This window comes from Xanthomonas sp. NCPPB 3582, from assembly GCF_041475735.2.
GTDB lineage: Bacteria > Pseudomonadota > Gammaproteobacteria > Xanthomonadales > Xanthomonadaceae > Xanthomonas > Xanthomonas codiaei.
Window position 1 is genome coordinate 1,000,491 of record NZ_CM192968.1, and the last position, 57,671, is coordinate 1,058,161.

At 66.7% G+C, this 57,671-nt stretch carries 40 protein-coding genes, 1 other RNA gene and 1 pseudogene (2 of these 42 cut by a window edge); 19 read left to right on the forward strand and 23 right to left on the reverse strand.

Annotation, left to right across the window (positions count from 1 at the left end):
* On the forward strand, nucleotides 1-865 hold the 3' portion of the coding sequence (locus ACCQ05_RS04335) for a flavohemoglobin expression-modulating QEGLA motif protein (protein WP_228962470.1). The gene continues 398 nt to the left of window position 1, outside the view; only the last 865 of its 1,263 coding nucleotides appear in the window; its start codon lies beyond the left edge, outside the window; it ends in the stop codon at nucleotides 863-865.
* 151 nt (nucleotides 866-1,016) lie between these two features.
* A complete protein-coding gene (locus tag ACCQ05_RS04340) occupies nucleotides 1,017-1,697 on the forward strand; it encodes a type 1 glutamine amidotransferase domain-containing protein (protein WP_372393026.1) in 681 nt (226 codons plus the stop codon).
* Nucleotides 1,698-1,850: 153 nt separating this feature from the next.
* Here ACCQ05_RS04340 and ACCQ05_RS04345 read toward each other — a convergent pair whose 3' ends face one another.
* The 3 genes from ACCQ05_RS04345 to ACCQ05_RS04355 all read right to left on the reverse strand — a co-directional run bounded on the left by ACCQ05_RS04345 (nucleotide 1,851) and on the right by ACCQ05_RS04355 (nucleotide 7,462).
* Nucleotides 1,851-2,771 carry an IS110 family transposase gene (locus tag ACCQ05_RS04345; RefSeq protein WP_506191537.1) on the reverse strand — a complete coding sequence of 307 codons (921 nt, stop codon included), beginning with the start codon at nucleotides 2,769-2,771 and terminating at the stop codon, nucleotides 1,851-1,853.
* Nucleotides 2,772-3,051: 280 nt separating this feature from the next.
* On the reverse strand, nucleotides 3,052-4,971 hold the full coding sequence (locus ACCQ05_RS04350) for an alpha-amylase family protein (protein ID WP_372393028.1): 1,920 nt from the start codon (nucleotides 4,969-4,971) through the stop codon (nucleotides 3,052-3,054).
* Nucleotides 4,972-5,005: 34 nt separating this feature from the next.
* The gene (locus tag ACCQ05_RS04355; protein WP_372393029.1) at nucleotides 5,006-7,462 is read right to left on the reverse strand and encodes a TonB-dependent receptor; all 2,457 of its coding nucleotides are present in this window, start codon (nucleotides 7,460-7,462) and stop codon (nucleotides 5,006-5,008) included.
* 266 nt (nucleotides 7,463-7,728) lie between these two features.
* On the opposite strand from ACCQ05_RS04355, the gene ACCQ05_RS04360 reads away from it, so the two are divergent.
* Entirely contained in the window at nucleotides 7,729-9,054 is a 1,326-nt protein-coding gene (locus tag ACCQ05_RS04360; RefSeq protein WP_372393030.1) for an MFS transporter, read from the forward strand.
* Between the two features lie 315 nt (nucleotides 9,055-9,369).
* Here the strand turns inward: ACCQ05_RS04360 and ACCQ05_RS04365 are convergent, their stop codons facing one another.
* The 5 genes from ACCQ05_RS04365 to ACCQ05_RS04385 all read right to left on the reverse strand — a co-directional run bounded on the left by ACCQ05_RS04365 (nucleotide 9,370) and on the right by ACCQ05_RS04385 (nucleotide 14,585).
* Nucleotides 9,370-10,401: a LacI family DNA-binding transcriptional regulator gene (locus tag ACCQ05_RS04365; RefSeq protein WP_372393031.1), complete on the reverse strand. Its 1,032-nt coding sequence runs from the start codon at nucleotides 10,399-10,401 to the stop codon at nucleotides 9,370-9,372.
* 119 nt (nucleotides 10,402-10,520) lie between these two features.
* A non-coding RNA gene (locus ACCQ05_RS04370) (sX9 sRNA) lies at nucleotides 10,521-10,596 on the reverse strand.
* Between the two features lie 189 nt (nucleotides 10,597-10,785).
* Nucleotides 10,786-11,526 (reverse strand): acetoacetyl-CoA reductase, encoded by a 741-nt coding sequence (gene phbB, locus ACCQ05_RS04375; protein WP_064510408.1) that lies wholly within the window; start codon nucleotides 11,524-11,526, stop codon nucleotides 10,786-10,788.
* Between the two features lie 319 nt (nucleotides 11,527-11,845).
* Nucleotides 11,846-13,174 carry a CitMHS family transporter gene (locus ACCQ05_RS04380; RefSeq protein WP_372393032.1) on the reverse strand — a complete coding sequence of 443 codons (1,329 nt, stop codon included), beginning with the start codon at nucleotides 13,172-13,174 and terminating at the stop codon, nucleotides 11,846-11,848.
* 217 nt (nucleotides 13,175-13,391) lie between these two features.
* Nucleotides 13,392-14,585 carry an OprO/OprP family phosphate-selective porin gene (locus ACCQ05_RS04385; RefSeq protein ID WP_372393033.1) on the reverse strand — a complete coding sequence of 398 codons (1,194 nt, stop codon included), beginning with the start codon at nucleotides 14,583-14,585 and terminating at the stop codon, nucleotides 13,392-13,394.
* 256 nt (nucleotides 14,586-14,841) lie between these two features.
* On the opposite strand from ACCQ05_RS04385, the gene ACCQ05_RS04390 reads away from it, so the two are divergent.
* The 5 genes from ACCQ05_RS04390 to ACCQ05_RS04410 all read left to right on the forward strand — a co-directional run bounded on the left by ACCQ05_RS04390 (nucleotide 14,842) and on the right by ACCQ05_RS04410 (nucleotide 19,626).
* Nucleotides 14,842-15,543, forward strand: a complete 702-nt coding sequence (locus ACCQ05_RS04390; protein ID WP_372393034.1) for a response regulator — start codon at nucleotides 14,842-14,844, stop codon at nucleotides 15,541-15,543.
* A complete protein-coding gene (locus ACCQ05_RS04395; protein WP_372393035.1) occupies nucleotides 15,536-16,921 on the forward strand; it encodes a sensor histidine kinase N-terminal domain-containing protein in 1,386 nt (461 codons plus the stop codon). The genes ACCQ05_RS04390 and ACCQ05_RS04395 overlap by 8 nt, the downstream gene beginning before the upstream one ends.
* Complete coding sequence (locus tag ACCQ05_RS04400) at nucleotides 16,921-17,970, forward strand: ABC transporter substrate-binding protein (protein WP_372393927.1); 1,050 nt, start codon at nucleotides 16,921-16,923, stop codon at nucleotides 17,968-17,970. Before ACCQ05_RS04395 ends, ACCQ05_RS04400 begins: the two co-directional genes overlap by 1 nt.
* A 40-nt stretch (nucleotides 17,971-18,010) precedes the next feature.
* Nucleotides 18,011-18,649 carry a response regulator gene (locus ACCQ05_RS04405; protein ID WP_228962485.1) on the forward strand — a complete coding sequence of 213 codons (639 nt, stop codon included), beginning with the start codon at nucleotides 18,011-18,013 and terminating at the stop codon, nucleotides 18,647-18,649.
* A gap of 74 nt (nucleotides 18,650-18,723) precedes the next feature.
* On the forward strand, nucleotides 18,724-19,626 hold the full coding sequence (locus tag ACCQ05_RS04410; protein ID WP_372393036.1) for a LysR family transcriptional regulator: 903 nt from the start codon (nucleotides 18,724-18,726) through the stop codon (nucleotides 19,624-19,626).
* Here ACCQ05_RS04410 and ACCQ05_RS04415 read toward each other — a convergent pair.
* The 4 genes and pseudogenes from ACCQ05_RS04415 to ACCQ05_RS04430 all read right to left on the reverse strand — a co-directional run bounded on the left by ACCQ05_RS04415 (nucleotide 19,618) and on the right by ACCQ05_RS04430 (nucleotide 26,104).
* Nucleotides 19,618-20,394 carry a substrate-binding domain-containing protein gene (locus tag ACCQ05_RS04415; protein WP_372393037.1) on the reverse strand — a complete coding sequence of 259 codons (777 nt, stop codon included), beginning with the start codon at nucleotides 20,392-20,394 and terminating at the stop codon, nucleotides 19,618-19,620. The genes ACCQ05_RS04410 and ACCQ05_RS04415 overlap by 9 nt on opposite strands.
* Nucleotides 20,391-21,732: pseudogene (locus tag ACCQ05_RS04420) on the reverse strand (MFS transporter). Before ACCQ05_RS04420 ends, ACCQ05_RS04415 begins: the two are co-directional and overlap by 4 nt.
* A gap of 359 nt (nucleotides 21,733-22,091) precedes the next feature.
* Entirely contained in the window at nucleotides 22,092-24,737 is a 2,646-nt protein-coding gene (locus ACCQ05_RS04425) for a hybrid sensor histidine kinase/response regulator (RefSeq protein WP_372393038.1), read from the reverse strand.
* Between the two features lie 194 nt (nucleotides 24,738-24,931).
* Nucleotides 24,932-26,104 carry an OprO/OprP family phosphate-selective porin gene (locus tag ACCQ05_RS04430; protein ID WP_372393039.1) on the reverse strand — a complete coding sequence of 391 codons (1,173 nt, stop codon included), beginning with the start codon at nucleotides 26,102-26,104 and terminating at the stop codon, nucleotides 24,932-24,934.
* Between the two features lie 419 nt (nucleotides 26,105-26,523).
* Here ACCQ05_RS04430 and ACCQ05_RS04435 point away from each other — a divergent pair, with 419 nt between their 5' ends.
* Both ACCQ05_RS04435 and ACCQ05_RS04440 read left to right on the forward strand, forming a co-directional pair.
* Entirely contained in the window at nucleotides 26,524-27,870 is a 1,347-nt protein-coding gene (locus tag ACCQ05_RS04435) for a dicarboxylate/amino acid:cation symporter (protein WP_372393040.1), read from the forward strand.
* Nucleotides 27,871-28,068: 198 nt separating this feature from the next.
* Nucleotides 28,069-30,378: an NADP-dependent malic enzyme gene (locus tag ACCQ05_RS04440; protein WP_372393041.1), complete on the forward strand. Its 2,310-nt coding sequence runs from the start codon at nucleotides 28,069-28,071 to the stop codon at nucleotides 30,376-30,378.
* Nucleotides 30,379-30,697: 319 nt separating this feature from the next.
* Here ACCQ05_RS04440 and ACCQ05_RS04445 read toward each other — a convergent pair whose 3' ends face one another.
* Entirely contained in the window at nucleotides 30,698-34,060 is a 3,363-nt protein-coding gene (locus ACCQ05_RS04445; protein ID WP_372393042.1) for a GH92 family glycosyl hydrolase, read from the reverse strand.
* Nucleotides 34,061-34,349: 289 nt separating this feature from the next.
* Between ACCQ05_RS04445 and ACCQ05_RS04450 the strand changes: the two genes are divergently transcribed.
* From ACCQ05_RS04450 to ACCQ05_RS04460, 3 genes are read left to right on the forward strand one after another with little or no spacing between them, the layout of a single operon-like run.
* Nucleotides 34,350-34,547 (forward strand): zinc-finger domain-containing protein, encoded by a 198-nt coding sequence (locus ACCQ05_RS04450; RefSeq protein WP_228962502.1) that lies wholly within the window; start codon nucleotides 34,350-34,352, stop codon nucleotides 34,545-34,547.
* A 9-nt stretch (nucleotides 34,548-34,556) separates the two neighbouring features.
* Entirely contained in the window at nucleotides 34,557-35,669 is a 1,113-nt protein-coding gene (locus ACCQ05_RS04455) for a glycosyltransferase (RefSeq protein ID WP_372393043.1), read from the forward strand.
* Entirely contained in the window at nucleotides 35,650-36,984 is a 1,335-nt protein-coding gene (locus ACCQ05_RS04460) for an O-antigen ligase family protein (RefSeq protein ID WP_372393044.1), read from the forward strand. Before ACCQ05_RS04455 ends, ACCQ05_RS04460 begins: the two co-directional genes overlap by 20 nt.
* Before the next feature lie 83 nt (nucleotides 36,985-37,067).
* On the opposite strand, the gene ACCQ05_RS04465 is transcribed toward ACCQ05_RS04460, so the two are convergent.
* Nucleotides 37,068-37,988 carry an LpxL/LpxP family Kdo(2)-lipid IV(A) lauroyl/palmitoleoyl acyltransferase gene (locus ACCQ05_RS04465; RefSeq protein ID WP_104539917.1) on the reverse strand — a complete coding sequence of 307 codons (921 nt, stop codon included), beginning with the start codon at nucleotides 37,986-37,988 and terminating at the stop codon, nucleotides 37,068-37,070.
* A 76-nt stretch (nucleotides 37,989-38,064) separates the two neighbouring features.
* Here ACCQ05_RS04465 and waaA point away from each other — a divergent pair, with 76 nt between their 5' ends.
* On the forward strand, nucleotides 38,065-39,381 hold the full coding sequence (gene waaA / locus ACCQ05_RS04470; protein WP_228962507.1) for a lipid IV(A) 3-deoxy-D-manno-octulosonic acid transferase: 1,317 nt from the start codon (nucleotides 38,065-38,067) through the stop codon (nucleotides 39,379-39,381).
* A gap of 203 nt (nucleotides 39,382-39,584) precedes the next feature.
* On the opposite strand, the gene ACCQ05_RS04475 is transcribed toward waaA, so the two are convergent.
* The 3 genes from ACCQ05_RS04475 to ACCQ05_RS04485 all read right to left on the reverse strand — a co-directional run bounded on the left by ACCQ05_RS04475 (nucleotide 39,585) and on the right by ACCQ05_RS04485 (nucleotide 42,417).
* The gene (locus ACCQ05_RS04475) at nucleotides 39,585-40,958 is read right to left on the reverse strand and encodes a TolC family outer membrane protein (protein ID WP_104539919.1); all 1,374 of its coding nucleotides are present in this window, start codon (nucleotides 40,956-40,958) and stop codon (nucleotides 39,585-39,587) included.
* Between the two features lie 20 nt (nucleotides 40,959-40,978).
* Entirely contained in the window at nucleotides 40,979-41,635 is a 657-nt protein-coding gene (locus tag ACCQ05_RS04480; RefSeq protein WP_104539920.1) for a protein-L-isoaspartate O-methyltransferase family protein, read from the reverse strand.
* Between the two features lie 128 nt (nucleotides 41,636-41,763).
* Entirely contained in the window at nucleotides 41,764-42,417 is a 654-nt protein-coding gene (locus tag ACCQ05_RS04485; protein WP_228962508.1) for a TetR/AcrR family transcriptional regulator, read from the reverse strand.
* A 394-nt stretch (nucleotides 42,418-42,811) separates the two neighbouring features.
* On the opposite strand from ACCQ05_RS04485, the gene ACCQ05_RS04490 reads away from it, so the two are divergent.
* Nucleotides 42,812-45,745, forward strand: coding sequence for a two-component regulator propeller domain-containing protein (locus ACCQ05_RS04490; protein ID WP_372393045.1), 2,934 nt, complete (start codon nucleotides 42,812-42,814; stop codon nucleotides 45,743-45,745).
* Nucleotides 45,746-45,779: 34 nt separating this feature from the next.
* On the opposite strand, the gene ACCQ05_RS04495 is transcribed toward ACCQ05_RS04490, so the two are convergent.
* Nucleotides 45,780-46,658, reverse strand: a complete 879-nt coding sequence (locus tag ACCQ05_RS04495) for a LysR family transcriptional regulator (protein WP_228962510.1) — start codon at nucleotides 46,656-46,658, stop codon at nucleotides 45,780-45,782.
* 126 nt (nucleotides 46,659-46,784) lie between these two features.
* On the opposite strand from ACCQ05_RS04495, the gene leuC reads away from it, so the two are divergent.
* From leuC to leuB, 3 genes are all read left to right on the forward strand, one after another.
* Nucleotides 46,785-48,233, forward strand: a complete 1,449-nt coding sequence (gene leuC / locus ACCQ05_RS04500) for a 3-isopropylmalate dehydratase large subunit (protein ID WP_372393046.1) — start codon at nucleotides 46,785-46,787, stop codon at nucleotides 48,231-48,233.
* A gap of 69 nt (nucleotides 48,234-48,302) precedes the next feature.
* A complete protein-coding gene (leuD, locus tag ACCQ05_RS04505) occupies nucleotides 48,303-48,950 on the forward strand; it encodes a 3-isopropylmalate dehydratase small subunit (RefSeq protein ID WP_372393047.1) in 648 nt (215 codons plus the stop codon).
* A 67-nt stretch (nucleotides 48,951-49,017) separates the two neighbouring features.
* Nucleotides 49,018-50,091, forward strand: coding sequence for a 3-isopropylmalate dehydrogenase (gene leuB / locus ACCQ05_RS04510; protein ID WP_372393048.1), 1,074 nt, complete (start codon nucleotides 49,018-49,020; stop codon nucleotides 50,089-50,091).
* An 859-nt stretch (nucleotides 50,092-50,950) separates the two neighbouring features.
* Here leuB and ACCQ05_RS04515 read toward each other — a convergent pair.
* The 5 genes from ACCQ05_RS04515 to ilvC all read right to left on the reverse strand — a co-directional run bounded on the left by ACCQ05_RS04515 (nucleotide 50,951) and on the right by ilvC (nucleotide 56,727).
* Complete coding sequence (locus ACCQ05_RS04515; RefSeq protein WP_104539927.1) at nucleotides 50,951-52,513, reverse strand: 2-isopropylmalate synthase; 1,563 nt, start codon at nucleotides 52,511-52,513, stop codon at nucleotides 50,951-50,953.
* Nucleotides 52,510-53,580 (reverse strand): threonine dehydratase, encoded by a 1,071-nt coding sequence (locus ACCQ05_RS04520; protein ID WP_228961900.1) that lies wholly within the window; start codon nucleotides 53,578-53,580, stop codon nucleotides 52,510-52,512. Before ACCQ05_RS04520 ends, ACCQ05_RS04515 begins: the two co-directional genes overlap by 4 nt.
* 138 nt (nucleotides 53,581-53,718) lie before the next feature.
* On the reverse strand, nucleotides 53,719-53,976 hold the full coding sequence (locus ACCQ05_RS04525) for an ACT domain-containing protein (RefSeq protein WP_064510438.1): 258 nt from the start codon (nucleotides 53,974-53,976) through the stop codon (nucleotides 53,719-53,721).
* A complete protein-coding gene (gene ilvG, locus ACCQ05_RS04530; RefSeq protein ID WP_104539928.1) occupies nucleotides 53,960-55,681 on the reverse strand; it encodes an acetolactate synthase 2 catalytic subunit in 1,722 nt (573 codons plus the stop codon). Before ilvG ends, ACCQ05_RS04525 begins: the two co-directional genes overlap by 17 nt.
* A gap of 44 nt (nucleotides 55,682-55,725) precedes the next feature.
* On the reverse strand, nucleotides 55,726-56,727 hold the full coding sequence (gene ilvC, locus ACCQ05_RS04535; RefSeq protein WP_372393049.1) for a ketol-acid reductoisomerase: 1,002 nt from the start codon (nucleotides 56,725-56,727) through the stop codon (nucleotides 55,726-55,728).
* Between the two features lie 656 nt (nucleotides 56,728-57,383).
* Here ilvC and ggt point away from each other — a divergent pair.
* On the forward strand, nucleotides 57,384-57,671 hold the beginning of the coding sequence (ggt, locus tag ACCQ05_RS04540) for a gamma-glutamyltransferase (protein ID WP_372393050.1). Its footprint extends 1,422 nt past the window's final position; only the first 288 of its 1,710 coding nucleotides appear in the window; its start codon is at nucleotides 57,384-57,386; the stop codon falls past the right edge of the window.

Sequence of the window (57,671 nt, forward strand, 5' to 3'; positions counted from 1 at the left end):
CGAAGCCGCCCGACATTTCATCCAGATCGCGCAGGAGCTGGACCGCGAATTGCTGGCGCCGGAAGAGCAGGTGCCGGTCTCGGCCACCGCCTTGCGCATGCAACTGCAGAACGATCTGGACGGCTTCTTCGAAGGGCGCGTGATCACCGTGACGCTGGATCCGGATCTGCTCGCCAAGGCGGCGGCCGGCGCGCACCGCATCCGCCTGCGCAGCGGCGCCACCTTCAGCGACTACGACCGCGCGCAGCTGTTCCATCATGAGGCGCTGGTGCATTCGCTCACCGCGCTCAACGGGCGCGCGCAGCTGCACCTGCCCAGCCTGGGCATTTCCTCGCCGCGCACCACCGCAACACAGGAAGGTCTGGCGACCTTTGCCGAGCAGATCACCGGCAGCATCGACATCGAACGCATGAAGCGCATCAGCATGCGCATCGAGGCGATTGCGATGGCGCGTGCAGGCGCGGATTTCATCGAGGTGTTCCGCTATTTCACCACTGGCGGGCAGAACGCGGCGGAAAGTTTTTCTTCGGCGCAGCGGGTGTTCCGCGGCGTGCCCACGCAGGGCGGCGGTGCGTTCACCAAGGACACCGTTTACTTGCGCGGGCTGGTGGCGGTGCACACCTTCTTCCGGCATGCCTTGCAGCGCGACCAGCTGCAGCTGTGCCGCTGGCTGTTTGCCGGCAAGATGGCGTTGGGCGATGTGGCGCGGTTTGCGCCCTTGTTCGACAGTGGTGTGCTGGTGGCGCCGCGCTGGCTACCGCCGTGGGTGAGCCGCGCCAGTGGGCTGGCCGGCATGCTGGCGTTCTCGTTGTTCGCCAATCGCATCCGCATGGACCAGCTGCAGCCGCCGGCGATCAATGTGTGAGCAGTGGAGCGCCGCAGCGTCGCCGCCATGATGCAGTTACTACATCTCTGAATAAATACGTTGCCTGCCACGCGCTCTACACGACGCTGCAACGGGCTGAACTGCACACTGGCTGTCTCGCCCGAGATGGGCAACAACGCGAGGCAATGCGATGAAGATCCTGATGGTGCTCACGTCCCACGACCAACTTGGCGACACCGGCAAGAAGACCGGTTTCTGGTTGGAAGAGTTCGCCGCGCCGTATTACGTCTTCAAGGACGCTGGCGCCGACATCACCCTGGTCTCGCCCAAGGGCGGCCAGCCGCCGCTTGACCCGAAGAGCGACGAGCCCGATGCGCAGACCGAGGCGACCAAGCGCTTCAAGCAGGACAGTGCCGCGCAGCAGGCCCTGGCCACGACCCATCGCCTTGCCGACGTCAGGGCCGAGGACTTCGACGCCGTGTTCTACCCGGGTGGCCACGGACCGCTATGGGATCTGGCCGAAGACGCGCACTCGATCGCGCTGATCGAGGCCTTTGCAAAGGCCGACAAACCGCATGGCCTGGTCTGCCATGCGCCGGGCGCACTGCGTCGGGTCAAGGGCAGCGATGGCAAGCCGCTGGTCAACGGGCGCCGCGTCACCGGATTCACCAATGGCGAGGAAGAGGGCGTGGGCCTGACCAAGATCGTGCCGTTCCTGGTGGAAGACGTACTGACCGAACTCGGTGGCCGCTACGAGAAGGGCGCCGACTGGGGCGTGCACGTGGTCACCGATGGCACGCTGGTGACCGGACAGAATCCGGCCTCCTCGGAGAAGACCGCGCAGACCCTGCTGGAGCTGCTGAAGCGCTGAGTCGACGCCTGCAGCGTGGTAGCGCCGCATACCGCACCCTCATCCGGCGCTACGCGCCACCTTCTCCCGGTGGGAGAAGGAATAGCGGGGGCATCAGGCCGAAGAAGGCACTTTCCTTACGCCCCTCTCCCGCCGGGAGAGCAACTGTCTTGATCAACCGGCGGCGTCAGCCGCCAGTTGATCTCGCATCTTGGCGTTGAGGATGACCAGCAGCTTGCGCATTGCCGCGACCAGGGCCACTTTGCCGGCCTTCCCGCGCTCACGCAGCCGTTGGTAAAAGGCGCGCAGTGCCGGGTTGAAGCGCACCGCCACCAGCGTCGCCATGTACAGCACCTGGCGCACGCAGGCCCGTCCACCCCAGATGTGGCGGACCCCGCGCATCAGGCCGCTATCGCGTGCCAGCGGCGCCACCCCGACCAGCTTGCCGATCGCCTTGCCGGTCAAGCGGCCCAACTCCGGCAACTGCGCCGCCAGGCTCGCCAGCAGGACCGGGCCGACCCCTTTGACCTGACGCAGCACCTCCAGCTCCGGACGTGCAGCCACCTGCTGGGCAATGCGCGCGTCCAATTCACTCAACTGCTGCTGCCATTGCCGTAAACCGCAGTGCGCCTGCTCCTTGAGCCACGCATCGCTCAGTTGGGACACCTGCTGGCGCTGCTGCTGCACCAGCGCCAGGACCTGCATGCGGCGCTGCTGGTAGGCGCGCAACCTCCGGCGCCAGTCCTCCAGCGGCTGATAGCGCCTCAAGCTCAGCACTGCTGCCATCTGCGCCAGCACCCGTGCATCCAGCTGATCGGTCTTGGACAGTTGCCCGGTTGCCCGGGCAAAGTCGCGCCCTTGCCGAGGATTGATGCGCACCACCGGCAGGCCGGCCGCATGCAATGCGTCCAGCGCCATCTGCTCATAGTTGCCGGTTGCCTCCAGCACCACCTGATGCAGCTCCATGGATCCCAGCCAGGCGCACACCTGGCGCAGGCCCGCAGCGTTGTTGGCAAAGCGCCGCCCCTGACGCAGCTGGTGAATATGGACATCCAGCCACTGCTTGCAGACATCGATTCCTGCACTGTCGTTCATGGATAACTCCGCTATGCTCCAAGGGTCGAGAGCTCTCCTGTGCAGCCCAGCCTTATCGTTACGAGCGCCTACTCGAGCAACTGTTCGGGCGTTTGCCAGGAGATTCCGGCGTGGCGACCTCGCTCTCCCGCGGTCACTCAGACCTGTGGGCTATCGGTCGACCACGCCGGCTCTCGACGCCTAATCTGGCAGATCGCCAAGAGATAAGGGGTTGGGGTGAGGGTACGGCCGATGCAGTAGCCAGGCCGATGCACCAGCCAAGCCGCCGCACCCGCATCGATCAATCGATACGTTGCAACCAGCGCACTGCATACCCGGGCAGTACAAGGTGCATGTCATCGCCCAGCGGTGCTGCACCTGGTTCGCTTCGGTCTCCCAACACCCGCCAACGGCCGTTGACCTTGCCCGCAAGCTCCGCGTGCAGCGGTCGATCGCTGAAGTTGTGGAGGGCGAGAAAGCCCTCGCCACGCGTCAGCGCAAACAACTGCGTGTCAGCCAGTCTCACACTGCCCAGCGGGTGATCTGCAGCAAGTGCCGGGAGTGCTGCGCGTTGCTGGATCAACGCATGCAGGCGCTGATAAATCTGCCCAGCCAGGCTGCTGTCGTCATGACGCTGCGCCGCGCGTTGCCAGTCCATCGCCGGCCGGTGCAGCCAGCGGCCCTCGTGCCGGCGCTCGGGATCGCTGCGGTAACTGCTGTCGTTGGGCAAGCCGAGTTCGTCGCCCATGTAGATCAGCGGCACGCCAGGCATTGCCAGGGCGAGCGCATAGAGCAGGATCAGCCGGTCCACCGCCAGTGCCACTGCTGCTGCATCTGCGCTTTCAACGGCCGCCTGGATGCCGGTCAGCGCCGCGGCCATGCCATTGGTGCCGTGCACGCCGTCGCCGCTGCTCTGGAAACTTTCGCCGCGCGCGTAGCTGCCAGGCACCTCGTTGGCATAGAAGCGCGCGACATCGCGTAATGCGAAGGGCGGCTGCGCGGCATTGCCTGCCGCTTCGTGCTGCAACACGTTCCACCCGATGTCGTCGTGACAACGCACATAGCTCAGCCACGCGCAGTTGGCCGGCAGCGGCGGGCTGTTGCTGATGACTTGATGCAGGATATCGCCGCGTTGCAGTGCCAGTGCCGACCAGCCTGCCGCCATCAGCGTGCTGTGGTAGGCCAGGTGACACTCATGGCCCTGGTTGGCGCCGCTGCCGAAGTACGGCGGCAATTCGGCCATCGGCACGATGGCTTCGGCCTTCATCGCCACCGCCGGCGCCACGATATCGGCCACCGCGCGCAGCGCCACCAGGATGGTGTGGGCCTCGGGCTGGTTCATGCAGTTGGTGCCGGGGCGCTTCCACAGGTAGGCGGTGGAATCCAGGCGGAAGGCTTCCACGCCCAGGTTGGCCAGCTGCAGCAAGGCCAGCGCCATCTCGCCGAACACTGCCGGGTTGCTCCAGTTCAGATCCCACTGATACGGGTAGAACGTGGTCCACATCCACTGCCCGGTGTCCTGTACCCAGGTGAAGTTGCCCGGTGCGGTATGCGGAAAGACCTGCACCAGCGTGGCGTCGTACTGGTCGGGCAGCTGGCGGTCGGCAAAGTGGTGGTAGTAGTCGAGGTAACGCGTGTCGCCGGCGCGTGCGGCGCGGGCCCAGGCATGGTCGTCGGCAGTGTGGTTGAGCACGAAGTCCGCACACAGGATGATGCCGGCCTCGCGCAGCCGTGTGGTGAGTGCGACCAGATCGTCGTTGCTGCCGAGGCTGGGGTCGACCTGACCGTAGTCGCTGACGGCAAAGCCGCCGTCGTTGTCGCCGGCGCGTGCGCGCAGGAACGGCAGCAGGTGCAGGTAGCGCACGCCCAGCTCCTGCAGGTAAGGCACGTGCTCGGCCACGCCCTGCAGGGTGCCGGCAAAGCGGTCCACATAGGCGCTGTAGCCCAGCATGTGCTGCTCGCCGAACCAGCCAGGAGTGCGCGTTGCGTCCAGCTGCTGCAGCGCCTGCGGACGCTGCTGCGCACTACGGCCAAGCGCAGCCAGCCAGTGCATGAGCCATTGCGCATAGTCGCTGCGCTCGCCATACAGCGTGTGCAGCGCCGCCAGCAGGCGCGGTGCGTGGCGATCGAAGCGCGCCAGCAGCGCGCCTGCCTGCGCTGCATCCAGCGGCGCGGCAAATGCCGCGCGCCATGGGGTGAGATCGGTGGGGGAGGTGCTCATTGGCAGCGGCCGGGCAGCGCCCGGCACGGGGTCCTTAGAAGTCGTAACGCAGGCTGATGCTGGTGGTGCGGCCGGCGATCGAGCGCGCACGGATGATGCCATTGGCCGGAATCGTGGCTTCTTCGGCTTCGGTCAGGCCGAATGTGTTGAACAGGTTGTTGACGTTGAGCGCCACGGTGAGCGCGTCGGTCACGCGGTAGTCGCCGAACAGGTTCACCTGGGTATAGCCCGGCATCTTCAACTGGTTGGAATCCTGGGTGTAGGCATCGGTGGTGCCGATCAGGTTGACGCCGAACTGGTAGCCATCGCCGCGGTAGCTGGGCGTGAGCTGCCACACCACGTCGGCCTGCCGGCGCGGCACGTTGCCGGTGTTCTCCGGGGTGATCTGGTCGCGGGAGATCTCCGCATCGGTCCAGGTCAGGCCGCCGTTGACGGTGAAGCCTTCATGGCGGTAGCTGGCTTCCAGTTCCACGCCGTGCGCTTGGTAGCTGCGGTTGAAGAAGCGCTGGCTGGTGACTTCGAAGTTCTGCTCCTGGGTACGTGCGGAGAACGCGGTGGCGAACAGGCTCAGCCCGTCGCGGCGCCACTTCAGGCCGGCTTCGGCCTGGCGCACCACGTTGACGCCCTCATCGGAGGATACCGAGCCGTCGTCGCGTACCACGCCGAACAACAGGCGATCGGCGTTGGCGCGTGCGCCGCGGCTGATGCGTGCGAAGGCGCCCAGGTCATCGGTGATCAGATAGTTGCCGCCCAGCGAATACGACAGGTAGTTCCAGTCGTAGTCCACCGGCCGCGCGTTGGCGGTGTCCACGGTGGCCACGCGCTGTTCCACCGGCTGAATCACGCCATCGCCGTTGACGTCCAGGTTCTGCGCGATGGCGGTGCCGGTGTAGCTGCCGCGCGCATCGCCCATGTCGTAGCGCAGGCTGCCGTCGATGCTGAACTTGCCGCTGTCGAAGGTCAGTGCCACATACGGTGCGTTGACGTCGTAACGCACGTCGTAGCTGCGGGTGATGCAGCAATCGCCCCAGAATGGTGTGCCATAGGCGTACAGGCCGTTCTGCGAGCGCGACACGCCGGTGGCGTCGACCACGTTGAGCAGGCGCGAGTCGCGGCCCAGGCTCTGCACGTAGGAATTCCATGTCCAGTCCATGTCGATGGTCTGGCGCGAGGTGTAGTAGCCCATGCGCAGGTTGAGGGTGCGGCCGTCGCCACCGAACTCGCGCGAGACGCTGAGGTCGTTGGTGACGTTGCCCAGGTCGTTGATGGCGACATTGAACAGATGGGTGCGGATGGCGTTGCCGGTGTAGGCCTGGCCGGCATTGGGGCCACTGGCTTCCACCAGCTGCGCGCCGGTGCCGCCGATGGACGATGCCAGCGATGCGGCATCGGTGACCTCGGCCGGGAACGGGCTGACGAAGCGGCCGCTGTTGTCGGCGATACGGAATTTCTCGCTCAGGTTCCAGCCGTTGCCCAGGTCGAACCAGGCTTCGGCGCCGATGGTGCGCGAGATTGGGTGCATGCCATCGCCCAGGTCGGTGCGGCGTGGCCGGTTGTTGCCATCCAGGCCGACATCGGTGCGGAAATTGCGGCTGTACAAGGTGTCGTTGCCGGGATCGAAGCCGGGGAAGCCGCCCAGGTCCGGCGAGCCGTCGCGGCCGCGTACGGAGGTGGGCACCGGCAGATAGCCGGCGGCGCGGTCGTTGAGATACTTGCCGTACAGGCGCACGTAGCCGTTGTCGAACAGGCGGGTGAGGTTGGCCTTGAGCTGGCCGCCCTTGTCGGTGCTGTAGCCGGCATCGCGCACGCCATCGCCCTGGCGGAAGAAGCCGCCGATGTTGAACTGCCACTGCTCGGCAAACGGGGCGCCGTAATTGAAGTCGATGCGGGTGTTGTCGTAGTCCAGACCGCGGCTGACACCGACGCTGCCACCTGCGGTGTCGCCGGTCTTGCTGATGAAGTTGATGATGCCGCCGGGCGCGTTGCTGGTGAACGTCGAGGCCGAGCCGCCGCGGATCGCCTCGATGCGGTCCAGGCTGAAATCCGAGCGCAGGAAGATGTCGGCGTTGCCGAAGGCGATGTCGCCGAACTCCATCACCGGCAGGCCGTCTTCCTGCAACTGCAGGAACTTGGCGCCGCCCGAAGCAACGGGCAGGCCGCGCACGGCGATGTTGGCATTGCCTTCGCCGCCGCTGGACTCGGAGCGGATGCCGGGAATGTTGCGGAAGATTTCCGCGGTGCTGCGCGGTGCCGACTGTTCGATGGCCTCGGCGCCGACGGTGCTGACCGACACGCTGGACTTCAACTTGGTGGTGGCGGTGGAGGTGCCGGTGACGAACACCGAGTCCAGATTGACCGCGGCGCTGTCGGCAGCCGGCGGTGTGGCGGGCGCGGCTGCTGGCGTGTCCTGTGCCAGCGCGGCGGGCGCGCACAGGCAGGAAACGACCGCGCAGGCCAGGGCATGCAGGCGCAGGGTGTGCAAGGTGGACATCGCGATTCTCTCTCTCACAGGTGGTGGTAGGCCGACGCCTGCATCGTCCCCTCCCAGGGGCCGGCCGTGTGGCCTGCAGTGCGAGCGCAGTAATACGCTCTACTACAATCGATTGCAATCTTGCGCTGCAGCATCGTGGCTAGACTTTTAAGGCGCACATGGCGATGGGGAAATCTGTTGCAGCGCAGCGTTACAATCGATTGCAGAGACGGCAAGGTACAGTGCGCTGCGGCCATTGGGTGCCGCACCGATGCCCAGGGCACTGCATGTCGTCGACCGCGTCTCCGTTTTCCTTCGCGCGCATCCTGGCGCTCAATGCCGGTTTCTTCGGCGTGCAATACAGCTTCGGGCTGCAGCAAAGCAATATGAGCCCGATCTACAACTATCTGGGCGCCGAACATGCCAGCCTGCCGTACCTGTGGCTGGCCGGACCGATCACCGGGCTGGTGCTGCAGCCGTTCGTGGGTGCCTGGAGCGACCGCTCGGTGACGCGCTGGGGCCGGCGCATGCCGTACATGGTGCTGGGCGCACTGGTGTGCAGCCTGTGCCTGCTGGCGATGCCGTTCAGTACCGCGCTGTGGATGGCGGTGTGCCTGCTATGGGTGCTGGATGCGGCCAATAACGTGGCGATGGAGCCGTACCGTGCGTTGGTCAGCGATGTGCTGGCGCCGCCGCAGCGGCCATTGGGCTATCTCACCCAGAGCGCGTTCACCGGCCTGGCGCAGACGCTGGCGTATCTCACCCCGCCGCTGCTGGTGTGGATGGGCATGAACCAGGACGCGGCCAATGCGCACCATATTCCCTACGTCACCATCGCCGCGTTCGTGATCGGCGCTGGATTCTCGGCCGCCTCCATCCTGCTCACCGCGCGCAGCGTGCGCGAACCGGTCATCCCGCCGGCCGAGATCGCGCGCATGCGCCAGCGCGGTGCCGGCCTGGGCGCGGTGGTGCGCGAGATCGGCAGCGCGTTGCGCGACATGCCGCCGACCATGCGCCAGCTGGCGCCGGTGATGCTGTTCCAGTGGTATGCGATCTTCTGCTACTGGCAATACATCGTGCTATCGCTGTCGACGAGCTTGTTCGGCACTACCGACGCCACCTCGCACGGCTTCCGCGAGGCGGGCCTGGTCAATGGGCAGATCGGCGGTTTCTATAACTTCGTTGCGTTCCTGGCGGCCTTTGCGATGGTGCCGGTGGTGCGGCGCTTCGGCCCCAAGTACACGCATGCGGCGTGCCTGCTGACGGCCGGCATCGGCATGTGGATGCTGCCGGGCATCGAGAACCGCTGGCTGCTGTTGCTGCCGATGATCGGCATTGGCCTGGCCTGGGCCAGCATGATGGGCAACCCCTACCTGATGCTCGCCGACAGCATTCCGCCCGAGCGCACCGGCGTGTACATGGGGCTGTTCAACCTGTTCATCGTGCTGCCGATGCTGATCCAGATCGTCACCCTGCCGCTGTATTACGACCGGCTATTGCACGGAGACCCACGCAACGTGATCCAACTGGCTGGTGCGCTGATGCTGGCCGCGGCGGTGGCGATGCTGTGCGTGCGCGTCCACAAGTCGAAAGTGATCTTGGCAGATTCGTAGCAATACCTGGCTGACATCGCCGGCTGCCGAAGATGCCAGACGCGCATGCCTGCCGGGTTGACTGGGTTGCCGAGTACGGTGGACCGACTGGCCGCCCGCCCCCCTCATCCGCCCTTCGGGCACCTTCTCCCGCAGGCGGGAGAAGGACGCGGGCTGCCGGCTGGTATCTCCGAATCCGCGATCCCAATCCGCGATCCCGAATCCCGCAATCCCACATCCCGCATCCCGCATCCCGCATCCCGAATCCCAAATCCCGCATCCCAAATCCCAAATCCCAAATCCCAAATCCCAAATCCCAAATCCCAAATCCCCGCCTCACGCCGACTCGCGCACCACCAGTTTCACGGGCATTTCAACCGATTCCACTGTGTCGCCCGCGATCAGCGCCAACAGCCTGTCCACCAGCAGGCGCGCGGCCAAGTGGAGATCTTGCCGCACCGTAGTCAGCGGTGGCTGGCTGTAGGCGGCCAGCGGGATATCGTCGAACCCCACCAGCGAGATGTCCTGCGGCACGCGGTGGCCGGCTTCTACCAGGGCGCGGATGGCGCCCACGGCAATCACATCGGAAGCGGCAAACAGGCCATCCGGCGGGTCGGTCTTCTTGAGCATGGCGCGAGTGAGGCGGTAGGCATCCTCGCTGACGAAATGGCTGCGCGCATGCAGCCTGGTGTCGAACTCCAGCCCGTGCCGTTCCAGCGCGTGGCGATAGCCGGCAAAGCGCGGCGCCACCTCCGGTAGCTGGTCATCGCCGAGGAAGGCGATGCGCTGGCGGCCGCTGGCGATCAGGTGCTCGGTAGCCAGCGCGCCGCCCTGGAAATTGTCGCTGCCCACGCTGATGTACGACTGCCCTTCGATGCGGCTGCCCCACACCGCCATCGGCAGGCCCTCGCGTGCGGCTTCGTCCAGCGCGGCGTGTTCGGAACTTTGCCCCAGCACGATCACGCCATCGGAGCGGCTGCCGCGGGCCAGCTGCTCCACCCAGCCATCCTGATGCCGGTCCAGCTTGGACAGTAGCATGCTGTAGCCGCGGCCGGTGAGTTCTTCGGCCAGCAGCGCCAGCATGGTCATCAGGAACGGGTCCGACAGCGGTTGATCCAGCGCATGCATCATCGGCACTGCCACGCTCACCGTGTTGGAACGTTTGGCGCGCAGGCTGCGCGCCACCGGGTCGACCTGGTAGCCGGCATCGGCGGCAATCTGCTTGATGTAGGCGCGGGTACGCTCGGCCACCACCGGACTGCCGGCCAATGCACGCGACACGGTGGACTCGGACACACCTGCCATGCGGGCGATGTCGGCCATCTGCGGGCGGGCATTGGATGGGGTGCGTTCTGAAGGTTTGGCCATGGCAGCGCACTGCGGAAAAGCCAGAGTGTAATCAGTTCGCATTAGTGGCGGGTCGTTCGCGCGGTGGCGGCCGCTTGCGCGCGCGGGCAGGGCGCACACGCGCACGGATCTCCTGGAGCGGCTGACAAAACGTAGCGAGCGCTCGTCAGGTGGGTGCGCACGGCGCGGAGGAACCGCAGTGTACGAGCGGTACACGCCGCACCGGGCACCGACCGCGCCCGCCTGGCGGTGAGCGCAGTCGTTTTGCTAGCTGCTCTCTTAGTCTGATTGGCGCTCCCGCAGATACAGCGCCGGGCGTGCAGGGCGGGCGGGCAGCGAGGCATGCAGCCGTGCGCGGGGCGCGTGTTGCGCGTAACGCGCGAGCGCAGCCAATCGTACGCCCGCTCAACCCATGTAGAGGCCGCCGTTGACCGCATAGTCGGCACCGGTGACGTACGCGGCATCGTCGGAGGCCAGCCAGGCGCACAGGCCGGCCACTTCCGAGGGCTTGCCCAGGCGGCGTACCGGCACCGAGGTGGCCAGGCGGTCGAGCACGTCCGGTGGAAAGCTGCTGATCGAGGCGCTGGCGATATAGCCGGGCGAAATGGTGTTGACGGTGACTCCGCGCGAGGCGACCTCCTGCGCCAGTGCACGGCTGAAGCCATGCATGGCCGCCTTGGCGGTGGCGAAATTGATCTGCCCGATCTGGCCCTTGTGCGCGCTGACCGAACCGATGTTGACGATGCGCCCCCAGCCGCGCGAGGTCATGCCGTCGACCACCTGCTTGGTGATGTTGAACAGCGAATGCAGGTTGCTGGCGATCACCGCGTTCCAGTCGTCGCGGCTCATCTGCCGGAACAAGGTGTCGCGGCTGCCGCCGGCGTTGTTGACCAGCACATCGATCTCGCCGACTTCGGCCTTGACCTTGGCGAACGCGGCCACGGTGGAGTCCCAGTCGGCGGCGTTGCCTTCGGAGGCGACGAAATCGAAGCCCTGCTCACGTTGCTCGCGCAGCCAGGCCGACTTGCGCGGCGAATTGGGGCCGCAGCCGGCGACCACGGTATGCCCGCTGCGCGCCAGTTTCTGGCAGATCGCGGTACCGACACTGCCCATGCCGCTGGTGACGTATGCGATGCGGAGAGTCATTGGTGTAACTCCTTCGGAGTTTGGGATTCGGGATTGGGGATGACGGGATTCGTAACAGCGGGCAGCGGCATTGGCTCTTGCGAATCCCCAATCCCGACTGCCGAATCCCGGCGGGAGTCAGCGCGTCGACGAAAACTGACCAAGTACCAATTCCACACTGCCCATGCCGCTGGTGACGTATGCGATGCGGAGAGTCATTGGTGTCACTCCTTCGGAGTTTGGGATTCGGGATTGGGGGTGACGGGATTCGTAACAGCGGGCATTGGTTCGCTCTGGCTCTTGCGAATCCCCAATCCCGAATGCCGAATCCCGGCGTGCGCTAGCGCGCCAACGGAAACAGACCAAACACCAACCCGCCCGCCAACATCAGCATCGAGATCAACACCGCCCACTTCAGCGTGAAGCGTTGGTGGTCGGCGAAGTCGACCTTGGCCAGGCCCACCAGCAGGTAGGTCGAGGGCACCAGGGGGCTGAGCAGATGTACCGGCTGGCCGGCCAGCGAGGCGCGCGCCATTTCCACCGGAGTGATGCCGTAGTGGCCGGCGGCTTCGGACAGGATCGGCAGCACGCCGAAATAGAACGCGTCGTTGGACATGAAGAACGTAAACGGCATGCTGACAATGGCGGTGATCACCGCCAGATACGGGCCCCAGCTGTCCGGGATGACCGCCAGAAAGCTGCGCGACATCGCTTCGACCATGCCGGTGTTGGACAGGATGCCGGTGAAGATGCCGGCAGCAAAAATCAGCGACACCACCGACAACACGTTGCCTGCATGGTTGACCAGGCGGCGGCGCTGTTCGGCCAGGTTGGGGTAGTTGATCATCAGCGCCAGCGCGAAGCCGATCATGAACAATACCGGCATCGGCAGCACACCCACCACCAGTGCGCCCATCAGCGCCAGGGTCAGCACCAGGTTCACCCACAGCAGTTTGGGGCGCTTGATGTCGTCGGTGTCTTCCACGCGCGGCAGGGCGTCGTTGTCGTCGGGCAGGCTGGTTTCCAGCCAGTTGCCGTCGGCCGGCAGGCGCACCACGCCCAGGCGGCGGCGTTCGCGCATGCCCAGGTACCACGCCAACGCGATGATGCCGGCAATGGCCAGCAGCATGGCCGGTACCAGCGGCACGAACACATCGGCCGGATCCACATGCAGGGCAGTGGCCGCACGCGCCGTGGGACCGCCCCAGGGGGTCAGGTTCATCACGCCGCTGGCCAGGATGGTCACGCAGGTGAGGTTGAGTGCGTTCATGCCCAGGCGTTGGTACAACGGCAGCATTGCCGACACGGTGATCATGTAGGTGGTGGAGCCGTCGCCATCGAGCGAGATCAGCATCGCCAGGATCGCCGTGCCCATCACGATCTTCAGCGGGTCGCCCTTGACCAGGCGCAGGATGCGCCCGACCAGCGGGTCGAACAGGCCGGCATCGATCATGACCCCGAAGTAGAGGATGGCGAACATCAGCATCACGCCGGTGGGCGCGATCTTCTTGATGCCGTCGAGCATCATCTCGTTGATGCCGGTGCCGAAGCCGCCCAGCAGTGCGAACACGATCGGCACCGTGATCAGAGCCACCAGCGGCGACAGCCGCTTGCTCATGATCAGGTACATGAAGGTGATCACCATTCCGAAACCGAGCGCGGTCAGCATGCGGGCGAATCCTTTGGGGCGTGCAGCAGGGGGAGGGTGAAACACAGCGCAGCGCAGAGGGCACGGCGATGGCGAGACGGATGTGCAGGTGCGCAGGGCAGTGCATGTGCGTCTGCGTGTTGAAGACGCATCGCCTCGCCGCAGGGGCGGCGCCGTGACCGCAGAGCCATGCTGCATGCAGCCGTGATGGTGACCATGGGCGCGACGATGCGATGCATCAGAAGTCGTACTGGAAGCGGCCGGTCACCGCCAGCGTATGGTCCACCACCGCATCCATGGTGCGGTCGCGGTTGCGGCTATCGATGACGTTGAGCATCACCCGCAGGTTCGGCTTGAAATACCAGTTGCCGCCCAGCGTCCACGACTGAGTGCTGGCATTGATGAAATTGGGCTGGCCATCCAGGTGCTGGTCGCCGCGCATGTAGTCGTAGCGCAAGGCCAGTTCGAACGCGCCATGGCGGTGATTGGGCGTGGCGATGCGGCTGAAGCGGCCGGTCTTGCGGTCGTAGCCACGCGATTCGCCGGTGACGAACCAGCTGACCAGACCATAGCTGGCCAGCACCTTGGCATGCTGGCTGCCATCGTCGAGCAGGCCGCCGCTGAATTCGCTCTGCCACGACCACGGGCCCAGCACTTCGGCATATTCCAGCGACCACTTGTCGAAATCGGTATCGCGGCCATCGGCAAACCGCGCCAGGGTGATGCGGCTGTTGTTGGCCAGATCGTTTTCCGGGCGCGGACGGATCAGCAGCGGCGACGTGCCGGCGCTGCCGGGGTGCGCGTAGCGCTCGTGCGCCAGGGAGACACCCAGATGGCGCAGGCGCGCCTCGCCCATTTCCGGTGCGAAGGTCAGGCGCGTGCCCAGTGCACCACCCTTGGTGGCCGAATTGTCGATGCTTTCCAGGCTGTAGAGCGCCGTGGACCAGGTCGCATCCGGGCGATTGGCCTGCCAGGAGATCGCCTTGCGGTAGATCGGCGCCAGCGTAGTCGAGGCGTAGCCGCGTTCCAGGAACGGGCCGTAGTTGGAGCCGGTGCGGTCGTCCAGCGAGAAGTACTGCTTGAACTGCCCCACGGTCAGCGTGCCGGCTGCGAATTTCTTGGCGACATAGACGTCGCGCGCCAGGATGCCGCGGCTGCCGGGTTCGTACTGCAGGCCGGCGAACTCGGCTTCGGCCTTGTAGTTGAAACCGTAGAACTTGCCGGCCACATCCAGCCAGGCACGGCGGAACTGGGTGTCGTTGCGCTCGGGCGTGCCGCGTTCGTCGTTATCGAACACGGTGAAATCCCAGTGGATACGCCCGCCCACTTCGGCGGTGACCGGGCCTTCGTCATCGGCCGCATATGCCGCCGGTGCCAGGCAGAGCGCAGCGCAGGCAGTGAAGGCACGCAGACGCAAGGTGTCGTTGCTCACAGACCCTCCCAGGTACATGTGTGAATCACGTTCAGCGATGCACCGCACAAACCGCCGCGGCGCGGTGGCAGCAGCCTAGTCCGGCGAAGCTGTCATGGACCTGTCGTGGAGGGGCGGGGATTGGGGAGTCGGGATTGGGGATTGGCAAGAGCACAATCGCAATTGCGGCAAGCTTTTGTGTGCACGGCCTGTTACCTTCCCGCCGCGGCCAAGCGCTGTTACCAATCCCCAATCCCTATTCACGAATCCCTGCCGCATGCGCCTGCTCCTGGTAGAAGACAATGCCGACCTCGCCGATGCCATCGTGCGGCGGATGCGTCGTAGCGGGCATGCGGTGGATTGGCAGGCCGATGGGTTGGCGGCGGCGAGTGTGTTGCGGTATCAGAGTTTTGATCTGGTGGTGCTGGATATCGGCCTGCCCAAGCTCGACGGGCTGCGCGTGCTGGCCGGGATGCGCGAGCGTGGCGATACCACGCCGGTCCTGATGCTCACCGCGCGCGATGGCATCGAGGACCGCGTGCAGGCGTTGGATGTGGGCGCGGACGACTACCTGGGCAAGCCGTTCGATTTCCGCGAGTTCGAAGCGCGCTGTCGCGTGCTGCTGCGGCGCAATCGTGGGCAGGCCAGCGAGGTAGTGCAGATCGGCGGATTCGTGTTCGACAACGCCGCGCATACGGTGACCCTCGATGGCGCGCCGATCGAACTGCCCAACCGCGAATATCGCCTGTTCGAAATCCTGATCGGCCGTCTCGGGCAGGTGGTTGGCAAGGACGAGATCGGCAATGGCCTGTTCGGTTTCGACGACGATGCCGGGCCCAATGCGATCGAGCTGTATGTCGGCCGCCTGCGGCGCAAGCTGGCAAGCGCGCCGTTGCGCATCGTCACCGTGCGCGGTGCTGGCTACAAGCTGGAAGAAGCCGATCCGCATGCACCGGTGGAGCCGGGTAGCGATGGCTGAGCCGCTGACGGTGGCGCCGTCGATCCGGCGCACCTTGCTGCTGTACCTGGGCAGCCTGTCGCTGCTGGGCGCGGTGGTACTGTTCTTTGCTGCGCGCGATTACGGCGAGCGCGCGGCCAATCGTTCCTATGATCACCTGCTGGTGTCGTCGGCGCTGTCCATCATCGATAGCGTGGCATTGGTCGGTGGCGACTGGCAGGTGGATCTGCCGTATGCCTCGCTGGACCTGCTCGGCATGGCGCCGGAAGACCGCGTGTTCTACCGCGTCTTCGATGCCCAGGGCCGCACCATCACCGGCGAGGACAGCTTGCCCTTGCCAGCGCAGGCGCCCAGCGATGAGCGGCCGGTGCTGTTCGATGCGCAGTACAGCGGCGAGCCGGTGCGCTTTGCGGTGGTGATGCATCGGGTGGCTTCGGCCTCCGAGCAGGGCGAGGTGCGCGTGCAGGTGGGCCAGACCCGGCGCGCGCGCGATGCGGTGGCGCGCGATGTGGTGCTCAACGCCTTGATCGCGATCGGGGTATTGTCGCTGCTGGCGCTGGGCCTGGTGTGGCTGGGCGTGTACCGCGCGTTGCGGCCGTTGCAACGGATCGAGCGCGATCTGTCGCGGCGCGAGCCCTCCGACCTCAAGCCGCTGAGCGTGCCGGCGCCGCAGGAAATGCAGCTGATGGTGACCGCACTCAATCGCTTCATGGCGCGGCTGTCCTCCAGCAACGAGACCCTGCGTGCCTTCATGGCCGAAGCTGCGCACCAGATGCGCACGCCGCTGGCCGCCTTGCGTGCGCAGGCGCAGCTGGCCATGGACGACGACGACCCGCGCGAGATGCAACGCAGCCTGGCCGCGATCGAGCGCAACGCCAGCCACATGAGCCGCCTGCTCAACCAGTTGCTCAGCGATGCCAGCGTGATCCATCGCGCCAACCTGCAGCGCTTCGCTACCGTGGACCTGGCCGAGGTACTGCACCAGGCGCTGCACGAGGCCTTGCCGCGCAGCGAAGGCGCACCACGCGTGCAACTGGCCATCGACCCGCAACCGGCGCTGCTGCGCGGCGATGCGCTGCTGCTGCGCGAAGCGCTCAAGAATCTGATCGACAATGCCTGCAAGTACGGCGGTGGCGCGCCGCTGCAGGTGGCACTGACCAGTGACGGCCAACAGCACGTGCTGACCATCGCCGACCATGGCCCCGGCATCCCGGCCGCCGAAGCCGAGCGCGTGTTCGAGCGATTCGTACGCGGGCCGGACGCACCTGCCGGTGGCGCCGGGCTGGGGCTGGCCATCGTCAAGCGCGTGGTGCAGGCGCATGGCGGGCGCATCGACCTGGCCAACCGGATCGGTGGCGGCCTGATCGCCTCGCTGCATTTTCCTGGAGGAGCAGCATGATGCGCACGGCATGGCTATTGGTGTTGTTGCTGCTGCACGGTGTTGCCGCTGCGGCGCCGGGCGAGGTGCGGCGGTTTCCCGCACGCGGTGTGGCGCAGGCGCAGCTGCGCGTGCAGGGCTCCACCGACCTGGAAGTATTCGCGGCAGTGATCCAGGACTACCAGCGCCTGCATCCCGGCACCGAAGTGGTGTACGAGGACGTGATCGCCTGGGACATCTACGATCACTACCTGCACCCGGGCGGAAACGCGATCCAGGCGGACATGCTGATCAGCGCCAGCATGGACCTGCAGACCAAGCTGGTGAACGATGGCCACGCACTGGCGCACCGCTCGGCGCAGACCGAGGCGTTGCCGGCCTGGGCGCAATGGCGGCACGAGGTATTCGGCATCAGCTACGAGCCGGTGGCCATCGTCTACAACACGCGCAAGCTCGATCCGGCGCGGGTGCCGCGCACACGGCGCCAGTTGCTGGCACTGCTGCGCGCATCGGATGCGCCATTGCGCGGCAAGGTGGGCACCTACGATGTGGAGCGCAGCGGCGTGGGCTATCTGTTCGCCACCCAGGACGGCCAGGTGGGCAGCATTGCCGGCGCGCTGCTGGCCGCGTTGGGGGCCAACCAGGTCAGGCTGGAAGAGCGCACCGGCACCTTGCTCGATCGCGTCAGCCGCGGCGAGTTGTTGCTGGCCTACAACGTGCTCGGGTCCTACGCACAGACCCGCATCGATGCCGGCGCGCCACTGGGGATCGTGCAGCCGCAGGACTACACGCTGGTGGCGCTACGCACCGCGGTGATTCCCAAGACCGCACCGCATGCGCCGGAGGCGCGCAGGTTCCTGGACTACCTGCTGTCGCCGCGCGGCCAGCAGGTGCTGTCGCGCGAAGCGCGGCTGATGCCGATCCTGCCGGCGGCCGGTGGGCGCGGCGGTTCGGCGCAACCCCCGTTCCGGCCGATCCCGCTCGGCCCCGGCCTGCTGGTCTACCTGGACAAACTCAAGCGCCGCCAGTTCCTGGATGCCTGGCGCGCGAGCACGCAGCCGCCGCGTTAGGGCAACGGCATCGTTCGCGCCCATGTGCCAGACTTGGCGCATGGCCGATCTCACCATTCTCGTCGCCGACGACCACCCCTTGTTCCGTGCTGCGGTGATCCATGTGCTGCAGCAGACCCTGCCGCAGGCGCAGGTCGTGGAAGCCTCCAGCGCTGCCACGCTAAGCACGATGCTGCGCTCGCATCCGCATGCCGAACTGGTGCTGCTGGATCTGGCCATGCCGGGCGCGCGCGGCTTCTCGGCGCTGCTGCATGTGCGTGGCGAGCATCCGGACATCCCGGTGGTGGTGATCTCCTCCAACGATCACCCGCGGGTGATCCGGCGCGCGCAGCAGTTCGGTGCGGCCGGCTTCATTCCCAAGTCCACGCCGGCCGAAACGATCGGCACCGCCGTGGCCAGCGTGCTGGATGGCGGTACCTGGTTTCCGCCGATGACGGCCGAACGGTCCGAAGCCGACGCGCAACTGGCCGCCAAGCTCGCCCAGCTCACCCCACAGCAGTTCCGCGTGCTGCTGAGCCTGGCCGATGGCCTGCTCAACAAGCAGATTGCCCATGAGCTGGGCCTGGCCGAAAACACCGTCAAGGTGCACGTCACCGCCATCCTGAAAAAGCTCGATTGCTACAGCCGCACGCAGGCGGCGGTGCTGGTCAAGGCATTGGAGCCGGAAGGGGAGTTGTAAGTGGGTGCGGTCGACGCACTGTGCTGGACGTGCAGCCACGCGCCAGCGCCAAGGGCCATCGTGGACCCGGCAACGTGAGCATCAAGTTCGATCTCAACGATCTACAGGCATTTCGGGCCGTTGCGGAGAATGGCAGCTTTCGTCGCGCGGCCGAACAGATCCGGATCACGCAGCCGGCGCTCAGCCGCAGGATCGACAAGCTCGAGTCGGCCCTGAACGTCAAGCTGTTCGAACGCACGACGCGCAAGGTGACGCTCACCACGGTCGGCCAGGCGTTCATGCCGCAGGTCGAACGCATGCTCGACGATCTGGACGTGGCCTTGATGAGCGTCGCCGACGTCGGATCCAGCCGGATGGGGACGGTGACCGTGGCCTGCGTGCCGTCGGCCGCGTATTACTTCATGCCGCAGGCGATCCATGGCCTGCACCAGCTGTTCCCGAAGATCCGGATCAGATTGTTCGACGCCAGTGCCAGCCATGTCAGCGCGGCGGTAGCGTCCGGGGAAGCGGACTTCGGCGTCAGTTTCAGTGGCAATCTGGCACCGGACGTGGAGTTCGAGCCGCTGTTGCAGGAGCGCTACGTGATTGCCTGCCGCCACGACCATCCCCTGGCCAGGCGCGCGCAGGTCACCTGGAAGGAAGCCTACGGGTACGACTACATCACGCTCGACAAGAGCTCGGGAAACCGTCTGGTGCTCGACCGCGCCTTGTCGGCGTTCTCGCCCGACCGGCCCAGCATCTGCGAAACGCGCCACGTCACTACCTTGATCGGGCTGGTCGAGGCGGGTGTGGGCATCGCGGCGGTGCCTTCGATCGCGATGCCGCCCGCGCCGCATCCGTTGCTGGCGACGGTTGCGCTGGTCGAGCCCGACGTGGTGCGCAATGTCGGGATTCTCAAGCGCCGGGGGCGCACGCTGACGCCCGCGGCGCTCGAGCTGGCCGAGCTGGTGCGCCGGATGCCGCAGCGTTCAGTGTGAGACCGGATCGAGGCCTGTCTGGCGCGCCACTGCCTGCGCCTGTTCCGACTGCAGATACTGCAACAGCCGTTTTGCCGCCTCCGGATGTTCCGAGGTGACCGGCACCCCGGCGGCGTAGCGCGTGATCGACTGCAGGGCCTCCGGGATCCTGCCGACGAACTCCACATTGCGTACCGGAAGCAGTTCGGCGACCTGCTGGAAGCCGAGCTGATAACGACCGTCGGCCACCACCGACCCGACCGGAATCCGTTCGATCTTGGTGCTCTTGGCGCGCATTGCCTGCTCGATGCCGAGCGTCTTGAACAACTGGTTTTCGATGTAGACGCCGCTGGCGCTATCGGAATAGGCCACCGACCTGGCCTGCAGCAACGCATCCTTGAACTGCGCAACCGTATCGATGTTCGGCCTCGGCGCACCGCTGCGCACCACCATGCCGATCCGCGAATCGGCCAGCTCGACCCGCGATGCGGGATCCACCTGCCCGGCATCGATGAGTTTCTGCAATGCGCTTCCGACCATGATCACCACATCGGCGTGCTCTCCGCGCTCCAGCCGGCTGGGAATGGATTGCGGGGTCTTGCCCATCGACGGCCCATGCACCGTCTGGATCTCCACGCCGGCCTGCTCGCCGTACTGCGGAGCCAGGCGTTCGAAGGCGGCGGAAAAACCTCCGGAGGTCATCACCGTCAGCTCGTGTGCGGTCGCCGTCGCGCAAAGAACCGCGCAGGCGACCAGGACGGTCAGGCGTTTCCATAGTGACTTCATCATTTCGCACCCTCTGGGACGATGGTCATCCGTTCCTTGGCGGCAGCATGCCGACGATAGAGGAACAGCGTGGCCAGCAGCGCGCAGGTCGAGGCGAAACTCAGCCAGTAGGCGGGTGCGGCCCTGTCGCCGGTCTGATGGATCAGCCAGGTGGAGATGACCGGGGTGAAGCCGCCGAACACGGCGGTTGCCAGGCTATAGGCCAGCGAGAACCCCGCCACGCGCACGTGGGCCGGCATGATCTCGGTGAGTGCGGGAATCAGCGCGCCGTTGTAGATGCCGTAGACGAAGGACAGCCACAGCAGTGCCTGTAGCATATGCGCGAAGCTTGGTGCGCCGGCCAGGAACGACAGCACCGGATACGCGGTCAGCACGCCGAGCAGCGACATGGCCACCAGCAGGGGTTTGCGGCCGAAGCGATCGCTCAGCGCCCCGCCGATCGGAAGCCAGAAGAAGTTGGACAGGCCCACCAGCAAGGTCACGATCAAGGCATCGCCGGCATCGAGCTTCAACACGGTCTTGCCGAATGTCGGGGCATACACCGTGATCAGATAGAACGCGCTGGTGGTCAGTGCGACCATCAGCACGCCGGCGATGACGGTGCTGGCATTGCTTGCCAGCCCACGCATCACGGTCTGCATCGTGGCGTGCTTCTTGCGGCGCTGGAACTCCTCGGTTTCCTGCAGGCTGCGTCGCAGCAGGAAGATGAAGGGAATGATCAGGCAACCGATGGCGAACGGAATGCGCCATCCCCATTGCGTCATCTGCTGGGGCGCCAGCATCTGATTGAGCGCATAGCCGATGGCGGCAGCGGCGACGATGGCGACCTGCTGGCTGGCCGATTGCCAGCTCGCATAGAAGCCGCGGCGTCCCGGCGTCGCCATCTCGGCCAGATAGACCGAGACGCCGCCCATTTCCGCGCCCGCCGAGAAGCCTTGCAGCAGGCGACCGAGCAATACCAGGGCTGGCGCCCACAGCCCGATGCTGGCGTAGCCCGGCACCATCACGATCAGGATGGTGCCGCTGGCCATGATCGACAGGGTCACGATCAGGCCCTTGCGGCGCCCGATATTGTCGATGTACGCACCCAGGATCACCGCGCCGAGTGGACGCATCAGGAAGCCGGCGCCGAACACGGCGAAGGTCATCATCAGCGATGCGAATTCGTTGCTCGCCGGGAAGAACGCTGCGGCGATCTGTGTGGCGTAGAACCCGAACAGGAAGAAGTCGAACTGCTCCAGGAAGTTGCCAGAGGTCACCCTCAGCACCATGCCCAGTTTGGACTGTGTCTTTGTTCCAGCGGTTGAAGTCTGCATATCGCCCTCCACGATAGGTGCGCAGCTGCGCTCGAAAACCCATGACGATCGATTCTGGTGGAGATGGCCGATGTTGATAATTGCTGCTTTCTCATCGACTGATGCAGGCGCGGCATCAACCATGCGTGCTGCGACCCATCCGTGCGCCCCGTCGCGTCGCGGTGATGCCTTGCGATGCGCAGGGCTGCATGCGCGCGGCGGGGTCTCGTGTGCCCGACGCCAGGCGCGCGTGTCGCGTCGCAGCGACGGCAGCCGGCGTTGCGCCAGCGGGGTGGTCTTGGCGCCATCGCCCTGTTCGGAGCGCTGGAACAGCCGTGCCTTCTCATCGGCGTCGAGGCCCGTGGAGGTGCCCCGGCGCGATGCCGCGCCTGCGGCGAAGGATGGCTATCCCCGACGCAGCAGCATCTGTGTCATCAGCGCCCGTAGTGCGGGCGGGCGAACCGGCTTGGAAAGAAAGCCCCATCCCAGTTCCTGCGCGTGCTCGCGCAGGGCCGGGTCGGGCTCTGCGGTGATCAGGATGATGCGTGGCTCGTGCTGCCAGCGCTCCACCAGTTGCGGCAGCAACATGGGGCCGTAGTGCGCGCCCATGCGCACGTCCAGCAGCAACAGTTCCGGGGCGTCGTCGGCATGGGCGCGGGCAAGTGCCTCGTCCGGGCCGCCGGCAAAATCCACCCGGCATTGCCAGCGCTCCAGCAATGCGCGGGTGGCGTCGCATACGCGCGTGTCGTCGTCCACGCACCACACCCGGCAGCCATGCAGGATGGGGTCGTTGCCGGGTTCTGCAGGCGCGGTGACCGGTGGCGCTGGCAGCGCCACCGTCGCGCGCTCGCGCAAGGGCACGCTGACCGAAAACACGCTGCCGTTGCCGAGAATGGAATGCAGGCCGATGCGATGGCCGAGCAGGCGGCCGATGCGTTCGACGATCGCCAGCCCCAGGCCGGCGCCGCGGTCGTTGGCCACCCCGTCGTCCAGGCGGCGGAATTCTTCGAAGATCTCGTGCTGCAGCGCCTCCGGAATGCCCGGGCCCTGGTCGTGCACTTCGATACGCAGCCAGCCGCCGCGCCGACGACAGCCGATCAGCACGCGGCCGCGTGGGGTGTAGCGGATCGCGTTGGACAAAAAGTTCTGCAGGATGCGGCGCAACAGCGTTTCGTCGCTCGACACCACGGCCGAGGTCGGCACGTAGTCCAGTCTCAGGCCGCGGTCTTCGGCCAGGATGCCGAACTCGCGCGCCAGCGTCTCCAGCAGCGGCGCGAGCGCGAAGTCGCGCACCTGCGTCTTCAGGCTGCCGGCCTCCAGCCGCGAGATGTCGAGCAGGCTGTTGAGGATGGCGTCCTGCGCGGTGAGTGCGTCGTCGATGTTGTCCACCACGCGTGCGCTGTCGGGCTCGCGCACCTGGCCGCGCAGTACCGAGACGAACATGCGCGCGGCGTTGAGCGGTTGCAGCAGATCATGCACGGCCGAGGCGACGAAGCGGGTCTTGTAGCGATTGGCGCTTTCGGCTTCGCGCTTGGCCGCGGCCAGGTCGCGGGTGCGCTCGGCCACGCGGTGCTCCAGCGCGTCGGCCAGCGAGCGCAGTTCGCGTGCGGCGTTCTTGTAGCTGGTGATGTCGGTGTAGCTGGTGACGAATCCGCCATCGGGCAGCGGATTGCCGCGGATCTCCAGCACCGTGCCGTCTTCCTTCTCGCTCTCGCGCATATGCGGCTTGCCGCTGCGCAGGTGATTCAGGCGCCGCTCGATCGCCGCTTCGATCGGGCCGGGACCCAGCAACCCGCGACGGGCGTTGAAGCGGAACAGGTCCTCGATCGGGCGGCCGATCTTGAGCAGTTCCGGCGGAAAGCGGAACAGCTCCACGTAGCGCGAATTCCACGCCACCAGGTTGAGCGCTTCGTCGATCACCACCACGCCCTGCGGCAGGTGTTCCAGGCTGCGGCTCAGGCCGGCGTTGGACTGCTGCGCGGCGGCCACCACGCCGTCCTGGGCGGTGCGCAGTTCTTCGGCGTGCTGTTGCAGCAGCGTCTCCAGCTCGTTCCGGCTGCGCTGGCGCAGCGCCGACAGGCGCCGGCGCTGTTGTACGAACAACCACAGCAAGGCCAGCGCCAGCCAGGTGCCGGCGGCGGCGATGGCCGCCGCGCGGCCGGCCGCGGCGCTGGCACGGGTGTCGTGCAGCAGATGCAGGCGCCAGCCGCTTTCCGGTACTTCCAGGGTCTGCCACAGAACCGGTGCGCCCAAGGGCGGGTCGCGCACTTCGGTCAGCACGCCGCCGTTGCCGGTCTGCTCGATCAGCCGGCGGCGCAGCGGCAGCAGCCCCTGGTCGGCATACTGACGGGTGCTCTGCAATTCGGTGCGGTCGCGCGGGGTGAGCGGGGCCAGCATGCGGTAGCGCCAGGTGGGGCGGCTGGCCAGGAAGACCACCCCGTGCGCGTCGGAGGCCAGCACGATGTCCGGCGTCTGCAGCCATTCGCGCTCCAGCGCGGCCAGCGCGATCTTGATCACCACCACGCCCTGCACCTGGCCGGCAGCGTCCACGATGGCCTGCGACAGGAAGTAGCCCGGCTCGCTGGTGGTCATGCCGATGCCGTAGAAGCTGCCGCTGCCGGTGGCCAACGCCTGCTGGTAATACGGGCGAAAGGCGTAGTCCACGCCCACGTTGCTGCGCGCCGCACGCCAGTTGCTGGCTGCCAGCGCAATGCCGTTGCGGTCGATCAGGGTCAGCGTGGAGGAGCGGGTGACGTCGTTGGCGCGTTCGAGCTTGCGGTTGAGCGCATCCACCTGGTCCGGCGACAGCGGGCCGGACACGGCAGCGCGCAGCTCCGGGTCCAGCGCCAGGATCTGCGGCAGGGTGCGATAGCGGTCGATGCGCTGTTGCAGCGCCTGGGCGTACAGCCGCAACTGCCGGCGTACGGTGACGCTTTCGTCGCGTAGCGCGCTCTGCTCGACGAAATGTCCGGCCGCCAGCATGGCCACGACCATTCCGCCCAGCACGATGGCCAGGGTGAGCAGCAGACGGCGGCGTTGCGATGCATACATGTGGCCAGTATGGCGATCTGCTCCCGTACGCGCAGCCATCGCCCGACAGCGCGGCCGTCACGCGCCCCAAACCGACAACGGCCGCACCCGTGACAGGTGCGGCCGTATCGAGTGCCTGCTGCCGTTCGCAACGACAGCGATGCGTCGGCGAAACCAGCGCGCGGCAGGGCGTGGCCCGCGCGCTGCAGCGCCGCTTAGAACTGCACCTGCGCGCGCAGCTCCATCACGTGCGGGGTTTCATGCACGCCATTGCGCGAGGAATCCACCCAGCTGTAGTTGGCCTGGAACTTGAAGTGGCTGGTGAGATACCAGTTGGCGCCGATGGTGGTGTCGTGCTGACGGCCGCCATGGACGTTGTTGTCTTCCAGGTTCAGGCGGCTGTAGCGTGCGGTCAGTTCGACCGCGCCGTAGTCGTGGGCGGGCTTGATGTTGCCCGGCACGCCGCCGGCATAGCTGCGCGACTCGCCGGTCAGCGACCAGGTGCCGTACACGTACTGGCCCTGGGCGATGAAGTGCGGCTGGGCGGCATTACGCGCCACTTCGGCACGCAGCGCCTCGCTCTGCAGCGAGAACGGGCCATGGATCCACACCGCTTCCACGCCGGTGCGGATCACGTGGTCCACATCGAGAATGGTGCCGGTATCGATCAGGCGCACGTCGGTCAGGCCGGCTTCCGGGCGGGCGCGCAGGCGCACGCGCGGGCTGAAGGACACGCCGCGGCCGTCGCTGAAACCGCGCGGGTTTTCCACCGAACCGGCGATACCCAGGTGCAGCACGTCGCCCTCGGCCTTGAACGGGGTCCAGGCGGCGTGCACGGCCTGGGTGGTGCCCGGGTTGTCGCCCTGCAGGTCCTTGCCGCCGTACGCGCCGACCTGCAGCAGGTACTGCTGGCGCTCCAGCGTCCACTCCACGCCGGTGCGACGGCCCTGGAACACCGCCTGCACCGGCAGGCCCAGTTCCATGAAGCTGCCGGCACGCGAGCTCTGCACCGCTTCCAGACCCACGGGCACCTTCATGTAGCCCAGCCGCACGCGGCCGTAATCCTGGCCCAGCAGCGCCTTGGTCTCGAAGCGGTAGAACACGTCCAGCCACAGCTTGGCTTCGAAGTCGAAATACACCATGGCGTCGTAGACGCCCTTCTTCTTGAGGGTGGCGCCGAATTCCTTGCGGCGGAAATCGGTGCGGTCTTCCAGGCGGTCGTCACCGGAGAAGTTGTTGTCGTCGTAAGCGTAGTTGCCGGTCAGACCCAACTCGGTGCCATCACCGAAGGTGTATTTGGTCGGCCAGTTTTCGATCGAGGTGGCTGCATTGGCAGCGGCGGGGACGATGGCAATCGCCAACACCAGAACAAGCGGATTGAGGCGCATAGGAGTGATCTTCGGCAATGAAAGGGGCCGGGGCGTCCTGCCATGGCGATCGCGGTGAACAGCTTCAGCAAGCGCGCAGGTTCCGGACGGCGACTGCACAGAAAACTTCGGTGTCTGCGTTAAACGGAATTAACGGCCTGCGGCGGCGCGGCTGAAGTGTAAGACCAGGTTCATCGGACCGACAGTGCTGCGGACGCGGGCTCACGGCACCCGTGCACGACCCGCGCGCGCGGCGGGCCGGGCACGACTGCTTACCCGGCGCGGGGTTGCAACCAGTGCCGCGCGGTACCTGGCAGGCGCCCGCGATGCCGTGGCGCAGCCGTAGTACCAATGGGTTATCGGCCCGGGCTGTGACGTGCGGCCAGAATGCGTGCACCGGGTACCTGCTCAGGCACCCCCAGTTCCCTCGGAGTGGCGTCATGCACATCAGCAAGCCTGCCGGCCCGGTGCCGGCGTCCGTGCCCTTCTACCGCCAATTGTATTTCCAGGTGGTGGTGGCCATCGTCCTCGGCGCCCTGTTGGGCCACTTCGAGCCGGCGTTTGCCGAAAGCCTCAAACCGCTGGGCGATGCCTTCATCAAGCTGGTGAAGATGATCATCGCCCCGGTGATCTTCCTGACCATCGTCACCGGCATCGCCGGCATGACCCATCTCAAGACAGTGGGCCGGGTGTTCGCCAAGGCGATGACCTACTTCCTGTTCTTCTCCACGCTGGCGTTGATCGTGGGCATGATCGTGGCGCACGTGGTGCAGCCGGGCGCCGGCATGAACATCAACCCGGCCGAGTTGGACCAGAGCGCGGTCAACACCTATGTGCAGAAATCGCACGAGTTGAGCCTGGTCGGCTTTTTGATGGACATCATCCCGGCGACGCTGATCAGCGCCTTCGTCGATGGCAACATCCTGCAGGTGCTGTTCGTGGCGGTGTTGTTCGGTATCGCGCTGGCCCTGGTGGGCGAACGTGGCCGCCCGGTGCAGAGCTTCCTGGAAGCGCTGACCGCGCCAGTGTTCCGCCTGGTGCATATCCTGATGAAGGCCGCGCCGATCGGTGCGTTCGGCGCGATCGCCTTCACCATCGGCAAGTACGGGGTGGAATCGCTGGTCAACCTGGCCTGGCTGGTGGGTTCGTTTTACATCACCTCGCTGCTGTTCGTGCTGGTGATCCTGGGCCTGGTGTGCCGTGTCTGCGGCTTTTCGGTGCTCAAGCTGATCCGCTACCTCAAGGCCGAACTGCTGCTGGTGCTGGGCACCTCGTCCTCGGAGTCGGCGCTGCCATCGCTGATGGAAAAGATGGAGAAGGCCGGCTGCGAGAAGTCGGTGGTGGGCCTGGTGGTGCCCACCGGCTATTCGTTCAACCTGGACGGCACCAATATCTACATGACCCTGGCCGCACTGTTCATCGCCCAGGCCACCAACGTGGACCTGACCCTGGGCCAGCAGATCACCCTGCTGGCGGTAGCGATGCTCAGCTCCAAGGGCGCGGCCGGCGTGACCGGTGCCGGTTTCATCACCCTGGCCGCCACGCTGTCGGTGGTACCAGACGTGCCGGTGGCCGGCATGGCGCTGATCCTGGGCGTGGACCGCTTCATGAGCGAATGCCGCTCGCTGACCAACTTCATCGGCAATGCGGTGGCCACGGTGGTGGTGTCGCGCTGGGAAAATGCGCTGGACCGCGACCAGCTCAAGCTGGTGCTGGATGGCGGCTCGCCGCCGCTGCAGGCGCCGCCGGGTGCCACCGACGTGGTCGCTCCGGCCAGCGCACGCTGAGGTTTCCTACGGCCCTGTTCTCCGTCGGCGTTGCCGGCGGGGTGCAGGGCCGTTCTGCGTTGACCCGCCAGCGGGCCGCCACGTGCGCTGCGTTGCAGCATGCAATCTCCCTGCCGCGTTGACAGCTGCGCGACAGGCCCTTGTTCAGGCAGGAGGGTAGAATTCAGTTCTCCTGCGCCTTCGAGACCCACACAGCCGATGTCCACCGACGACTTCAAACAGGCCGCCCTCGACTATCACCGCCAGCAGCCGGCCGGCAAGATCAAGGTCACCGCGACCAAGCCGATGCTGACCCAGCGCGATCTGTCGCTGGCGTATTCGCCCGGCGTGGCGTTCGCCTGCGAGGCCATCGTCGAGGACGCCACCCAGGCCAGCGAGCTCACCGCGCGCGGCAACCTGGTGGCGGTGATCACCAACGGCACCGCGGTGCTGGGCCTGGGCAACATCGGCCCGCTGGCCTCCAAGCCGGTGATGGAAGGCAAGGGCGTGCTGTTCCAGAAGTTCGCCGGCATCGACGTGTTCGATATCGAGATCAACGAGAACGACCCGGACAAGCTGGTGGACATCATCGCCAGCCTGGAGCCGACCTTCGGCGGCATCAACCTGGAAGACATCAAGGCGCCTGAGTGCTTCATCGTCGAGCGCAAGCTGCGCGAGCGCATGAACATCCCGGTGTTCCATGACGACCAGCACGGCACCGCGATCATCGTCGGCGCCGCGGTGCTCAACGCGCTGGTGGTCACCGGCAAGAAGATCGAAGAGGTCAAGCTGGCCACCACCGGCATGGGCGCGGCGGGCATTTCCTGCGTCAACATGCTGGTCTCGCTGGGCCTGAAGCCGGAGAACATCCTGGCGCTGGACCGCGACGGGGTGATCCACACCGGCCGCACCGACCTGGACCCGGACAAGCAGCGCTACGCCCGCGATACCGACAAGCGCACCCTGGCCGAAATCGTCGAGGGCGCGGATATCTTCCTGGGCCTGTCGGCCGCCGGCATCCTCAAGCCGGAGATGGTCGCCAGCATGGCGCGCCAGCCGGTGATCTTCGCGCTGGCCAACCCCAACCCGGAAATCACCCCGGAAGCGGCCAAGGCGGTGCGCCCGGATTGCATCATCGGCACCGGTCGGTCGGACTATCCGAACCAGATCAACAACGTGCTGTGCTTCCCCTACCTGTTCCGCGGCGCGCTGGACGTGGGCGCCACCGGCATCAACGAAGAGATGAAGATCGCCTGCGTCAAGGCGATCGCGGCGATGGCGCGGCGCGAGGCGTCCGACCTGGGCGCGGCCTACGGCGGCGAAACCCCGAGCTTCGGTGCGGACTACCTGATTCCGCGTCCGCTGGACCCGCGCTTGCTGGTCGAGCTGTCCTCTGCGGTTGCGCAGGCGGCGATGGATTCGGGCGTGGCCACCCGGCCGATCACCGACATGGAGGCCTACCGCGACAAGCTCGGCCAGTTCGTCTACCGCACCAGCCTGATGATGAAGCCGGTCTACGACCGTGCACGCGCCGACAAGCAGCGCGTGGTGTATGCCGAGGGCGAAGAAGAAGTGGTGCTGCGCGCGGTGCAGAACGTGGTCGACGAAGGCCTGGCCTTCCCGATCCTGATCGGCCGCCCGGACGTCATCGAAGCGCGCATCGAGCGCATGGGCCTGCGCCTGACCGCCGGGGTGGACTTCGAGATCACCAACATCCTCGACGACCCCCGCTTCAACGATTACTGGCAGTACTACCACGCGCTCACCGAGCGCCGCGGCGTGACCGTGACCGCGGCCAAGGAGCTGATGCGCTCGCGTCCGACCCTGATCGCCGCAGTCATGGTGGCGCGCGGAGAAGCCGATGCGATGCTGTCCGGCGTGGTCGGCCGCTTCCACAAGAAGCTGGGCTACGCGCGCAGCGTGATTCCGCTGGAGCCGCGGGTGAGCTCCACCTCGGCGATGACCGGGGTGATCAACCAGCTGGGCGTGTTCTTCTTCCTGGACACGCATGTGCAGGAAGACCCCACGGTGGAGCAGGTGGTCGAAGCCACGCTGCAGGCTGCGTATCGCCTGAAGCTGTTCGGTATCGAGCCCAACATCGCGCTGCTGTCGCACTCCAACTTCGGCAGTCATGACTCGCGCGATGCGCTGAAGATGCGCCAGGTGCGCGAAGCGCTGCTCAAGCGCAAGCCCGAGCTCAACATCGACGGCGAAATGCAGGGCGACACCGCCTGGGACGAGGCATTGCGCAAGCAGATCATGCCCAACAGCACCTTGAAGGGCCGCGCCAACCTGTTCGTGCTGCCGAACCTGGAAGCGGCCAACATCGCCTACAACCTGGTGCGCGTGTTCACCGATGGCGTGGCGATCGGCCCGATCCTGATGGGCATCTCCAAGCCGGTGCACATCCTCACCACCAGCGCCACCTCGCGCCGGGTGATGAACATGACCGCGATCGCCGCGGTGGATGCGCAGATCCGCAAGCAGCGCGATGCGGAAAAAGCGGCAAGCGAAAAAGGCAACGACTGAGAAAGGCAAAGACTGAGTCGAGGTGTCCAAGACTTTGGCCGAGTATTGCTTGATTTGAAGCAGTAAGCACTCGGCCGGCAAGACAGCTGCCGAAAAGTCTCTCGCTCGATAGGGTGTTGCAATGCGCCCTGCAGCTCAGCACCCAGCCTGCAGCAACGACCGAAAAGCCCCTCTCCCCACGGGAGAGGGGTTGGGGTGAGGGTGCGGCCTACCCTTGGCAGCGACTCAGCGTCAACCACCCAAAACGTTGACGAGCAACGCAAACAGCAGGCGTCGCGCGTCGTCGTCACCCACGCGATCCCGCTCAGAACCTCACGCCTCAACGCCCCTCCGGCACGGCACCCAGCAACTCGATTTCCGCCACCTGCGCACGCGCGGGCGCCGTCCAACGCAGCCGGTACTCCGCATACGAACCGGGCGTTGCGATCCGGAACGGGCGCGTTTGCAGCGGCCATTGAAAACGCTCCTGGCCGCGCGCATCGACGACGCGCCATGTGCCCTGTGCAGTGCGTGCTTCCAGCGTCCAGGCGGCCGACGCAATCGCGGCGTTGCCGCTGGTCACGGTGTAGAGCGTGGCCTCGCCACGATCGAGACCGCTCAAGGTCAGGACCGTGGCCGGCGACACCGCGCTCGCGCTGACCGCATCGTCGTCATGCAAGGCGGCCAGCGCGCGACCATCGGCCTGCGTCACGCGTGCGTTGGCACCCAGCAGGTCGCGCAACGGAGCAGGGTGCTGCCCGGCCGGCGTCAGCGACGGTGGCGCAGCATCCGGCTCGCTGCCCCAGCGCGATGGCGCCGGACCCATCACGAACTCCAGCGTGGCGCCATTGGCAATCGCCGCATGCGGCAACCAGGTCTTGCGCCACGGTTTGCCGTTGAGCGTGAGCGATTGCACGTACACGTTCTGCGGCGAATTCTGCGGCGCATTGACGGTCAGCGTGCCGCCGCCGGGCAGCCGCACGCGTGCGTGCCGGAACAATGGCGAGCCGATCACATACTCCGGCGCGCCCATCCGCAACGGGTAAATGCCCAGCGCCGCGAACAGATACCACGCCGACATCTCGCCATTGTCTTCGTCGCCGGCATAGCCCTGGCCGACCTCGCTGCCCAGGTACAGCCGCGCCAGGATCTCGCGGGTCAGTCGCTGGGTCTTCCACGGCTGCCCGGCGTACAGATACATCCACGGAATGTGGTGCGCCGGCTGGTTGCTATGCGCATACATGCCCATGCGCACATCGCGTGCCTCGGTCATTTCGTGGATGGTGCCGCCATACGAGCCAGAAAACGCCGCTTCGCCGGTTTCGGGCGTAGCGAAGAACTGGTCCAGCTTTGCCGCCAGGGCATCGCGCCCGCCGTAGAGCGCGGCCAGGCCCTGGCCATCGTGCGGTGCGGTGAACGCAAAGGTCCAGCCGTTGGATTCGGTGTAGTCGTTGCCCCAGACACGCGGGTCGTACTGCGCGGCATCCACCCGCCACCGGCCCTGCGCGGTGCGGCCCTGGAAGAAGCCGATCGACGGATCGAACAGCGCCGCATAGCCGGCCGCGCGGTGACGCAAGTACACCGCCTCGGTCGCATAGCGCTCACGCTCGCGTGCCGTGGTTGCCTGCTTGGCTAAAGCTTCGGCCATGTTGGCGATACCGAAATCGTTGAGCGCACCTTCCATCGACCAGGACATGCCCTCGTGGGTGTCGGTGTCCGCATAGCCGCGGAAGGTCGCACGCGCCATGCCCTTGCGGCCCACATGCCGATCCGGCGGCACCACCGTGGCGTTCTTCAAGGCAGCCGCATAGGCCTCGGCCGGGTCGAAGCCGCGCACGCCCTTGAGCCAGGCATCGGCAAACGCCACGTCCGAGCTGGTGCCCACCATCAGGTCGGCGTAGCCGGGCGAGGACCAGCGGGCGATCCAGCCCCCGGCGCGCGCCTGCTCCACGAAGCCCTGTACCAACGTGCCGGCCTCGTCGGGTGCGAACAGCGCATAGGCCGGCCAGGCGGTGCGGAAGGTATCCCACAGCCCGTTGTTGACGTACACCCGGCCATCGCGGATCGGCGCAAAGCTGCGTACCGCGCTGCCATCGACGTTGTCGTCCGACCAGCTGTTCTGGCTGGCATAGCGCCAGTCCGGCGCCTGCGCGCTGCCCACGTTTTCGTGCCCGGAGTTGGGATACAGATACAGCCGGTAAAGATTGGAATACAGCGTGGTCTTCTGGTCGGGCGTCGCATCGGGCACCTCGAAGCGGCCGAGCAGCCCATCCCAGGCGTCCTGCGCGCGCGCGGCAACCTGCTCGACACTCGCCTGCGGCGCGATCTCCAGCGCCAGGTTGTGTCTGGCCTGTTCGAGCGAGATCAGCGAGGTCGCGATGCGCATCTGCACCTGCCGCGCGCTGCCGGGAGCGAACTTGATCCAGCCGGTCGGTCGCCCGCTCTCGATGCGGCCGCTGGCCGTCCATGGCCGGTCGAAACTGGCATACACGTACATGCGCGTGGCCCCGGTCGACAGACCGCTGCGCACATCGGTGTAACCGGACAGGGTTTGCGTTTGCGCATCCAGCTGCAGGCTGCCACGCGCATCCACGTTGTCGAACAGCAGATTGGCATCGCCGTGGTCGGGGAAGCGAAAACGGAACAGCGCCGCATGGTCGGTGGGCGCGATCTCGGCATGGATGCCGTTGTCCAGCTGCACTGCATAACGATAGGGGCGCGCGACTTCGTTGGCATGCGAGAAGGCCAGCGCGCGCTTGTCTCGATCGGCTTCCGGCACGCCAGCGTCGAGCGAGGGCATTACCTGGAACGTCTGCCGGTCGCCCATCCACGGGCTGGGCTGATGGCTGAGCGACAAGGCCTGCAGGCGCGGCCGGTTGTCGGCGTCGTTCTGCTCGTTCCAGCGATACAGCCAGCTCAGCGTCCCGGCATCGGTCACCGGCGTCCAGAAATTGAAGCCATGCGGCACGGCCGTCGCGGGGAAGTCGTTGCCGCGCGAAAACGTGCCGTTGGATTGCGTGCCGCGCGTGGTCAGCACCCAGTCCGAGGGACGTGCCGGCGCCGCCAGCGGCAAATCGCCCAGCATCACATCGTCGATCCAACCCATGCCCGCTGTGCCTGCAGGTGGAGCGACCTCCAGCTCGATCGCCACCACGCGCCGCCCGCGCAGGCTGGCCACATCGCCCAGCCGCACCTGCTTGCGCGCCCATTGCTGCGGATACAGCGTCTTCGATGCGGCCTGCGCATCCGCACCCAGCGCGATACCGTGCTGATCGCGCGCTGCGCTGGCGGACGCGCGCCGTCCATCGTCCAGCAGCAGGTCCAGCGAAACATGGGTGGAACTTGCGTGCTGGTCGCCGACGCTCTCCGGCAACACCAGCCACGACAGCGTGGTGTCCGCACCGATCGTCTGGTCGAGCGTGAACAGCGTGCGTCGCCCGCCGCCATCCTGGCCTGCATAACGCAGGGCACGCGCACCGCTGTAGCCGACCTTCGGCTTTGCCGCATACGGCGCGGCCGGGCCGTTGCCGACCTCCAGCTGCAGGGCTCCTGCGGCTGGAGGCAGCGGCAGCGGCTGGCCTGGCTCGAATGAACTGGCAAACGGTGGCGCCGCGACCGCCGGCGCCGTCGCGATGCAGGCCAGGGCGATGAAGGTCCAACGCCGCGAGGGGCGCGAGCGCAGCGAGGCGGCGGGCAGGATCACGTGGCGGAGTTCTCCTTGGGTGGCGACGCGTCGGCAGGCATGTGCGGTCGCCTCGGCGTCGTGCCGCGCGGCCGACGGGGGGCGCGGGACAGGTCTCCGATGATAGGCGCGATGATCGCTGCGATGTCGGTACCGGCGTGCGGAAGCGCCATCCGCGCCGGCTGCCGTGACCATCCCCGCGGCCGTGTCCGTCTCCATCGGTGCGCCTGCGGCAGCGCCCGGTCGATGGGCCGATCACCTCGCAGGCTGCTAGAATCCGCGCTCTGCCTTTGCCTTCCGACCGTACGCCATGAGCCAGACCGCCACCGCGCCCGCCAATGCGCAAACGCGTTACACCGTGCACCGCGGCGACCTGCCACTGAGCTGCCCGACGCCGGAAATGGCGCTGTGGAACTCGCATCCGCGGGTGTATCTGCCGATCGAAGACGAGCCCAACGGCGAAGCCAAGTGCCCGTACTGCGGCTCCCTGTTCGTACTCGCCGACTGATACTGGCCGGTGCACCGCCTGACCGTGGTGCAATTGCTGCCGGCGCTGCAGTCCGGCGGCGTCGAGCGCTCTACCCTGGAAATCGCCGCCGCGCTAGTGCGCGCCGGCCATCGCGCCGTGGTGGTGTCGGCCGGCGGACGGCTGGTCCAGCCGCTGCTGGACATCGGCGGCGAGCATCTCACCCTGGATATCGGCCGCAAGTCCTTGTTGACGCTGCGGCATGTGGTCGGCCTGCGCCGGCTGTTTGCCGAGCTGGGTGCCGACATCGTGCACGCGCGCTCGCGGCTGCCGGCCTGGCTGGGCTGGTACGCCCTGCGTGGAATGGCTGCGGCGACGCGGCCGCGCTTTGTCACCACCGTGCACGGGCTCAACTCGCCCAGCCGCTACAGCGTGGTGATGACCTATGGCGAGCGGGTGATCTGCGTGTCGCGCACGGTGCACGACTACGTGTGTACGCACTATCCGCTCACCGATCCGGCCCGGCTGCGCACGATTCCGCGCGGCGTGGACATCGCGCAGTTCCCGCGCCGTTCGCAGCCGGACCGACGCGCGCGCGCCTGGGTCCAGACCCTGCTGCCCGGCTTGCCGGCCGCCTCGCCCCTGCTGCTGCTGCCTGGCCGTGGTACCCGCCTGAAGGGGCATGCCGACGGCCTGCGACTGCTGGCTGACCTGCGTGGCGCCGGTGTGCCGGCCTGGCTGTGGCTGCCGGGCGCGCGTGAGCCCGGGCGCGAGGCCTATGTGCGCGAACTGGAGGCAGAGGCCGCGCGGTTGGGTGTGGCCGAAGCGGTCGCCTTCACCGAGCCCACGGCACGCATCGCCGAGGCCTACGCTGCCAGCGACCTGGTGCTGCAACTCTCGCGCAAGCCCGAAGCCTTCGGCCGCACCGTGGTCGAAGCCCTGGCCGTCGGGCGGCCGGTGCTGGGCTGGGCGCATGGCGGGGTCGGTGAATTGCTGGCCGAGCTGCAGCCCGGCGGCGCGGTCGCAGCCTTCGATGCCCAGGCCCTGTGCACGCAGGCGCTGGCCTTGCTGCAGCGGGCGCCCACGGCGCCTGCCGTGATTCCCTATACGTTGCAGGCCATGCAGTCGGCCACCTTGAAGGTCTATGACGAACTCTGCCGCTGACGCCGTCGCGCGCCCGCCCATCCTGACCCCCGACGCCGGCCGTTGGGCGCCGCTGTGGGTGATCCTGTTCGTTGCGCTGTGGCCTACGCCGGGTCTGGCAGAGACGGTGCTGTCGCTGGGTGCGGTGTTCGCCGCCTACCGCCTGTTGCATGCACGTTTTCGTGGCGGCACCGGACTGCTCAGCGGAGCGGCGTGGGCGCTCACCAGCGTCCTGTTCTTCGCGTACTGGTTGCCGCAGATGCTGTCGGCGTTCGATGCGGTGGACGCCGGCCGCGCGCTGCGCAAGTCGGCGACCGATCTGCGCTACCTGCCTTTCATGTGGCTGTGCGTGATTGCGGTGGCCAACGCGCAACGCCGCCGCCACACCTTTACCGGCCTGGCAGTGATCGGTGGCGTATGGACGCTGGATGCGCTGGTGCAGGCCATGGTCGGCACCAGCCCGTTGTTTTTCGGGCTGGATCAGCTCAAGCAGCTGATCAGCGGCCACGGGCTGTGCACCGCGCAGGAGCTGGCGCTGGTGGACCGCCTCAGCGGCGTGCTGGGCCCCTGCAATCTCAAGTTCGGGCAGACCCTGGCCAGCCTGTCGCCCTTCCTGCTGCTGGCCATGGGGCGACGCCAGGTCTGGGCCTGGATGGTCGCAGCGGCGGCGGTGGGTGTGGTGCTGGTGCTGGCGGGCTCGCGCGCCTCGTGGATCACCTACGGCGTGATCGTGCTGTTGTCCGGCTGGCGGTTGCTGGGCGGGCGCCGCCTGTTGGCGGTCGCGGTGCTCGGCGTGCTGCTGGCGGTGGGCGTGGTGGCGGTGGCGCCGCAGGCGCGCGAGCGCGTCCAGCGCACTGCCCTGGCGTTCGGCGATGGCGAACAGGGCATGGATCAGGCCCTGTCCGGGCGCGGCCAGATCTGGGGCGCGGCGCTGTGCATGATCCGCGCCCATCCGGTCAACGGCGTCGGTGCGCGCGGTTTCCGGCAGGCGTATCCGGCCTGCGATCCGGCCCCGACCCAGGCCCCGGCCTGGGGCGACGGCCCGGCCTTCCACGCGCATCAGCTCGTGCTGGAGATCCTGGCCGAAACCGGGGTGATGGGGTTGCTGCTATGGCTGGCCGGCGCGGCGCAGGCCTGGCGTGCGTGGCGCTATTCGAGTGCTGCCGCGCGTGAGCAGGCGCGCCCTGCCATGATTGCGCTGGTGGCGACCGTGTTCCCGCTCAACACCCACCTGGCCTTTTATTCCAGTTTCTGGGGCGGGCTGAGTTTGATGCTTGCCGGGTTGTATGCCGGCGCCTTGCTCAACGACGACGCAGATCGACCGCCGCCGGGCTGAGGCGTTTGCCTCGGGATCGCGCATGTCGGCGGTCGCTGGCGCCGGTGCACTGCGTCATCCGCCGCTCACCCTTGGGCGACGGATCATCGATAGAACGCGCTGCGCCCGCCGGGCTGGCGCTTGAAGCGGCGATGGATCCACAGGTATTGATCCGGCGCCTCGCGCACCATGTCCTCGATCGCCGCATTGACCTGGGTGGTATCGGCGATCACATCGTCTGATGGAATGCCCGCCAGCGGCGGCGCGATCTTGAGGATGTAGCGGCCGCCTTCGCGGCGATGGAAGTACGGCACCACCGCGCAGCCGGTCAGCCGCGCCAGTTGATGGGTGGCGGTGATGGTGGAGGCAGGGTGGCCGAAGAACGGCACGAACACGGTGTCCTTGCCGCGCATGTCCTGGTCCGGCGCGTACCACAGGAAGCCGCCGCGCTTGAGATGCTTGATGGTGGCGCGCAGGTCTTCGTTGGCGAACATGTGCGTGGCATAGCGCAGACGCCCACGCTTGACCGCCCATTCGAACACCGGGTTGCGGTGCTTGCGGTACATGCCGGCCAGCGGCACGTGGTCGCAGAGCAGGCGCCCGCACATCTCCAGCGTCATGAAATGTCCGGACACCAGCAGCACGCCGCGCTGTTGTTGCTGCAACTGCTGCAGATGTTCCAGGCCCTCGACCTGCACACCCGGGCGAATGGCGTCGATGCTGCCCCACCAGGCGCGCGCGAATTCGAACAGGCCCACGCCCAGCGCATCGAAGCTGTCGCGCAACAGTCGTGCCCGCCAGGCATCGTCCTGCTCGGGAAAGCACAGTTCGAGGTTGACCTGCGCAGCGCGCCGGCGCGTGCCGGCCAGACGCATCGCGATCCAGCCCACGCCACGGCCGAGTGCGCGCTGCAGCGTCCAGGGCAGGCGCCCGGCCAGCACCATCACGGCCAGGCCAAGGAACATGGGCCAATGCCTGGGGTTGCGCAGGGAAGGGCGGACAGCGACGTTGGCGGGCTCGGACATGCGCCAATTCTAAGGGATCGCACGCGCGCGGCAGCGTGCACATGCGCACGCAGGAGCGCTCCCGTATCCTGCACGGATGCGGAAAGACCCGATCGAATGGCTGTTGCGTGGGCTGTACTCGGCGCTGTTGTATCTGTTGCTGCCGATCACGGTGTACCACCTGGTGTGGCGCGGTTTCCGCGTGCGCGAATACTTCAACCGCTGGAACGAGCGCTATGCGTCCTATACGCATGCCTGTGGCCGCCCGCGGGTGTGGGTGCATGCGGTGTCGGTGGGCGAGGTCAACGCGGCTGCGCCGCTGGTCAATGCCTTGCGTGCGCAGCGCCCAGATATCCGTTGGGTCATCACCACCATCACGCCCACCGGTTCCGAACGCGTGCGTGCGGTGTGGGGCGATGCGGTGGATCATGTCTATCTGCCGTACGACGTGCCCGGCAGCGTGGGCCGGTTTCTCGAGCACTTTCGCCCGCGGCTGGCGCTGATCCTGGAAACCGAGCTGTGGCCGAACATGCTGTTCGGCTGCCGCGACCGCCAGATTCCGCTGTATATCCTCAACGCGCGGCTATCGGCGCGCTCGTTGCGCGGCTATCGCGTGCTGGCGCCGTTGATCAGCCGCGCGCTGCGTACGGTGACCTGCGTGGCGGCGCAATCGCAGGACGATGCCGAACGTTTCCTCACCCTGGGGGCGCGGCCGGAACAGGTGGTGGCGCTGGGCAATCTCAAATTCGATATCGCCGCGCCCGCGCAACTGCAGGCGTTGGTGACGCAGTTCCGTACGCACGTGCCAGCCACGCGCCCGGTGTGGATTGCGGCCAGCACGCATGAAGGCGAGGAAGCGGCGGTGGCCGACATCCATGCGCGACTGCTGGGTGCGTTTCCCGATCTGCTGCTGCTCTGGGCGCCGCGCCATCCCGAGCGCTTTCCCAAGGTCGAGGCGCTGGCGCGCGAGCGCGGTTGGCGCGTGGCCACGCGCAAGGCCCAGCACTGGCCGCAGGCGCGCGATGCGGTGTTCGTCCTCGATACCCTGGGCGAGCTGATGAGTTTCTATGCGTGCGCGCAGGTCGCCTTCGTCGGCGGCAGCCTGCAGCCGATCGGCGGACACAACCTGCTGGAACCGGCAGCAGTGGGCACGCCGGCAGTGACCGGCCCGCATCTGCACAACTTCTCGGAAATCTCGCGGCGCATGCGCGAGGCCGATGCGGTTGCCATCTGCGAGGATGCCGATTGCGTGTATCGCGATCTGGCGCGGTTGCTGGGCGATCCCGCACAGCGCGAAGCTATGGCGGCCGCGGGCCTGGCGCTGGTCGCCAATGGCAAGGGTGCGGTGGCGCGGACCTTGGTGCAGATCGCTCCCGATCTGCCTGCGGTCGCCAGCGATAGCGCGATGCCGTGAGTCGATGCGGCGGTGTGTCCTGCCCGTCCGCTCCGACGCTGCGTTCGCTGGCATCGTCGGCTTGCTGACGGCGGCAGCAAGCGCAGCACGCGTCGTCGCACGCCGCGCCGGATCGGCGTCGCTCACGCCGCGCGCCGTTTCAGCCGGAGTGCGCGCATGAAAAAGGCGGGCCTGCGCCCGCCTCTCGAGGTGCCTACGCTGCCTTACTGCAGCGAGCCACTGCCCTGCAGTCTGGATTCGGCATCCTGCGACAGCAGGCGGTTGACGTCCTGCAGGTCGGTGATGTCCAGCTTGCCGATGGCCTGGCCCAACAACAGCCGGTTCTGCAGGAAGGTGTAGCGCGACTGCGCGTAGTTCAACTGCGCCTGGAACAGCGTGCGCTGGTTCTGCACCACGTCCAACACCGTGCGGGTACCGACTTCCAGGCCGACCTGCGATGCATCATAGGCTGCCTGCGCGGAGACGACGGCCAGGCGGCGCGCTTCCACTTCGCTGATGCCCGCGACCACGGTCTGGTAGGCATTGCGCGTATTGCGGTCCAGTGCGCGCTTCTGCTGTTCGTAGGTGTCCTGCTGGATATCGCGACGCGACAGCGCCTGGCGCACGGCCGATTGCGTGGCGCCGCCAGCGAAGATCGGGATCGACACGCTGATGCCGACGGAGTCGGTATCGATGTCTCGGCCCTGGGTGGTGAACACGCCGCTTTCGGCCGCACCGGTGCCCCAGCTGTTGCTACGGCCGATGCTGCCGGTCAGGTTGACCGTGGGCAGGTGACCGGCACGCGCGGCATTGACCTGCGCCTCCGCTGCGCTGACCTGCAATTGCTGCGCCTTCAGCGCAGGATTGTCGGCGATGGCGGTTGAAACCAGCTGATCGACATTGCTGTAAGCGGCCGGTACTTCTGGGCGGAAATCTTCCGGCAGCGCACGCAGGCCCACCACCGGCTGACCGGTGAGTTCGGTCAGCGCCTGGTAGTAATCCTTCAGGGTGTTGCGCGCGTTGATGGTATCGGCGCGCGCCTGGTCGTACTGGGCGCGGGCTTCGTGCACATCGGTAATTGGCGCCAAGCCCACTTCCAGTCGCTTGTCGGCGTAGTCGAACTGCTTCTTCGCCGCTGCTTCGTTGGTTTCTGCCGCAGCCAGCGACTCGATACCGACCAACACCTGGAAGTACGCCGCAGAGGTGCGGGTGATCAGGTCGTTGTTGGCCGACGCCAGGGTGAAGTCTGCCGCCTTGGCCACTTCGCGTTGCGCACGCAAGGTGGCGAACTGCGACCAGTTGAAGATCGTCTGCGAGCCCTGGACCTGGGTGGAACGCGAGGAGGTGGTGATACGGCCATCCTGGCCTTCGATTTCGCGGTGCGACTTGCTGTAGTCGTAGGCACCGTTGATCTGCGGCAGCAACGCCGCACGCGCCTGTACCTCACCTTCCCGATTCACCAGCCGCGTGGACTCGGCCACGGCCAGTTGCGGATCGCCGTTGCGGGCCATTTCGTAGACCTGCAGCAGATCGGTGGCATGCGCTGCCATCGGTGACAGGACGGCGGCCAGGGCCAGGGCGAGGGATCGGCGGATCATCGGGGGAGCTTCCTTGGGAATCAGAATTGGAATCGGGGCGTCGGTGCGGCGCCCTGGAGATAGGCGAGGTCGGTTTCGAACAACGATTCGATGCGCGGGGCGTTGACCTCGCCACGCACCAGGACCGCTTCCATCACCGGATCGTGACCGCGGACGACGAACAGCCGGCCGTTCGGGCGCAGCCACTGCAGCCACTGGGCAGGCAGCGTATCGACCGCGCCGGTCACGCAGATGGCGTCGAAGCGGCGCTCGCTCTGCCAACCGAACACATCGGCGGTTTCGATGCGCACGTTGCTGCCGAGGCCGGCATTGTCGAGATTGGTGCGTGCCGCAGCCGCCAGCGCCGGATCGATCTCCAGGCTGACCACTTCACGGGCCAGCGCGGCCAGGCAGGCGGTGGAAAAGCCGCTGCCGGTACCGACTTCCAGCACGTCCTCGCCCGGCTGCAGGTCCAGCGCCTGCAACATGCGGCCTTCGATCACCGGCTTCATCATCTTGTGGCCGGCCGACAGCGGGATCTCCACATCGACGTAGGCCAGGGTCTTGTAGGCCTCGGGCACAAAGGCTTCGCGCGGCAGGCGCGCCAGCACGTCGAGTACGCGCAGGTCCAGCACGTCCCACGGCCGGATCTGCTGTTCGACCATCTTTTCGCGGGCCTGGGTGAAATCGATCGTCATGGTGCGGTTATCCAACGCGGTGGGGCGAGCATTTTACCGGTGCACGGGGCAACTGGCGCATCTAGCATCGCCGCGCGCCGATCGCCGGCGCAGTGCCGGAAGTCACCGCCACCAAGGGCCGGGGGCAATCAGCGTGGCGCATACGCCCTCAGGAAGAAGTCCACGCTGGACTGGATATGCTCGTTCACCTGCGCGCGCGTGGGCTGGCCGTGCAGGCCGCACATCATCAGGGCGTACAGCTCGCCCTTGAGCAGGCAGAAGAATTGCGAGGCCGCGCGCGGCAGGTCGGCAATGTCCAGCTGGCCATCGGCCACGCGCGCGGCCAGGAACGCCGCCAGTGCCTGCTGGGTCCGCTTGGGGCCGGCATCCCAGAACATTTCGCGCACATGCGCGTCGCCGGTGCCCGGCGCCATCATCATGCGGTGGGTAGAGATGGCCGACTCGGTGCTGACCATGGCGAAGAACGCATGGGCGATCTCGATCAACTGGTCGCGCAGCGCGCCCTTGGGCGCATGGTCGAACAGGTCGTCCGGCATCATCTCCTGGCACTGCGCACGGATCGCCTCGGAAAACAGGCTTTCCTTGTCGCCGAAGTGGCTGTAGACGGTGAGCTTGGAGACGCCTGCCAGCGCGGCGATCCCGTCCATGCTCACCCGGGCATAGCCCTGCTCCATGAACAGCGTACGGGCTGCCCCGAGAATGGCGGCGCGTTTCCCAAGATCCTTGGGACGACCCGGGCCGTTGCTCCTGGCCTTGGACTTGAGTGGGGGCGAGCTGGACATGCATTCAATACTAGACCATCGGGTTCTATATTTATACTCGGTGGGCTGAATGCATCAGCGGCGCCAACGAACTCCATGCGGCGGTATGGGTCGGTCGCGGCCGGCGCCCCGGCGCACTCGCGGCCAGCATGCCTGTCCTTGCGCAGGTCTGGACGCCGGTAATAGTGATTGCCTATCACTGTTTCTTCTGAATGCGAGCGGTGTCATGGTGCGCCCGGCAGCTGTGGGGGATGTACCTAGGGCGGCACAAAAGTCCCGATGCTAGATTGGCCCGGCGCCTGCCCGTGCATACCGGCAGGCAACTCCGAGGGCACGGATGAGGGGAACCGGGAGCGTGGACAGGGTGGGAGAGCAGACGCAGGCATCCAGCCTCCGCGGCACAGGCGTGCTGCGGATGGCGTTTGCGTGGTTGTGGATCGTGGCGTGCTGCGGCCTGCTACCGGCCGCAGCGCAGCCGCTGCAGCACACCGCCTATCACACCGTCACGCGCTGGAACATGGACGACGGCCTGCCGCACAACCTGGTGCATGCGGTCGCCCAGGGCGAAGACGGCTCGATCTGGCTGGGCACCTGGGAAGGTGTGGCGCGGTTCAACGGCCGCGATTTCACCGTGTATGACCGCCAGAACACGCCGGGCGTGGAGCTGGGCGGCGTGTTCGTGGTGCTGCGCGACAGCGCGGGCGGCATGCTGTTCGGTACCGCCTTCGACGGGGTGTATCGCTACAAGGATGGCAACTGGCAGCAGTTGGGCGATGCCTCGGCGCGCCACCTGGCGGTCAGTGCCCTGTTGCGCCGGGCCGATGGCGCGCTGTGGGTGGGAACGCCGCAGACGCTGTACCGGATCGAGCCGGACGGGCGGCTGGTCGATGTCGGTCGCCAGTCCGGTCTGCCGCGCGCGCGCATCACTGCCTTGTCCGTCGACGACACTGGCGATCTGTGGGTAGGCAGCGAAGCCGGGCTGTTCCTGCTGCCGCGTGCCGGTGGCCCGGCGATCGTCTGGGGCGAGGCGCACGGCATGCGGAATGTGCCGGTGCGCCGGCTTGCCAGCGATCGCCGGGGCGGCTTGCTGGTCGCCGGCGACGACGGCGTGTGGTGGTGGAGCCGCGGCGGCGGGCTGCAACGGTTTCGTCAGGGGCAGCGCGTGGATGCCTTGTTGCTGGATCGGCGCGGGCATCTATGGATGAGCATGCCCAGCGGAACGCTGGTGGTGCATGGCGGCGCGGGCGTTCCCGACGAGCAGGTCTCGATCACCGGGGTGGCCAGCCCGGCATTGCTGGAAGATGCCGAAGGCCTGATCTGGGTCGGCAGCACGCATGGCCTGTTCCGCATCGCCGAAGGCGCCGCGCATGGCATCACCCAGGACGACGGGCTTGCCTCGGACTACGTGCGCACGGTGCTGCAGACCGGCGACGGCACCGTGTGGGTGGGGAGCGCGGTGGGCCTGGATCGCTGGCGCGACGGCCGGATCAGCCGCGTGTCGCTGTTGCCGACCGAAGGCGGCCGGGTGCTGGAGCAGTCGGTGCTGTCGCTGGCCGATGCTGGCGATGGAGGGGTCTGGGCCGGCACCTACAGCCAGGGCGTGCTGCGGCTGGATGCGCAGGGCAAGGTGGTGGCGCGCATCGGTGCGGGCGATGGGCTGCCCTCGCTGTCGGTGCGCGCGGTGCTGCCCGATGGCGAGGATCTGTGGATCGGCACCACCGGCGGGCTGGTACGCTGGCGCGACGGCAAGGCCCGCCGCTACACCGCGGCCGATGGCGTGCCCGACGGCTCGGTGCAGGCGCTGTATCGCGATGCGCAGGGCATCGTGTGGATCGGCACCGACCGTGGCATGACCGGGCTGTCGCCGGGCGGCAGCACCCGTGCGTGGCTGGGCGAGCAGGACTTTCCCGGTCAGAACGCTTTCGACTTCTTGCGCGACGCGAACGGCGATCTGTGGATTGCCAGCGATCGCGGCCTGCTGCGTCTGCGCGGCGATCGCTTCCAGGTCTACGACCATCGTGTCGGGCTGCCGCGCGACAAGGTGTTTCGCGTGATCGACGACGGCCGCGGCTATCTGTGGCTGTCGAGCAATCACGGCGTGTTCCGCATCGCGCGCAGCGACTTCGACCAGATCGATGCCGGTACCCGCGAGCAATTGAGCGTGGAGGTGGTGGATCGCAGCGACGGCATGCCCAGCAACCAGGGCAACGGCAGCAGCGCACCGGCCGGCTGGCTGACGCTGTCCGGGCAGTTGCTGTTCCCCACCTCGGCCGGTCTTGGGGTGATCGATCCGGCGCGGGTCGGAACCTTGCAAGGCCATCGCGTGCCGATCGTGTTCGAACGCCTGCTGGTCGATGGCATGGTGCAGCCGCTGAGCGGCCCGCACCGGCTGGGCGCGGAAACCCGGCGTATCGCCATCGGCTATGCGGGCCTGAATTTCCGCGGGCCGGACAAGGTGCGTTACCGCTATCGGCTGGAGGGCTTCGACCCGGATTGGGTGGACGCCGACAACGCCACCGAAGCGGTGTACACCAACCTGCCGCCGGGCCGCTTCCGCTTCCGGGTGCAGGCGATGTCGTTGCCGGTGGACTGGCGGCAGACCGACCTGCTCGGCGAATCGAGCCTGGTCATCACGCTGGCACCGCCGTGGTGGCGCCGCCGCGAGGTGATCGCGGTGGGCGTGCTTGCGCTGGGCAGCCTGATCTACGGCTTCTATCTCTGGCGCACGGCCAGCTACCGGCGTCGTCAGCGCGAGCTCAATACCGTGATCGACCGGCGCACCCGCGAATTGAGCGACAAGAATGTCGCCCTGCAGCAGGCCAGCCAGGAACGCGAAGCGTTGATGCGCCAGCTCGAATACCGCGCCAGCCATGACGTGTTGACCGCGCTGCCGAACCGGCGCGAAGCCGAGCGCGTGCTGCAGCAGTGGTTCCAGCAGGCGCGCAGCGGCGGCGCCACGCTGGCGCTGGCATTGATGGATATCGATCACTTCAAGCGCATCAACGACGAGTACGGCCACGACGTGGGCGATGCGGTGCTCAGCGCGCTGGGCGAGGTGTTGAGCGAGCAGGATCAGGCGCAGTGCTTTGCTGCGCGCCATGGTGGCGAAGAGTTCCTGCTGGCCGCCACCGGGGTGGATGCGGCGCAGGCACGCGCGCTGTTCGAGCAGATGCGGCAGCGATTGGCGGCGATCGAGGTGCAGGCCCAGGGCAGTGTGGTGCGGTGTACCGCCAGCATGGGCATGGCGATGAGCGATGAAGCGCCCACCCGGCGCGAATTGCTCGCCTTGGCAGACCGTCGCCTCTACCAGGCCAAGCGGCAGGGGCGCGATCGGTTAGTCGATCAGTAGCGGCGCGATCATCCATCTCGCAACGTCGATTGCGTCACGGCCGCTGCGCCTGCGCATGCAGCAACGCAACGAATGCCTGTGCGGCACGCGACAAGGTGCGCCCGCCATGGGTCACGCAGCCCAGCTCGCGCGACAGCGCCACATCGGCCAGCGGCAGCGCCACGATCTGATGGTCGATCATGCGCTCGGGCAGCACGCTCCAGGCCAGCCCCACCGACACCAGCATCTTGATCGTCTCCAGGTAGTTGGTGGTCATGCGTAGCTGCGGCACCAGGCCGCGCCCGGCGAACAGCCCAGCCACGATGCGGTGGGTGAAGGTGCCCGGGTCCGGCAGCACCGCCGGATGCGCCACCACATCCTCCAGCGCCACCTCGCGCAGCGCCGCCAGCGGGTGATCGGGCGCCACCACCAACTGCAGGCGGTCGTGCCAGATCGGCTGCGCGCGCAGCGGCGCACGCGTCTGCGGTGCCAGCGTGGTCACCGCCAGTTCCACCTCGCCACGCAGCACCGCCGCGTAGGCCAGTTCCGAATCCAGGAACTGGATCTCCAGCGCCGCCTGCGGGTGCTGCGTGGCGAAGTTGCGTAGCAATGCAGGAAGCCGATGCAGGCCGACATGGTGGCTGGTGGCTAGGCTGAGCCGTCCGCCGACCGCCGCGCCCAGGTGTTCCAGTACGCGGCGGGTGTCCTCCAGTTCGGCAAGGATGCGTTGGGCGCGGGGCAACAAGGCCTGCCCGGCCTCGGTCAGCACCACCTGGCGGCCCAGGCGATCGAACAGCCGCGCAGACAATTGCCCCTCCAGCAAGGCGATGCGTTTGCTCACCGCCGGCTGGGTCAGATGCAAGGCCTCGCCGGCCGCGGAAAAGCTGCCGCTTTCGGCAATGGCCACGAAGGCACTGAGACTGGCCAGATCCATTGCTATTCCTGAAATTCATTTGCTGAATAAACAATATGAATTTGCGTTATCCACGGCAAGTTCCTAGCATCGAACGCAGCCAGATGGGCACGCCCACCATCCGCCACCCGCTTCCGGATCGCCGCAATGACCGCCAAGACGCTGTACGACAAATTGTGGGAAATGCACGAGGTCACCCGCCGGGACGACGGCTCGTCGCTGATCTATATCGACCGCCACATCCTGCATGAAGTGACCTCGCCGCAAGCCTTCGAGGGCCTGCGCCTGGCCGGGCGCAAGCCGTGGCGTATCGACGCCAATATCGCCACCCCCGACCACAACGTGCCCACCACCCGTGCCGAGCGGCAGGGCGGGCTGGAGTCGATCTCCGACGAAGTCTCGCGCCTGCAGGTGCAGACCCTGGACGAGAACTGCGACGATTTCGGCATCCTCGAGTTCAAGATGAACGACACCCGCCAGGGCATCGTGCACGTGGTCGGCCCCGAACAGGGCGCCACGCTGCCGGGCATGACGGTGGTCTGCGGCGATTCGCATACCTCCACCCACGGCGCATTCGGCGCGCTGGCGCACGGCATCGGCACCTCCGAGGTCGAGCACGTGCTCGCCACGCAATGCCTGATCGCCAAGAAGATGAAGAACATGCAGGTGCGCGTGGAAGGCGCGCTGCCGTTCGGCGTGACCGCCAAGGACATCGTGCTGGCGGTGATCGGCAAGATCGGTACCGCCGGCGGCAACGGCCACGCGCTGGAATTTTCCGGCAGCGCCATCGCCGACCTGTCGATGGAAGGGCGCATGACCATCTGCAATATGTCCATCGAGGCCGGCGCGCGCGTGGGCATGGTGGCGGTGGACGAAAAGACCATTGCCTACGTGCAGGGCCGCCCGTTTGCGCCCAAGGGCGCCGACTGGGAGGCAGCGGTGGCGTTGTGGCGCACGCTGGTCTCCGATCCGGGCGCGCACTTCGATACGGTGGTGGAACTGCGTGCCGAAGACATCAAGCCGCAGGTCAGCTGGGGCACCTCGCCGGAGATGGTGCTGGCGGTGGACCAGCGCGTGCCGGACCCGGCAGTCGAGCAGGACCCGACCCGGCGCGACTCGATCGAACGCGCGCTGAAATACATGGGCCTGAAGGCCAACCAGCCGATCACCGACATCCGTCTGGACCGCGTGTTCATCGGCTCGTGCACCAACTCGCGCATCGAAGACCTGCGCGCGGCCGCGGCGGTGGCCAAGGGCCGCAAGGTGGCCGCCACCATCAAGCAGGCGCTGGTGGTCCCCGGCTCGGGCCTGGTCAAGGCGCAGGCCGAAGCCGAGGGCCTGGATCGGATCTTCCTGGATGCCGGTTTCGAATGGCGCGAGCCTGGCTGCTCGATGTGCCTGGCGATGAACCCGGACAAGCTGGGCAGCGGCGAGCACTGCGCCTCGACCTCCAACCGAAACTTCGAAGGCCGCCAGGGCGCCGGTGGCCGCACCCACCTGGTCAGCCCGGCGATGGCGGCAGCGGCGGCGGTAAGCGGGCATTTTGTCGATGTGCGTGAACTCGGGGATTCGGCATTGGGGATTCGGGATTCGTAAAAAAAGCGCTCCGCGATTCCCAGCCTTTTCGAATCCCCAATCCCAAATCCCAAATCCCGGCCTCTCTCAATGACTCCTTTCACCCAACACACCGGACTGGTGGCGCCGCTGGATCGCGCCAATGTCGATACCGACCAGATCATTCCCAAGCAGTTCCTGAAGTCGATCAAACGCACTGGCTTCGGGCCGAACCTGTTCGACGAATGGCGTTATCTGGATATCGGCGAGCCGGGGCGCGACAACAGCACCCGCCCGCTGAATCCGGACTTCGTGCTCAACTACCCGCGCTACCAGGGCGCCAGCGTGCTGCTGGCCCGCGAGAACTTCGGCTGCGGCTCCTCGCGCGAACATGCGCCATGGGCGCTGGACGAGTACGGCTTCCGCGCCGTGATCGCGCCGAGTTTTGCCGACATCTTCTACAACAACAGCTTCAAGAACGGCCTGCTGCCGATCGTGCTGGCCGAAGCGGAAGTGGATGCCCTGTTCGAACAATGCCTGGCCACCGAAGGCTACCAGCTCACCGTGGATCTGGACGCGCAGCGCGTGCGCCGGCCCGATGGTGTGGAGTACGCCTTCGAGGTCGATGCATTCCGCAAGCACTGCCTGCTCAACGGCCTGGACGATATCGGCCTGACCTTGCAGGACGCCGATGCGATCGGCCGGTTCGAGCAGGCCCATCGCGCGCGCCAGCCATGGCTGTTCAACGCGATGCGGTGATCGCCCGCACCGACCACGACCGCCCACTGATACCCCTGGCGCCGCGGCGCCAACCCACGAGGATGGCATGAGCAAGCAGATTCTGGTTCTTCCCGGTGATGGCATTGGCCCGGAAATCATGGCCGAAGCGGTCAAGGTGCTGACGCGGATCGACGCGCAGCACGGTCTTGGGTACACCCTGGTGTATGACGAACTCGGCGGCGCCGCCTACGACAAGTACGGCAGCCCGCTGGCCGACGAAACGCTGGCGCGCGCGCGCGCTGCCGATGCGGTGCTGCTGGGCGCGGTGGGTGGCCCGCAATGGGACACCATCGACCCCGCATTGCGTCCGGAGCGTGGCCTGCTCAAGATCCGCTCGCAGCTGGGCCTGTTCGCCAACCTGCGCCCGGCCTTGCTGTATCCGCAGCTGGCCGAGGCATCCACGCTCAAGCCGGAGGTGGTTTCGGGTCTGGATCTGCTGATCCTGCGCGAGCTGACCGGCGGCATCTATTTCGGCCAGCCGCGCGGCAACCGCATCCTGGACAACGGCGAGCGCCAGGCCTACGACACCTTGCCCTACAGCGAAAGCGAGATCCGCCGTATCGCCAAGGCCGGTTTCGAGATGGCGCGCCTGCGCGGCAAGAAGCTGTGTTCGGTCGACAAGGCCAATGTCCTGGCATCGAGCCAGCTGTGGCGTGCGGTGGTGGAAGAGGTGGCCAAGGACTATCCGGACATCGCGCTATCGCATATGTACGTCGACAACGCGGCGATGCAGCTGGTGCGCGCGCCCAAGCAGTTCGACGTGATCGTGACCGACAACATGTTCGGCGACATCCTGTCCGACCAGGCCTCGATGCTCACCGGTTCCATCGGCATGCTGCCGTCGGCCTCGCTGGATGCCAACAGCAAGGGCATGTACGAGCCGTGCCATGGCTCGGCTCCGGACATCGCCGGCAAGGGCATCGCCAACCCGCTGGCCACCATCCTGTCGGTGGCGATGATGCTGCGCTATACGTTTGCGCAATCTGCTGCAGCTGATGCGATCGAACAAGCGGTCGGCAAGGTGCTCGATCAAGGCCTGCGTACCGCAGACATCTGGTCGGATGGCACGACCAAGGTCGGCACCGTGGCAATGGGCGATGCAGTGGTGGCCGCGCTGTAACAGCGCTCGCTTCCCCGACGCGTCGTGTCCGTACTGGCGGCTATCGTTCTTCCGACGATAGCCACTTCCGTTTGCTTGGCCGGTTCGTGATCACATCATTCGACCGAGGCGCTGGCATGACATCGGCGGATGTCGTGCGCGAGGTGGGTCGACAGGCGCGGGTTGCGTCGATAGCGCGGCGCCGCATCCGGTGTCGGGACACGCCGTGAATCCATCCCTGGAGGCTCGGTGGCGGCATCCATGCCGCCACACGGTCCCGCCCCCGGACGCGACACCGCGCTCCCAGCATTGTCACTGCTGATCGGCAAGCGATGCTTCAAACACGGGTTGATGCCTGCGGACTGCGTGGTCGACGTCATCGGCAAGCCATCTATCTGCTCTCACGTCGCAGGGAATGGATGCTCGGAAGAACGGGTAGCCCATCTTGCTGTTTGCATTTGTTTCCACAACCGACAGCAACTGGTGGTGCTTGTGCGCGTACCGGTGTGGGACCTTGAGCGGCATGGATGCCGCGCCAGAGCCTACAGGGACGTACTTGCGGCGTGTCCCACGCCGGTACGCGTGCAAGCGCCCGCAGCAGACCGAAGCATTCGCGTAAGGCCGCAAGACCTCGAATACGAGTCTGTGCCCGATGTCGGTACGAATGCAGACCCCTCCACAGACCGACGTACTCGTACAGAACCCGCAGACGTCGCCCACCAGGGTGGTCCTTGGCGCAGCGCCGTTTCCAGCATATGGATACCCACAGGCGCCGGCAGCAAATCGACGCGCCTGCAAAAGTGAAGCAACAACCACTAAAAACGGCCAGCAGATCACTCTGCCGGCCGCCAGGTTTGCATCGTCCAGCGAATGAGCGGTGTTACGCCACCGCAGCGGTCTTTCCGGCCACCACGCCACGCTCGCGCTGGCGCAGCAACCGGTTTGCCACATCCAGCCATGCCAGCGCGCTGGCTTCGATGATGTCCTTGCTGGTGCCGGTGCCTTCGTATTCCACGCCATCGTGGCGCACGCTCAGGCTGGCTTCGCCGCGTGCATCCGCACCGATGCCCACGCTGTGCACCTGGTAGCTGTCCAGTTCCAGCTTCACGCCGGTGGCCGAGGCCAGCGCGCCGAACAGGGCATCGACCGGGCCATTGCCTTGCGCGGTTTCGGCCACGCGATTGCCTTCCGGATCGGACAGCTCCACCAGCGCGTTGGCGCGGCTGCCCACATCGCTGATGGTCATCGATGCCAGGCGATAGCCTTCCTGCACGGTGGCGTCTTGCATCAACGCCTGCAGATCCGCATCGGTGACCACGCGCTGCTTCTCGCACAGCGCCTTGAACTGCTCGAACACCAGCTTGACCTCTTCTTCCTCCAGCAGGTAGCCCAGCGCACGCAGGCGCTGCTCGACCGCGGCGCGGCCACTGTGGCGGCCCAGCACCATCTGCGAGGACTCCCAGCCCACGTCTTCCGGGCGCATGATTTCGTAGGTGCCACGGTGGCGCAGCATGCCGTGCTGGTGAATGCCCGATTCGTGCGCGAACGCATTGCCGCCGACCACGGCCTTGTTGCGTTGCACCGGCATGCCGACCAGGCGCTGCAACAACTGCGAGGTGGACACGATGCGTGGCGTGTTGATCGCCGAATCGATGTTGTAGAACGCACCACGCACCTTCAGCGCCATGGTGATCTCTTCCAGCGCGCAATTGCCGGCGCGCTCGCCGATGCCGTTGATGGTGCATTCCACCTGCCGCGCACCGCCTTCGATGGCCGCCAGCGAATTGGCCACCGCCAGGCCCAGATCGTTGTGGCAGTGCGCGCTGAAGATCACCCTGTCGGCGCCTTCGACACTGGCGATCAGGCGCGAGAACATGCCGCGGATCTCTTCCGGCGTGGTGAAGCCCACCGTATCGGGCAGGTTGATCGTGGTGGCGCCAGCGGCGATCGCCACGCGCGTAACCTCGGCCAGGAAATCTTCCTCGGTCCGGGTCGCATCTTCGGCGGAGAATTCGATGTCGTCGATATAGCCGCGTGCCAGCGTCACGTGCTTGTGCACCGATTCCAGCACCTGTTCGCGGCTCATGCGCAGCTTGTGCTCGCGATGCAGCGGGCTGGTGGACAGGAACACGTGCAACCGCGGATTGGCCGCCGATTCCAGCGCCTTGGCCGAGGTCTCGATGTCGGTCTGCAGGCAGCGCGACAGCACTGCCAGCGTGGGACGGCGCAACTCGCGTCCCATCATGGCGACCGCCTCGCGGTCGGAGTGCGAACTGGCCGGGAAGCCGGTTTCGATGATGTCCACGCCGAGCTCATCCAGCGCGCGCGCCATCACCAGCTTCTGCTGGGGCGTCATGCTGCAGCCGGGGGATTGCTCGCCGTCGCGCAGGGTGGTGTCGAAAATTCGGATACGCGGGGTCTGGTTGGATACGGTCGTGTTCACCAGGAAGACTCCTCTACTGCGATGGCGGTGACAGGCGTTGTAGCGACTGCGGATGGACGGGAAACGGCGGTGGCGGGTGGCGGTGGTTTGACGCTGCGTTCGTTGCGCAGTCGCTCGGTATTGCGACGGCGCGGTTTGCGTGGCGGACGCGGCCGCACTTCGGACAAGAGTGTGGCCAGAACGGTTGCGTCGATATTACCGCCAGAGACCACCGCACATTTGCGTTTGCCCGCAACGCGGCGACCAGCGGCCAGGGCCAGGGCACCGGCGCCCTCGGCGATGACGTGTTCTTCCAGTGCCAGCCGCACCAGGGTTTCGCGCAATTCGGCCTCGCGCACGATGACCACATCGTCCAGCAGGCTCGCGCACAGGCGGCGGGTGATGAAGCCGGGAATCTTGACCTTGACGCCGTCGGCGAGCGTGGCAACGGGCGTGATCTCGCGCACATCGCCGCGCACGGCCCGGGCCATGGAATCCACGCCTTCCACCTGCGCGCCGACCACACGCACGCCCTGCGACTTCAGCGCCAGCGCGATGCCGGAGGCCAGGCCACCGCCGCCGATCGGCACGATCACCACGTCCGGCGCATGCGCCGCCAGCTCGATGCCGACGGTGCCTTGCCCCGCGATCACGTCCGGATCGTCGAACGCGGACAGGAAGCGATAGCCGTTCTGCTCGGCCAGATCCCGGGCGAAGGCGAATGCTTCGTCGTAGCTATTGCCATGCTGGCGCACGGTGGCGCCCCAATGCGCCACGCCGGCGATCTTGGTCTGCGGCGCGCCATGCGGCATCACCGTGATGGCCTGCACGCCCAGCCGATAGGCCGACCACGCCACACCCTGCGCATGATTGCCGGCCGAGGCGCAGATCACCGGGCGTTCGTCGCCGCGCTCCAGGCCTGCCAGCAGCGCGTTCAACGCACCGCGCACCTTGTAGGAACCGGTGCGTTGCAGGTTTTCCAGTTTCAGCCATACGCCGAAGCGCTCGGCGTAGTGCAGCGGGGTGGGCGACAGATACTTGCGCAGGCGTGCCTGTGCAGCCAGCACGTCGGCCACGCTGACGGCCACGTCGCCTACGTCCGGCTCCTGCTGGGCGGGGCGGCCGGAATCAGGCATTGCCGCACGCGCATGGCCGATCCGGAAGAAGACACCTCCGGACGGCATCGTGATGGTCAAGCGAGGTCTGCATGCTCGACGTCAGTACGTTCATGCGGCAGCCTCCACCGATTCCAGCGCGGTGATCGCGACCGATTCGCAGTCGTATACCTTCTCCAGTTGCAGGCGCAGCGTCTCTGGCGGGCGGCTGCTGTCCACGTCCAGTTGCAGGTGCCAACGGCCGGACCCATCCGGTTGCGCGGCACCCTGGATGGCGCATGGACGGAAGCCGCGTCGTTCGGTCATGCCGATCACGCGCACCAAGGCGCCCTCGGCCGGCTTCAGCACCAGATCAAGCCGGTAACGCATGGGTCGTCTCCTTGGCCGCGTGTGCGGGATTGCTGTCCAGCATGGTGCTGTTGGCATTGTTGGGCGGCACCAGCGGCCAGACGTTGGCGCGTGCATCGATGGCCACATGCAGCAGGCCGGGGCCGGGCTGGGCCAGCAGCTCAGCCAGCGCGGCGTCCACGTCGCCGCGCGCGATAATGCGCTTGGCCGGGATGCCGAATACCTGTGCCAATGCCGCAAAATCCGGGTTGTCGGACAGATCGATCTCGCTGTAGCGCTCGGCAAAGAACAGCTCCTGCCACTGCCGCACCATGCCCAGCGAGCTGTTGTCCAGCAGCACGATCTTCACCGGCAGCTTGCAGCGCGCGATGGTCACCAGCTCCTGCACGTTCATCATGAAACTGCCGTCGCCGGAGACCAGCACCACGGTGCGGTCGGGGCAGGCGAACTGCGCGCCCATCGCGGCCGGCAGGCCGAAGCCCATGGTGCCGAGCGCGCCGCTGGTGAGGTGATTGCGCGGATCGTTGAAGCGGCAATGCTGGGCGACCCACATCTGATGCTGACCCACATCGCAGGCGATGATGGTGTCGGCCGGGGCCACTTCGCTCAGGCGCTTCAACAGCGCCGGAGCGTAGATGTCGGTGCCGGGCGCGTCGTAGCGCGCGCCGAATTTTTCGCGGTTGGCAAAACAGCGCGTGCGCCAGGCCTGGCAGTTGGTGCGTGCAGCGCTGAGTGCCTTCAGGCTGGTCGCCACATCGCCGGGCACCGCGACATCGGCGGTGCGCAGCTTGGAAATTTCGTAGGCGTCGGCATCCAGATGGATGACGCGCGCGAATGGTGCAAATTCGCTCAGCTTGCCGGTGGCACGGTCGTCGAAGCGTGCGCCCACCACCACCAACAGATCGCATTCCTGGATGGCCATATTGGCCGCGCGGGTGCCGTGCATGCCTAGCATGCCCAGGTAATCCGGGTGGGCGTGCGGCAGGGCTCCCAGGCCGCGCAAGGTCAGCGCGGTCGGGATGCCGGTGGCCTCGACGAAGCGACGGAACGCCTCCACCGCACCGGCCAGCGCGATCCCGCCACCGCCGTACACCACCGGGCGCTCGGCGCTGGCGATGACGGCCAACGCTTCAGCCAGTTTCGCGTCCGCCGGTGCCGGTGGCGGCAGCACCGCCGCTGGCACGTGGTCCGGCAGATGCGAGGCGTCGGCGATCTGCACGTCCTTGGGCAGGTCGATCAACACCGGGCCCGGCCGCCCTTCGCGCGCAATGCGAAACGCCTCGCGCACCATCTCCGGCAACTGGTCCACGCTGCGCACCAGGAAGCTGTGCTTGACGATCGGCATGGTCATGCCGAACACGTCCAGCTCCTGGAACGCATCGGTGCCCAGCAGCGGCGTGGCGACCTGGCCGGTCAGGCAGATCATCGGCACCGAGTCGAGCATCGCATCGGCGATGCCGGTGACCAGGTTGGAGGCGCCCGGGCCGGAGGTGGCCACGCACACGCCGACCCGGCCACTGGCACGGGCATAGCCGTTGGCGGCCAGGGCGGCACCCTGCTCGTGGCGGACCAGGATGTGCTTGAGCCTGGAATCCACCAGGGCGTCGTAGAACGGCATGATGGTGCCGCCCGGATAGCCGAACAGCGTTTCCACGCCTTCGGCTTCCAGGGCCTGCGTCAGCCAGCGCGCGCCGTTGCGGGGCGTGCTGTGTGCGGAGGTGTTCATGCGTTGCGGACCTTCGGTGTTAAGCGGTGGGGGATGCGGCGGCGTTATGCCGCTTGTTGGTTCGCTGGTGCGGCAGCGGCCTGCTGTTCGCCATTGAGCCATACCATCTTGGCGCGCAGCTTCTTGCCCACTTCTTCGATCGGGTGGTCCAGATCGGCCTGCTTGAACTTGTTGTAGTTCGGCAGACCTGCTTCGTATTCGGCGACCCAGTTCTTGGTGAAGGTGCCGTTCTGGATGTCGGTCAGCACGTCCTTCATGCGCGCCTTGGTGCTGGCGTCGATCACCCGCGGGCCGCTGACATAGTCGCCGTATTGTGCGGTTTCGGAAACGAATTCCAGCATGCGGGTGATGCCGCCTTCGTAGAACAGGTCCACGATCAACTTCAATTCGTGAAGGACTTCGTAGTACGCGATTTCCGGCTGGTAACCGGCCTCCACCAGCACCTCGAAGCCGGCCTGCACCAGCGAGGACGCACCGCCGCACAGCACCGCCTGCTCGCCGAACAGATCGGTCTCGGTCTCTTCCTTGAAAGTGGTCTTGATGATGTTGGCACGCGCCCCGCCCAGGCCGCCGGCATAGGTCAGCGCGAACTGCTCGGCCTTGCCGCTGATGTCCTGGTACACCGCATAGATGCACGGCACGCCACGGCCGATCTCGTATTCGCGACGCACCAGTGCGCCCGGGCCCTTGGGCGCCACCAACACCACGTCCAGATCGGCGCGTAGTTTGATCATGTCGAAGTGCACGTTCAGGCCGTGTGCGAACAGCAGGCAGGCGCCCTGCTTCATGTTCGGGGCGATGACGTCTTCATAGAGCTTCTTCTGCACCATGTCCGGGGTCAGGATCGCGACCAGGTCGGCGCTCTTCACTGCCTCGGCCGGCGCCACGACGGTGAAGCCGTCGGCCTGGGCCTTGGATTCGGTCGGCCCACCGGGACGCAGGCCGACGGTGACGTCGAAGCCGGAATCGCGCAGGTTCAGCGCATGCGCGCGGCCTTGGCTGCCGTAGCCGATGATCGCGATTTTCGGTTGGGTGTCGTTGCTCATGGAATGTCCTTGCGGGGTTGGCAGTGGAGATGGGTGGTGGATAAACGGATCAGCCGGCGGTGTGCGCACGGGCCGGCGGAGGAACGCGGGGATGGGCGATGGCACTGCACAGCCAGCCATTGGCGACCGCGCCTGGATGGGCGCCGGTGGACCGAGGTATAGAGCGGGCAGTACTGTCGTTCATGTCATTCGAAACTTTTGGTGGTCCCTGAAACGCGAAACCCCGCGCCGTTGCCGGTGCGGGGTCTGATCGAAGCCTTGTGTGTCTGTTGCCTACACGAAGTCTCGTCCCGCACCGGTTGGCGAGGTAATAAGTACGAGCACGAGAAGCGACGCTGCCGACGCGCCGAAGGGCGCGGACATCAGAGCGTTCGAGGTGGTGTGGCGGTGCGGCATGGGCCTGAGATAACCACCGCCGCCGGTCAGGTGTCAACCCTTGCGGGTGAAACGTCCGTGGGCCTGCTGCGCACAGCGTGCGAAGCCGCATGGCAGCAGCATGGTTACCGCTGAAACCGCATCGCCTGACGGTCGCTAGGGCCGACCTGGATCACCAACTGCGCGGGTTGATCGCAGCTCGCTGCGACGATACGAGCCGCAAGCCGGGCCGCTGGTATGGTGCATCATCCACTGTCGTGTCCACGGGGAGTTGCCTGCACATGCGTCGCGTACCTGTCTTGTTGGTATCTGCCCTGGCGCTGCTCGCGCCGCCCCTCGGCGCTGCCGACCGCATCACCGGGCAGCCGTTCGCCACCCGCTCGGAAGTGATTGCCCCGCATGCCATGGCCGCCACCTCGCAACCGCTGGCTACGCAGATCGCGCTGGATGTGATGAAGGACGGCGGCTCGGCGGTGGATGCGGCGATCGCCGCCAATGCGGCACTGGGCCTGATGGAGCCCACCGGCAACGGCGTGGGTGGGGATCTGTTCGCCATCGTCTGGGACCCC

Excerpts from the sequence above, each read along its gene's own strand:
- ACCQ05_RS04430 (WP_372393039.1), bottom strand. The coding sequence starts at position 26,104 with ATGCGCCTCAATCCGCTTGTTCTGGTGTTGGCGATTGCCATCGTCCCC.
- ACCQ05_RS04390 (WP_372393034.1), top strand. The coding sequence starts at position 14,842 with ATGCGCCTGCTCCTGGTAGAAGACAATGCCGACCTCGCCGATGCCATC.
- ACCQ05_RS04490 (WP_372393045.1), top strand. The coding sequence starts at position 42,812 with ATGGCGTTTGCGTGGTTGTGGATCGTGGCGTGCTGCGGCCTGCTACCG.
- ACCQ05_RS04480 (WP_104539920.1), bottom strand. The coding sequence starts at position 41,635 with ATGACGATCGATTTCACCCAGGCCCGCGAAAAGATGGTCGAACAGCAG.
- ACCQ05_RS04350 (WP_372393028.1), bottom strand. The coding sequence starts at position 4,971 with ATGAGCACCTCCCCCACCGATCTCACCCCATGGCGCGCGGCATTTGCC.
- ilvG (WP_104539928.1), bottom strand. The coding sequence starts at position 55,681 with ATGAACACCTCCGCACACAGCACGCCCCGCAACGGCGCGCGCTGGCTG.
- ACCQ05_RS04360 (WP_372393030.1), top strand. The coding sequence starts at position 7,729 with ATGTCGTCGACCGCGTCTCCGTTTTCCTTCGCGCGCATCCTGGCGCTC.
- ACCQ05_RS04345 (WP_506191537.1), bottom strand. The coding sequence starts at position 2,771 with ATGAACGACAGTGCAGGAATCGATGTCTGCAAGCAGTGGCTGGATGTC.
- ACCQ05_RS04405 (WP_228962485.1), top strand. The coding sequence starts at position 18,011 with ATGGCCGATCTCACCATTCTCGTCGCCGACGACCACCCCTTGTTCCGT.
- ACCQ05_RS04460 (WP_372393044.1), top strand. The coding sequence starts at position 35,650 with ATGACGAACTCTGCCGCTGACGCCGTCGCGCGCCCGCCCATCCTGACC.
- waaA (WP_228962507.1), top strand. The coding sequence starts at position 38,065 with ATGCGGAAAGACCCGATCGAATGGCTGTTGCGTGGGCTGTACTCGGCG.
- ACCQ05_RS04450 (WP_228962502.1), top strand. The coding sequence starts at position 34,350 with ATGAGCCAGACCGCCACCGCGCCCGCCAATGCGCAAACGCGTTACACC.
- phbB (WP_064510408.1), bottom strand. The coding sequence starts at position 11,526 with ATGACTCTCCGCATCGCATACGTCACCAGCGGCATGGGCAGTGTCGGT.
- ACCQ05_RS04355 (WP_372393029.1), bottom strand. The coding sequence starts at position 7,462 with ATGTCCACCTTGCACACCCTGCGCCTGCATGCCCTGGCCTGCGCGGTC.
- ACCQ05_RS04365 (WP_372393031.1), bottom strand. The coding sequence starts at position 10,401 with ATGGCCAAACCTTCAGAACGCACCCCATCCAATGCCCGCCCGCAGATG.
- ACCQ05_RS04400 (WP_372393927.1), top strand. The coding sequence starts at position 16,921 with ATGCGCACGGCATGGCTATTGGTGTTGTTGCTGCTGCACGGTGTTGCC.
- ACCQ05_RS04465 (WP_104539917.1), bottom strand. The coding sequence starts at position 37,988 with ATGTCCGAGCCCGCCAACGTCGCTGTCCGCCCTTCCCTGCGCAACCCC.
- ACCQ05_RS04495 (WP_228962510.1), bottom strand. The coding sequence starts at position 46,658 with ATGGATCTGGCCAGTCTCAGTGCCTTCGTGGCCATTGCCGAAAGCGGC.
- leuC (WP_372393046.1), top strand. The coding sequence starts at position 46,785 with ATGACCGCCAAGACGCTGTACGACAAATTGTGGGAAATGCACGAGGTC.
- ACCQ05_RS04380 (WP_372393032.1), bottom strand. The coding sequence starts at position 13,174 with ATGCTGACCGCGCTCGGTTTCGGAATGGTGATCACCTTCATGTACCTG.
- ACCQ05_RS04485 (WP_228962508.1), bottom strand. The coding sequence starts at position 42,417 with ATGTCCAGCTCGCCCCCACTCAAGTCCAAGGCCAGGAGCAACGGCCCG.
- leuD (WP_372393047.1), top strand. The coding sequence starts at position 48,303 with ATGACTCCTTTCACCCAACACACCGGACTGGTGGCGCCGCTGGATCGC.
- ACCQ05_RS04475 (WP_104539919.1), bottom strand. The coding sequence starts at position 40,958 with ATGATCCGCCGATCCCTCGCCCTGGCCCTGGCCGCCGTCCTGTCACCG.
- ACCQ05_RS04435 (WP_372393040.1), top strand. The coding sequence starts at position 26,524 with ATGCACATCAGCAAGCCTGCCGGCCCGGTGCCGGCGTCCGTGCCCTTC.
- ACCQ05_RS04525 (WP_064510438.1), bottom strand. The coding sequence starts at position 53,976 with ATGCGTTACCGGCTTGATCTGGTGCTGAAGCCGGCCGAGGGCGCCTTG.
- ACCQ05_RS04440 (WP_372393041.1), top strand. The coding sequence starts at position 28,069 with ATGTCCACCGACGACTTCAAACAGGCCGCCCTCGACTATCACCGCCAG.
- ACCQ05_RS04395 (WP_372393035.1), top strand. The coding sequence starts at position 15,536 with ATGGCTGAGCCGCTGACGGTGGCGCCGTCGATCCGGCGCACCTTGCTG.
- ilvC (WP_372393049.1), bottom strand. The coding sequence starts at position 56,727 with ATGAGCAACGACACCCAACCGAAAATCGCGATCATCGGCTACGGCAGC.
- leuB (WP_372393048.1), top strand. The coding sequence starts at position 49,018 with ATGAGCAAGCAGATTCTGGTTCTTCCCGGTGATGGCATTGGCCCGGAA.
- ACCQ05_RS04340 (WP_372393026.1), top strand. The coding sequence starts at position 1,017 with ATGAAGATCCTGATGGTGCTCACGTCCCACGACCAACTTGGCGACACC.
- ACCQ05_RS04425 (WP_372393038.1), bottom strand. The coding sequence starts at position 24,737 with ATGTATGCATCGCAACGCCGCCGTCTGCTGCTCACCCTGGCCATCGTG.
- ACCQ05_RS04415 (WP_372393037.1), bottom strand. The coding sequence starts at position 20,394 with ATGATGAAGTCACTATGGAAACGCCTGACCGTCCTGGTCGCCTGCGCG.